Raw genomic sequence first — 57,671 nt, 5'->3', positions numbered from 1 at the left:
CTTCATCTTTGATGTACTGCTCTTGCTTGCCTTTCTTCACTTTGTAAAGTGGTGGCTGAGCAATGTACACGTAGCCACGCTCAATCAGCTCTGGCATTTGACGGTAGAAGAACGTGAGCAAAAGTGTACGGATGTGAGAACCATCGACATCGGCATCGGTCATGATGATGATGTTGTGGTAGCGGAGCTTATCTGGGTTGTATTCGTCACGACCAATCCCACATCCAAGAGCGGTAATCAGCGTTGCCACTTCTTGGGAAGACAGCATTTTGTCGAAACGTGCTTTTTCAACGTTAAGGATTTTACCTTTCAGAGGCAAAATCGCTTGGTTTTTACGGTTACGACCCTGCTTGGCACTCCCGCCCGCAGAATCACCCTCCACAATATAAAGTTCAGAAAGTGCTGGGTCTTTTTCCTGACAATCCGCTAACTTGCCTGGCAGACCCGCCAAATCTAAGGCACCTTTACGACGAGTCATTTCTCGCGCTTTGCGTGCCGCATCACGAGCTCGGGCAGCATCGATAATCTTGGTACAGACAATCTTCGCTTCACCTGGGTTCTCAACAAGGAACTCAGACAATTTCTCACCCATGGCAGATTCAACCGCAGACTTCACCTCAGAAGAAACCAGTTTATCTTTGGTTTGACTTGAGAACTTCGGATCCGGCACTTTCACTGAGACGATAGCCGTTAGACCTTCACGAGCATCGTCACCGGAGGTCGCGGTTTTCGCTTTTTTCGAAAAGCCTTCTTTGTCCATGAAGCTATTGAGTGTGCGCGTTAGTGCAGCACGGAAGCCGGCTAAGTGAGTACCACCATCACGCTGAGGGATGTTATTAGTGAAACAGTAAATGTTTTCTTGGTAACCATCATTCCACTGCATGGCGACTTCGACCGTAATGCCATCTTCACGTTCAAAATCAAAGTGGAATATTTTTTGAATAATCGGTGTTTTATTTGTGTTCAAGTGTTCAACAAACGCTTGGATTCCGCCTTCAAACATGAAGTGATCCATTTTGTCGTCTTCGCGCTCATCAACCAGTTTGATGGAGACACCTGAGTTTAGGAATGAAAGCTCACGTAGGCGTTTTGCCAAAATATCGTAATGGAATTCAATATTCGTGAAGGTTTCTTCACTCGGCCAAAAACGGATTTCAGTCCCCGTCTTATCTGTCTTACCAACCACAGCCAGTGGCGCTTGAGGCTCACCATGATGGTATGTTTGGGTGTGAATTTCACCACTACGATGAATGGTTAGCATTACCTGCTTAGACAGCGCATTTACTACCGAAACACCTACTCCGTGTAGACCGCCCGATACCTTGTATGAGTTGTCATCGAACTTACCACCAGCGTGAAGTACCGTCATGATCACTTCGGCTGCCGATACGTTCTCTTCCGGGTGCATTTCCGTTGGGATACCACGGCCGTCATCACGTACCGATACTGAGTTATCCTCATGAATAGTCACAATGATGTCACTACAGTGACCTGCTAACGCTTCATCAATAGAGTTATCCACCACCTCAAAGACCATGTGGTGTAAACCGGTGCCATCGTCAGTGTCGCCGATGTACATACCCGGACGCTTACGAACCGCATCCAGCCCCTTCAGTACTTTAATACTCGATGAATCGTAATTTTCTGACATGAGTTACTCTCTTTTTATCCTTGCTCTATTGTGCCATGTTCCACATGAAACATTTTGCCATTATCGTCGAGCATATCAACGACTTGGCTCTCAGTAATAGAGCTTACAAATACTTGTGCCCCCGTCGCTTTCAAGCAGTCTGCAAGACGCTGTCGACGTTGGCTATCTAATTCAGAAGCAAAATCATCTATCAGGTAGATACACTGCTTTCCTGTCATTTGAGTTAAGTGCTGCCCTTGCGCGACTCTCAACGCACAGACCATAAGTTTCAATTGACCGCGTGATAAAACGTCTTCAACGGGCGTTCCATTCACTTTGATTTTCAAATCAGCCTTATTGGGTCCGCTGAATGTATAGCCCAATGACTGATCACGTTCGAAGTTGTTTTCGAGGATATCCCGATAAGGTGTCTCTTTGTCCCACCCTCGATAATACTTCAATTGGATATCAAATTCTGGCAAAAAAGTGCGACAGATTTCTTCTGCCACTTTCTTCATGTTTTCAACGTATTCTTGTCGCCATTGACTGATGTTTTCAGCCAGCGTTGCCATTTGCTGATCCCAATAACTGAGCTCTTTATAATGGGTGGCGGTTTTCAGTAACGCATTCCGCTGCTTATTGAGTCGTTTAAATCGTCCCCATGCATCATAAAAATGTGACTCGGTATGGAAAACGCCCCAATCGATAAAGGCTCGACGAAATTTTGGTCCATCAGTCAATAATTCAAATCCTTCAGGATGAATCAACTGCAAAGGTAAAACCTGAGCTAACTGCGCTAACTTTTGCCCAGACTGACCGCCTATTTTAACCTCTGTTGAGCCGTCGCGCTGCTTATTAATGCCAATTGGCAGCTCAAATTGATCCTGGTTCAAAAAACGACCATGTACGAAGAGTTCATCGCAGCCGTTTTGGATAACTCTCCCCGTTAAAGAGCTCTTAAATGAACGCCCATGACCAAGCAAATAAATCGCTTCAATTAGGCTGGTTTTCCCACTGCCATTAGGACCAATAAGAAAATTAAAGCCTGGTGACAATTCAACGTCACAGGCTTCAATGTTACGAAATGTCTGAACAATCAGTCGAGTGAGTGGCATAAGCCCAATCCACTATAAGCGAATGGGCATCACCACATACATGGCGCTGTCGTCATCGGCATTCTCAATCAGTGCGCTGGCGTTCGCGTCGGACATTGAGATTCGCACTTTTTCACAGCGAAGGGTATTCAATACATCCAAAACGTAGCTGACGTTAAACCCGATTTCCAAGTCGTCGCCCTCAAAAGAAACATCAAGCACTTCTTCTGCTTCTTCTTGTTCTGGGTTGTTGGCCGTAATGCGCATTTCATTGCCAATGAAATTCACGCGTACGCCACGGAATTTTTCATTGGATAAAATCGCCGCACGAGAAAACGCATGTTTCAATTCATCACATGGCGCTTCTAATGTTTTATTGCTGCTTTGTGGCATCACTCGGCGGTAATCGGGGAATCGACCATCCACCAATTTAGAGGTAAAGGTAAAGTTATTCACGGCGGCACGCAGGTTGGCATTGCCTATTTGTAACGTTACCTCCGCTTCTGGCGCATCCAACAGCTTTACGAGCTCTTGAACGCCTTTACGAGGCAAGATAATTTGTTGGTTCGGTAGCTCCGTAACAAGCTGAGTTTGCGATACCGCCATACGGTGACCGTCTGTTGCCACAGAGCGAAGCGTTGTTCCTTCAATTTCAAACAGCATACCGTTGAGGTAGTAACGAACATCTTGGTTCGCCATTGAAAACTGTGTTTTATCAATCAAGCTACGCAGCTCTTGCTGGGACAGCGTAATATCCGCTTCGCTTTGCCAATCTTCGATGTTTGGGAAATCACTCGCAGGCAAAGTGGATAGCGAAAAGCGGCTTCGACCAGAACGCACTTGAACGCGATCCGCTTCCATCACCACAGTGATGATCGCATCGTCTGGTAACCCTCGACAGATATCCAAAAATTTACGGGAAGGAACGGTTGTACTGCCCGCTTCAAAGTCCCCTTCCAACGCCACATTTGCAATCAGCTCAACTTCAAGGTCGGTTGCCGTCAGTGAAAGTTCGTTATTTTCTACTTTCAGAAGCAAATTGCCCAAGATGGGTAATGTGGGACGTCCACCCAGAGCGCCAGAAACTTGTTGTAATGGTTTAATCAGGTGGCTGCGTTCGATGGTAAATTTCATTGGTATCTCTTTGCCTTATGACGATAAGGTTCTAATTAGGTTCGAGTAGTCCTCTTTTATATCATGACTCTCTTCACGAAGCTGCTCTATCTTACGGCAAGCGTGCAGCACCGTGGTGTGGTCACGACCACCAAAGGCATCCCCAATTTCAGGCAAACTATGGTTGGTGAGCTCTTTGGACAGCGCCATGGCTAATTGACGAGGACGAGCAACGGAGCGTGAACGGCGCTTAGACAGCAAATCCGCGACTTTAATCTTGTAGTATTCGGCGACGGTTTTTTGGATGTTGTCGATCGTCACCAATTTTTCTTGCAGAGCTAATAAATCACGCAATGCTTCACGAACAAAATCGATGGTGATAGGACGGCCTGTAAAATTCGCATTCGCAATCACGCGGTTTAATGCCCCTTCCAATTCACGAACGTTTGAACGTAGGCGTTTCGCAATAAAAAACGCCACTTCATCGGCAAGGTGAATTTGATGGTCTTCCGCTTTTTTCATCAAGATGGCCACTCGGGTTTCTAGCTCCGGCGGCTCGATGGCTACGGTTAATCCCCAACCAAAGCGAGATTTCAATCGATCTTCGACCCCATTGATTTCTTTAGGGTAACGGTCGGAAGTTAGGATGATTTGCTGGTTGCCTTCTAACAGGGCGTTGAACGTATGAAAGAATTCTTCTTGAGATCGCTCTTTGTTGGCAAAGAATTGAATGTCATCGATCAGCAACGCGTCTACGCTGCGATAATAGCGTTTAAATTCTTCAATCGCATTATTTTGCAGCGCTTTTACCATGTCTTGAACGAAACGTTCAGAATGCATGTACACCACTTTGGCATTGGGTTTGTTATCCACAATGGCGTTACCTACAGCATGAAGTAAGTGGGTTTTACCTAAGCCTGTACCGCCGTACAGAAACAGTGGGTTATACGCTGCACCAGGATTATCCGCAACTTGCCGTGCGGCTGCCAAACCTAATTGGTTCGATTTACCTTCAACGAAGTTATTGAATTTATGCTTAATATTCACGTTAGAGCGGTGATTGATGTCCACCACTTCATTTTCATTTTCCCATGTTTTATGCACAGGTCTGCGTGCTTGAAGCTGAGCAGGCGCCGACGATTCAGCTGCAACATCCGCTTTTGAGCGAGCAGCAGGGGCGGGGGCAGAGACTGGGCGGCTACCAACTTCGAAACGAAGGCTGGGAATATCACTCCCACAAAATTGCAGAAGCAAGCGATTGATGTTATCGAAGTATTTATCACGAACCCAATCAAGCACAAATCGATTAGGGGCGAATAAAGTCAGGGTATTGTCATTGAGCTCCGCTTGAAGCGGTCTTACCCACATGCTGAATTCAGTCGCTGGTAGCTCTTCTTGTAGCTGTTGCAGACACTGCAACCAAAGCGAAGATGACACGTTGCCCTCACTCTTGTAATCGTTATTTGGAAAAGGTTGGTAATTCTAGCGCTCTGCTGGCGAGATCGCTAGTAAATGATCGCAGATCCCATGAATAAGATCTAAGTTATTCACAATTTTTCATCCTCTATTCGAGTGATCCATCCACTTTTCCCCAACATTACCCACATGATCATCATAAAACGGTGGATCAATAGTGGTTTATCCCCAATATTAAATGTTAACAAATCGTTTCTTTAAGATAGTTGGTTATTTATAATAACAACTTGTTATTTTCACTAATGATACAATTAACAGTAATATTCCCCTCCATAAAAATGAGGATATAACGAATGAAATACTGGATTAAATCCGCTCTTGCTGCTCTCGCTCTCACTGCTTCTTTCGCACACACTGTTCATGCTGCGACGGATGTAAAAGTTGGTATGTCGGGACGCTACTTCCCATTCACATTTGTGGAAAAAGATGTGCTTCAAGGCTTTGAAGTCGATCTTTGGGACGAAATTGGCAAACGCAACGATTACAACGTTGAATACGTTACTGCCAACTTCTCAGGGTTGTTTGGTCTTTTAGAAACGGGACGTATTGACACCATCTCTAACCAAATCACGATGACGGATGTGCGTAAAGCGAAATACCTTTTTGCTGACCCATACGTGGTCGACGGTGCACAAATTACGGTTCGCAAAGGCAACAATGAGATTAAAGGCATCGCTGATCTTGCAGGCAAAACGGTTGCCGTTAACTTAGGTTCGAACTTTGAGCAATTGCTACGCGATTACGACAAAGACAACAAAATCAACATCAAGACCTACGACACGGGTATTGAGCACGATGTTGCCCTTGGTCGTGCTGACGCGTTCATCATGGACCGTTTATCGGCACTCGAGCTTATCAAGAAGACCGGTCTTCCTCTTGAGCTTGCAGGTCAGCCGTTCGAAACCATTCAAAACGCATGGCCGTTCGTGGACAACGAAGCGGGTCGTCAGCTTCAAAAAGAAGTGAATGCGGCACTGAAATCGATGCGTGAAGATGGCACACTAAAAAACATTTCTATTAAGTGGTTCGGCGACGACATCACTCAATAATCAAAAATCGCGATACACAAGGATAAAGGTGGAATCATGGTTCCGCCTTTTCTTGTCTCTGCTACACCCGAATTTTAAGTACAGGTAATCATATGGGTTTCGACGTTAACTACATGATGGAACTGATGCCGATACTGCTTAAGTATCTTGGCACCACCATGTCTATGGCCACCTGGGGACTGCTGTTTTCTTTAATACTGTCGGTTATTCTCGCCAATATCCGTGTGTTTAAAGTGCCAGTGCTGGATCAGCTAAGCCAGCTCTACATCAGCTTTTTCCGAGGCACACCGCTGCTCGTTCAACTTTTCTTACTCTATTATGGACTGCCTCAACTCTTTCCATTCATGGTGGGCTTGGATGCGTTTAGCGCGGCGGTTATCGGCTTAACCTTGCACTTTGCCGCTTACATGGCGGAAAGCATTCGCGCAGCTATTATTGGCATCGACAGAAGCCAAATGGAAGCCAGTTTGTCTGTGGGGATGACCACTAGCCAAGCCATGCGGCGCATTATTTTGCCTCAGGCAACCCGCGTAGCCCTTCCGTCCTTGATGAATTATTTCATCGATATGATCAAATCGACGTCACTGGCCTTTACTTTGGGTGTGGCTGAAATCATGGCGAAAGCGCAAATGGAAGCGTCGTCCAGTTTCCGGTTCTTTGAAGCATTCTTAGCGGTTGCGCTGATTTACTGGGGGGTGGTCTTAATTCTAACCCGTGTTCAAATTTGGGCGGAAGCCAAGCTCAATAAGGCGTACGTACGATGATAAAACTCGACAATATTCATAAAAGCTTTGGCGATACCGAGGTATTGAAAGGCATTGATATCGAGATTCAGCAGGGTGAAATCATCGTTATCATTGGCTCAAGCGGAACAGGAAAGTCCACGCTACTGCGTTGTGTGAACTTTCTAGAACAAGCCAACAAAGGCGTGATCACCATTGATGACATCGCTGTTGATGCAGAAAAACACACTAAATCGGATGTATTGGCACTGCGTCGCAAAACCGGCTTTGTTTTTCAAAGTTATGCGTTATTTGCCCACATGACGGCGCGACAAAACATTGCCGAAGGCTTGATCACTGTCCGTGGGTGGAAGAAAGATCAGGCTTTAGAACGCGCTCAAGCGATTCTAGACGACATTGGCTTAAGTGATAAAGGAGACAGCTACCCTGCCGCGCTTTCAGGGGGTCAGCAGCAACGAGTGGGCATTGGCAGAGCCATGGCATTCCAACCAGAACTGCTGTTGTTTGATGAACCGACTTCAGCATTGGATCCGGAATGGGTGGGCGAAGTGCTCAGTTTAATGAAATCGCTCGCCGCCAAAAAACAAACCATGCTTGTCGTTACGCATGAGATGCAATTTGCCCGAGAAGTCGCAGACCGCGTGATCTTCATGGCCAATGGGCACATAGTGGAACAAGGTTCTCCACAAGATATTTTTGGTCATCCACAGGATCCAAAATTACAAAAATTTCTTCGCCAGGTCGGGATCGAATAAGGATCCTTGAGATTTCACTGACAATCCGTATAATTCGTCGACCGGAATTTTCGTTAGACCAATGATTGACTCTTAATGAGTCAGTGATTACAATTCCGCCTCTTTGTTGAGAGGCGTCGGATTTTGCTCAGGCTTTCTAATAAAGAGCCAGAGTAAAGTTAACTCCCACGCCGGGTTTAACATAAACCTAAAAACTACTGATCAGTAAAGGTAATAACAATGTCTAAACGCACTTTTCAACCTTCAGTTCTGAAGCGCAAGCGTTCTCACGGTTTCCGTGCTCGCATGGCAACTAAGAACGGTCGTAAAGTAATTAATGCACGTCGTGCAAAAGGCCGTGCGCGCCTTTCAAAATAATATTTAATTATTTTGAGCAAGTACGCGTTTAATCGGGAGTTACGTTTGTTAACTCCCGAGCATTATAAAAATGTCTTCCAGCAAGCTCATCGAGCCGGCTCACCTCATTTCACCATCATTGCCCGAGAGAATTCTCTTTCACATCCTCGCTTAGGCTTAGCTGTCCCTAAAAAGCAGATTAAAACTGCCGTCGGTCGTAATCGTTTCAAACGTCTGGCTAGAGAAAGCTTCCGCCTGTCACAACATCAGCTACCAAGCAAAGATTTTGTTGTGATCGCGAAGAAAAGCGCTCAAGATTTAAGCAATGAGGAAATGTTCAAGCTCTTCGATAAATTATGGCATCGCCTTTCTCGCCCTTCTCGTGGTTAGCCATTGGTCTGATAAAACTCTACCAGTGGGTAATAAGTCCGTTAATTGGACCACGTTGCCGCTTTACACCAACCTGTTCTCAATATGCGATTGAAGCGTTGAAAGCTCACGGTTTTGTAAAAGGGTGTTGGTTATCAGGCAAACGTCTATTAAAATGCCATCCTTTGAGCGATGGGGGATATGACCCCGTTCCACCACACCAAAAACAAGACAGAGATAAATAACGATGGATTCTCAACGTAATATCCTACTGCTCGCTTTGGCACTGGTTTCTTTCTTGCTGTACCAACAGTGGCAAGTAGAAAAGAATCCCGCGCCACAACAACAGGTTGAGCAGGTACAAAACAGCGGTACTCTTCCTGCCCCAGACTTTGCGGACCCACTAGCCGATCCTGTACCTCAAGCAGCGACGCCTTCAGCGCAAATCGTAACCGTAAAAACAGATGTCTTGACGCTCTCTATCGATACATTCGGTGGTGACGTGGTTGAAGCCAATTTAAACCAATATGCAAAAGAATTCGATTCAGCAGACCCATTTGAATTGCTGAAAAACAGCCAAGGTCAAACGTTTATTGCTCAAAGTGGTCTTGTTGGCCCTCAGGGTATCGACCTAAGCAGCACGAGCCGCCCAGTTTATCAGGTGAGCTCAAACAACTTTGAGTTGGTCGATGGTGAAGATGAACTGAGCATTCCAATGACGTTTGAAGCGAACGGATTACAGTACGTCAAAACGTTTGTTCTTAAGCGCGGTCATTACGACGTTAAAGTGAAATACGACGTGGTGAATAACTCTGGCACCAACGCCACATTCGCGATGTATGCCCACCTTCGCCAAGACCTAATGGACGATGGTGGCAGCATTACCATGCCGACGTATCGTGGTGGCGCTTACTCATCGCAAGACGTTAACTATAAGAAATACAGCTTTGAAGACATGCAAGACCGCAGCTTGGCCATTGAATTAACAACCGGTCAAGGTTGGGCAGCGATGATCCAACACTACTTCGCGGCGGCGTGGATCCCAGAGCAACAACCAGGCACCCGATTATATACACGTGTCATCGGCAACAAAGGGGATATCGGTGTTCGTATTCCAGACATCACGATTGCCAATGGTGACAAAAGTTCGGTTGAATCGACGCTTTGGGTTGGTCCTAAACTGCAAAAAGAAATGGCAGCCGTTGCGCCACACCTAGATTTGGTAGTGGATTACGGATGGCTATGGTTCATCGCGAAGCCTCTTCACTGGTTGCTCTCTGCCATTCAAGGCATTGTAGTTAACTGGGGTGTGGCTATCATGGTTCTGACATTTATTGTTCGTGGTGCGATGTACCCGCTGACCAAAGCGCAATACACTTCCATGGCAAAAATGCGTATGCTACAGCCTAAGCTGCAAGCGATGCGCGAGCGTATTGGCGACGATCGCCAACGCATGAGCCAAGAAATGATGGAACTGTACAAGAAAGAGAAAGTAAACCCGTTAGGTGGCTGTTTACCCATCCTTCTTCAGATGCCCATCTTCATCGCATTGTACTGGGCGTTGATGGAATCGGTTGAACTTCGTCACTCGCCGTTCTTTGGTTGGATCACGGACTTGTCTGCACAAGACCCGTACTACATCCTTCCTGTTCTGATGGGGGCAAGTATGTTCCTTATCCAGAGAATGAGCCCATCCACCATTACGGATCCAATGCAGCAGAAAATCATGAACTTCATGCCATTGATGTTCACGTTCTTCTTCCTTTGGTTCCCTTCCGGTTTGGTTCTATACTGGTTGGTGTCGAACATCGTAACAGTGATTCAGCAAACACTGATTTACCGAGCACTGGAAAAGAAAGGCTTGCATACCAAGACAGCCAAATAAATACGAATACAGCCAAAATAATAGAAAGAAAGGCGGCCAAATGGTCGCCTTTCTTAATGGCGCTGATTACAATTGCGCACAAAGAATTCAACACAGTCATGGGCGAAAAGCCCCTTCAGGTAATAGTTATGACAACTGACACGATAGTCGCTCAGGCTACCGCTCCGGGACGAGGTGGTGTAGGTATAATTCGAGTATCCGGTCCACTTGCCGCGCAGGTCGCGTTTGAAGTGACAGGCAAAGCATTAAAGCCTCGATACGCGGAATATCTGTCGTTCAAAAACCAAGATGGTGCAGAGCTGGATCAAGGCATAGCACTTTACTTCCCTAACCCACATTCGTTCACGGGTGAAGATGTTTTAGAGCTTCAAGGGCACGGTGGTCCGGTTGTCATGGACATGCTGATAAAACGCATTTTGACTGTCTCAGGCGTGCGCCCCGCCCGTCCTGGTGAGTTTTCTGAGCGCGCATTCCTGAATGACAAAATGGATTTAACTCAGGCCGAAGCCATTGCAGACTTAATCGATGCAAGCTCGGAAGAGGCGGCAAAATCCGCTCTGCTATCTCTGCAAGGTGAGTTTTCCAAACGCATTCATACGCTGGTGGACTCTTTAATTCACCTACGCATCTATGTCGAAGCCGCCATTGATTTCCCAGAAGAAGAAATCGATTTTCTTGCTGATGGTAAAGTCGCGACCGATCTGCAGACCATCATTGATAACTTAGCCGCGGTTCGCCAAGAAGCCAATCAAGGCGCCATCATGCGAGAAGGCATGAAGGTGGTGATTGCCGGTCGACCAAACGCAGGGAAGTCCAGCCTACTTAACGCACTTTCAGGCAAAGAGTCTGCCATTGTGACCGATATTGCTGGTACAACACGAGATGTCCTGCGTGAACATATTCATATTGATGGGATGCCACTGCACATCATTGATACCGCGGGTTTACGTGAAGCGTCCGATGAAGTGGAAAAAATTGGGATTGAGCGCGCTTGGGAAGAAATAGCACAAGCCGACCGAGTCTTATTTATGGTGGATGGCACCACAACCGATGCCACTGACCCGCGTGAAATCTGGCCCGATTTTGTGGATCGATTACCTGACAATATCGGCATTACGGTGATCCGTAACAAAGCCGATCAAACCAATGAAGATCTTGGGATCTGCCACGTGAACACACCAACCCTCATCCGCCTATCGGCAAAGACAGGTGAAGGTGTCGACGCACTGCGTCATCATCTAAAAGAAATCATGGGCTTTGCCGGCAACCAAGAAGGGGGATTCATGGCACGACGCCGTCATCTGGATGCGTTGGAACGCGCCGCCGAGCATTTGGACATCGGTCAACAGCAGCTTGAAGGTTACATGGCTGGTGAAATTCTCGCAGAAGAACTCCGGATCACTCAACAACACCTCAATGAAATTACGGGTGAATTCAGTTCCGACGACTTACTGGGTCGCATTTTCTCATCTTTCTGTATCGGCAAGTAAAGTGGGCAAATAACGGAAAATAACAGCAAAAAACGGCAGATAACCCACTGATTTTATTAGATCGTCATTTGCCGTTTGCTTCCATCCGTTGACGTTAACTGCCAAATCTAGTCCCCATGAGAGCCCCTATAACATGTTCGATGCCGTATTGGGGCTCACATAGAAAAACCGTCCATTAGTGAACTCCGTAGAATGGAAAAACAACATAACTCATGGAATAAAAGGGCAACAGTATCCCCCTCCCCTTCTAAGTCGTTTCGCCATTTTTTGCTACAAGCACCGCGACCAACCTGACGCGCGAATAAACCGGTCAGTTTCGTTTCACGTCCCCTCTAATCACTCCGATCCGTGTTGTTTTCTAATAGGATCCTGATATCAAGACGATCCATACACATACTGTGAACAACATAATAAAAACGTTGAAACGAGAGAAGATCCCGGATTAACAGAGCCTAAGTGCCACGCTATTTCATTTAACCACACATTATGTCATCTGTTTATCCACAGCCGAATCCGATAAAATACTTCTGTTTATTCGTTAACTGATTTCAAATAACCATTAAGGGGTAAAGAATGCCTCACAAAAAAAGGATGTGCCCATGATCCACATAATGACCGGCAGTACGCTCGGTGGAGCTGAATATGTTGGTGACCACCTTAGCGATCTCCTCCAAGAAAGAGGTCACGAAACAACCATTCATAACGAGCCCAAACTCGAAGAAATCCCCGCCAATGGGACATGGCTGCTTATTACATCGACTCACGGTGCCGGTGAATATCCAGATAACATTCAACCGTTCATTGACGCTCTTCAAAATACTCCGCCTAAAATGACCGAGGTTAAATACGCGGTTGTCGCGATTGGAGACTCTAGCTACGATACCTTCTGTGCAGCAGGAAAACACGCCTATGCCCTTCTTGAAGATATCGGTGGTACGCCGATAGCAGATTGCCTAACCATCAACATTCTAGACAACCCAGTCCCTGAAGATGCAGCCGAGGAATGGCTGCTTGAACACATCACCAAATTTTAATAACAAGGCGGAATCCCCGCCTTACTTTCTGCTTTCTTCCTCTCTTCTTAGTAAAAATCACGCCCTGTGAATAACATTTAGACCCTTTACTGACATCAAATGATGATTTTTCAGTTCAATCATCTGTGGATAAATAGTAATTTATCCCGTTATTAACCTATAGTTATCCAGATAATAAGATTAGACTATTTCCATCTCTGTGTATAACTATACATTTTGTTCCCAGCTAATACTCGATCAGATCAAAGGAAGATCACAAGAAACGATCGTATAAAAAAGCATGATCTTGTTGATCATTTTTGACTTATCCACAAGATCGGGCTTCCTTAATAGTAGATCTAATAAAAGATCTATATAAAGATCTTATATCAATGAAAGCCTTTGAGACGATCCAAAATCGTTTCTCTCCTTGCCCTAAAGAGGGTAGAATATCGCTCCTTTTCACTAGCTCTCTAAACTCATTGAATGCCTGAGGTCGGTTCATGCTTTATCACGAAACTTTTGACATCATTGTTGTTGGTGGCGGACATGCAGGAACGGAAGCCGCACTTGCATCAGCTCGTACGGGTCAGCGCACCCTGTTGCTCACTCATAACATTGATACCCTAGGACAAATGTCTTGTAATCCAGCGATTGGCGGCATTGGCAAAGGACATTTGGTCAAAGAAGTGGATGCTTTGGGTGGATTAATGGCACAAGCCATTGATCATGCTGGTATTCAATTTCGAACGTTAAATGCATCAAAAGGACCGGCAGTTCGAGCGACTCGAGCACAAGCCGATCGTGCGTTGTATAAAGCATTTGTGCGACACGCACTTGAAAATCAACCCAATCTAACGCTCTTTCAACAATCGGTGGATGACATTATTGTTGAACATGATCGAGTTGCTGGTGTCGTGACTCAAATGGGGCTTAAATTCAAAGCTGACGCTGTTGTGTTGACCGTAGGAACGTTTTTAGGTGGTAAGATCCATATTGGAATGGAAAACTTCTCTGGTGGGCGTGCCGGCGATCCTCCTTCGATAGCGTTAGCGGATCGTTTGAGAGAAATGCCTTTCCGTGTTGATCGTCTAAAGACCGGTACGCCTCCTCGTATTGATGCTCGTACGGTCGACTTTACTGAGCTCGATGTTCAGCACGGTGACGATCCGACACCAGTATTTTCATTCATGGGTAATCGAACCCAACATCCAACACAAATTCCGTGTTTTATCACTCACACCAATGAGAAAACGCATGACGTGATCCGACAAAATCTCGATCGTAGCCCCATGTATGCGGGGGTAATTGAAGGGATCGGTCCTCGATACTGCCCATCGATCGAAGATAAAGTGATGCGTTTTGCAGATAAAAACAGCCACCAGATCTTCATCGAGCCTGAAGGACTGACTACGCACGAGTTGTACCCCAATGGGATTTCGACCAGCCTGCCGTTTGATGTTCAAGTCAAGATCGTTCGCTCAATGAAAGGCTTTGAAAACGCGCACATTGTTCGCCCAGGCTATGCGATTGAGTACGACTTTTTTGATCCTCGAGACCTCAAACCAAATTACGAAACCAAGTTCATTCATGGTTTGTTCTTTGCAGGGCAAATTAACGGCACAACGGGCTACGAAGAAGCGGCAGCTCAAGGGCTAATGGCAGGATTGAACGCCAGCTTACACACCCAAGGGAAAGAGGGCTGGAACCCACGGCGAGATCAAGCCTATGTTGGCGTGTTGATCGACGATCTTTCTACCATGGGGACCAAAGAACCTTACCGCATGTTTACATCTCGAGCGGAATATCGACTGTTACTCCGTGAGGACAACGCCGATCTTCGATTAACCGAAAAAGGTCGTGAATTTGGGTTGGTTTGTGATGCTCGTTGGGCGCGTTTTAATGAAAAAGTAGAGAATATGGAACGCGAGCGTCAACGGTTAAAAGAGACATGGATGAACCCTAAGTCAGAGGGAATCGAAACCCTAAATGCCTTGCTAAAAACGCCTATGTCTCGAGAAGCCAGTGGGGAAGATTTATTGCGTCGTCCTGAGCTGAATTACGAGCAGCTAACTCAACTGGATGCATTTTCGCCAGCGTTAGACGATTCACAAGCGGCGGAACAAGTTGAAATTCAGGTCAAATACGAAGGCTATATCCAACGTCAGAAAGACGAAATTGAAAAATCACTGCGCCATGAGCATACGGAGATCCCCGCTGATTTCGATTACTTAAATGTAAAAGGCCTGTCTAACGAGGTCGTCGCTAAACTGTCGGATGCGAAACCTTTAACCATTGGAATAGCGTCTCGTATTTCGGGGATCACTCCAGCCGCTATTTCTATCTTGCTGGTTTATTTAAAGAAAAATGGTCAGTTAAAAAAAGGAGCAGCCTAGTGGATGTGTTAAGAATCAAACTGGATGCCTTATTAGAGGAAACGTCGTTAGACGTTTCCGATGCGCAAAAAGCACAGTTGATTGGTTATGTCACACTGCTCGATAAATGGAATAAAGCGTACAATTTGACTTCTGTTCGAGATCCACTGGAGATGATCGTGAAACACATCATGGACAGTATCGTGGTCAGCACGCATCTTGAAGGTGATCGTTTTATTGATGTTGGAACAGGACCTGGTTTACCGGGTATTCCCCTGGCCATCATGAACCCTGAGAAATCTTTCACATTGCTCGATAGTCTAGGTAAGCGTATTCGGTTTATAAAACAGGTACTTCACGAACTGAAAATCGAAAATGTCACTCCAGTACAAAGTCGAGTGGAAGAATTTCGACCTGATATTGGCTTCGATGGAGTACTAAGTCGTGCGTTTGCTTCGATTTTAGACATGGTAGAGTGGTGCCAACATTTACCAAAACCCGAATCCGGCGTATTTTTAGCACTGAAAGGGGTGAAACCCGAATCAGAGCTTGCTCAGCTTCCAGACTGGTGTTCTGTGATCGACATCAAAGCTTTGAACGTTCCAGAGCTTGAAGGTGAGCGACATCTTGTAATCTTATCGCGCAAGGGATAATAGCGAGGTCATCCGTGGGAAGAATCATTTCAATTGCCAACCAGAAAGGTGGTGTGGGCAAAACCACAACGTGTGTCAATTTGGCTGCCTCTATGGCTGCGACAAAACGAAAAGTACTGGTAATTGATCTTGATCCACAAGGCAATGCAACTATGGCTAGCGGCGTAGACAAATACGCCGTTGATGCCTCTGCGTATGATTTGTTGGTTGAAGATACGCCTTTTGAGGATGTGGTTGTCAGCAAAACAACAGGTGGATATGATCTTATTGCGGCGAATGGCGATGTTACCGCAGCAGAGATTAAATTGATGGAAGTTTTTGCTCGTGAAATGCGTTTAAAAAATGCGTTGGCGTCGGTCTGTGGCAACTATGATTTCATCTTTATCGATTGCCCACCTTCATTAAACCTTCTTACCATCAATGCGATGGCGGCCTCGGATTCCGTTTTAGTGCCGATGCAATGCGAGTATTTCGCTTTGGAAGGGCTTACTGCATTGATGGATACCATTAGCAAACTGGCGGCTGTCGTTAACGAGAATTTGAAAATCGAAGGTTTACTCCGAACCATGTATGATCCGCGCAATCGTTTGTCAAATGAAGTATCGGATCAACTGAAAAAGCATTTTGGTGACAAAGTATATCGAACCGTTATCCCTAGAAATGTTCGATTGGCAGAAGCCCCAAGCCATGGTAAACCAGCAATGTATTACGACAAGTATTCTGCTGGTGCTAAGGCTTACCTCGCGTTAGCGGGTGAGATACTTCGTCGTGAAGAAATGCCTGCATAATCCAATTTAGAAGGAAAGTGTCATGTCCAAACGCGGCTTAGGAAAAGGCCTCGATGCGTTGCTTGCGACCAGCTCAATGGCGAGAGAAAAGCAACAGACAATCAACCACAGCCAGTCTTTGTCCTCTGAAGGGGAATTGAAAGATCTGTCAGTGGCACTATTGCAGGCAGGCGTATATCAGCCACGTAAGCAGATGGAACCTGAAGCGCTGAGCGAATTGGCCGCATCGATCCAGTCTCAAGGAATTATCCAGCCCATTATTGTTCGACAAGTGGGGGATCAACAATATGAAATTATCGCAGGTGAGCGCCGCTGGCGAGCCGCGAAACAAGCTGGTCTAAAACAAGTACCTTGTTTAGTGAAAAAGGTGCAAGATCGCGCAGCCGTCGCCATGGCGTTGATTGAAAACATTCAACGTGAAGATTTGAATGCGATTGAAGAAGCGCAAGCATTAGAGCGACTGCAAGACGAATTTGAATTAACGCACCAGCAGGTCGCTGAGGTCATTGGTAAGTCTCGCACCACGGTCTCTAACTTATTAAGGCTGAATCAATTAAATGAGGATGTGAAGCGCCTTGTCCAAACGGGAAAGCTTGAAATGGGGCACGCGCGCGCCTTACTGGCCGTTGAACAAAACGACCAATTTGATATCGCTGAAACGGTTATCGCGAAGAAACTCAATGTTCGCCAAACCGAGCAGTTAGTGAAAAAACGCCTTTCACCACAGGTTGACACTGAAAAAGCCAAAAATGACCCTGAAGCGCAAGCTTTATCTGAAAGATTGAGTGAAAAATTGGGTTCTCAAGTGTCAATTGTTCGATCTTCGAATGGAAAAGTAAAACTGACCATCAGTATTGATGAACCTCACAAATTAGAGCAACTCGTTGCAATATTGGAAGGTTAAGTGAGATAATTAATTTACATCAATTATAAAAAAATGTTTTTTTGAGTGAAAGTTGTCGGTTTGTAAACAAAAATGTAAGTTTTTGCTGCGTTTTAATTGCATTAAAAGCGACTCACCGTATAATTTTCGGCAATTTCTCTTCGCTCGCGGTTAGGTGTGATGCGAGTGTTTATTAGAGGTACGAATACATGATAGCGGCGTTAGCTAGGCCAGGACGAGAGCTTGCAAAGCAATTGTTAATGATCCAGGTTGGCGCAGTTATGTTTGTGGCAGCAGGAACGACAATTGCTGTAGATGTTGAATGGGGAATATCAGCGCTGATAGGTGGTAGCATTTTTGTTGTTGCCAATGCCGTTTTCGCAATATGTGCATTCTTGTTTGTTGGAGCGCGAGCCGCTAAATACGTCGCTGCTTCCTTCTACACGGGTGAGGCACTGAAAATTCTCATTACAGTAGTGTTATTTTCCGTTGCCTACATGTATATACAGGTGGAACTTGTTCCCCTGAAACTAACCTATTTGCTGGTTTTAGGGATAAATATCTTTGCTCCAGCGCTATTCATTAACAACAAAAAATAGGACGAGTTATGGCTGCGCCAGGCGAAGCGTTAACACCTTCTGGTTACATTGCTCACCACCTTTCTAATCTTTCAACTTACAAGTTGGGATTAGTGGCGGAAGAGACGAGTTTCTGGAATGTACATATCGATAGCCTGTTCTTTTCATGGTTAACTGGTTTAATTTTCCTCGGAGTCTTTTACGCAGTAGCTAGAAAAGTGACAGCAGGTGTACCAGGGAAGCTACAGTGTTTTGTTGAAATGATCGTAGAATTTGTCGCCGAAAACGTCAAAGATACGTTCCATGGACGCAACCCTCTGATAGCGCCTTTGGCACTGACTATCTTTTGTTGGGTATTCCTAATGAACTTGATGGACTTAGTTCCAATCGATTTCCTTCCTTACCCAGCAGGGCAGCTCGGTATTCCTTACCTTAAGATAGTACCGTCTGCTGATGTTAATATCACCATGGCTATGGCAATAGGCGTATTCGCTCTGATGATTTATTACAGCATCAAAGTGAAAGGTCTAGGTGGGTTTGCAAAAGAATTGGCTTTACACCCATTTAATCACCCAATCATGATCCCATTCAACCTTCTGATTGAAGTGGTATCGCTACTGGCGAAACCGCTGTCTCTTGGTATGCGTCTGTTTGGTAACATGTTTGCTGGTGAGGTTGTATTCATTCTTTGTGCCGCAATGCTACCATGGTATCTACAATGGATGGGTTCACTGCCGTGGGCTATTTTCCATATTCTGGTAATCACGATTCAGGCATTCGTGTTCATGATGTTGACTATTGTGTACATGTCCATGGCACACGAAGACAATGATCATTAAAATTTTTATTCTAAGTAGTTTTAGTTAATCGCTATATATTGGAGATAGTAATGGAAACTGTATTAAGCTTCTCAGCAATCGCAGTAGCAATCATCGTAGGTCTATGTGCAGTAGGTACTGCAATTGGTTTCGCAATTCTGGGTGGTAAGTTCCTTGAAGGTGCAGCACGTCAACCTGAAATGGCGCCAATGCTTCAAGTTAAGATGTTCATCATCGCTGGTCTATTGGATGCGGTTCCAATGATCGGTATCGTAATCGCGCTGCTATTCACTTTCGCAAACCCATTCGTTGGTCAATTAGCTGGTTAATCATTGGTTTTGAGCGACAAGCTTTAGCTTGTCACTGATTAACACTAAGTCTAATAAGAGGGGTAGCTGTTGTGAATATGAACGCAACTCTGCTAGGTCAAGCAATCTCGTTCGCACTGTTTGTGTGGTTCTGCATGAAGTATGTATGGCCGCCAATTATGCAAGCGATCGAAGAACGTCAGAAAAAAATTGCTGACGGTCTACAAGCGGCTGAACGTGCTGCGAAAGACTTGGATCTAGCACAAGCCAATGCTTCTGATCAACTTAAAGAAGCGAAGCGCACAGCAACTGAGATCATCGATCAAGCGAACAAGCGTAAGTCTCAAATTCTGGATGAAGCTCGTGAAGATGCTTTGGCTGAACGCCATAAAATCTTGACTCAAGCAGAAGCAGAAGTCGAAGCTGAACGCAACCGCGCGCGCGATGACCTGCGCAAACAAGTTGCTACTCTGGCTGTAGCTGGTGCTGAGAAAATCCTAGAGCGCTCTATTGATGATGCAGCGCACAAAGATATTCTTGACAACATTACTGCAAAACTTTAATGCAAGGGGCAGCATATGTCTGATTTGACTACAATCGCACGCCCCTATGCTAAAGCAGCTTTTGACTTTGCTGTTGAGAAAGACGCACTGGACCAATGGGGACAGATGCTGACTTTCGCAGCGGAAGTCGCAAAAAATGACGATGTTGCTGACTTGTTAAACGGGTCAATGACTGCTGAAAAGCTTTCAGAGCTTTTTATCGCGATTTGCGGCGAACAGTTTGATGAAAATGGCCAAAACCTAATTAAGGTGCTGGCTGAGAATGGTCGTTTAAAGGCCCTTCCTGAAGTCTGCAGTGGTTACTTTGCTCTAAAACGAGAGCATGAGAAAGAAATCGAAGTTGATGTTATTTCAGCTATCGACCTTTCTGAAGAGCAACAAGCAGAAATCAGCAGCAAACTTGAAAAACGCCTAGAGCGCAAAGTAAAGCTGAATTGCAGCATAGATGAGACCCTACTTGGTGGGGTTATAATTCGAGCCGGAGACCTAGTCATTGATAACTCAGCGCGTGGACGTTTGAACCGCCTGAGCGATGCATTGCAGTCTTGATGGGGATTGGAGCATGCAACTTAATTCCACGGAAATAAGCGAACTGATCAAACAGCGTATTGAATCTTTCAACGTTGTAAGTGAAGCTCGTAATGAAGGTACTATCGTATCGGTAAGCGACGGTATTATTCGCATTCACGGTCTAGCGGACGTGATGCAAGGTGAAATGATTGAATTACCGAATGGTCGTTATGCACTGGCACTTAACCTTGAGCGTGACTCGGTTGGTGCCGTTGTAATGGGCCCGTATGCCGACCTCAAGGAAGGCATGAAAGTAACAGGTACTGGTCGTATTCTTGAAGTACCCGTTGGTCCTGAATTGCTAGGTCGTGTTGTAAACACACTGGGTGAGCCAATTGATGGTAAAGGTCCAATTGAAGCGAAACTGTCTTCTCCTGTAGAAGTGATCGCACCCGGTGTAATCGATCGTAAATCGGTTGATCAACCTGTACAAACTGGTTACAAATCGGTTGACTCCATGATCCCAATCGGTCGTGGTCAGCGTGAACTTGTTATCGGCGACCGCCAGACTGGTAAAACAGCGATGGCGATTGACTCGATCATTAACCAGAAAAACTCAGGTATTTTCTCTATCTACGTAGCCATCGGTCAGAAAGCATCGACCATCGCTAACGTAGTTCGCAAACTGGAAGAGCACGGTGCGCTAGCGAACACTATTGTTGTTGTTGCATCGGCTTCTGAATCAGCGGCGTTACAATACCTAGCACCATACGCTGGTTGTGCGATGGGCGAATACTTCCGCGATCGCGGTGAAGATGCACTGATTGTTTATGATGACCTATCTAAGCAAGCGGTTGCTTACCGTCAAATCTCTCTATTGCTTAAGCGCCCACCGGGTCGTGAAGCGTTCCCTGGTGATGTTTTCTACCTTCACTCACGTTTACTAGAGCGTGCTGCTCGTGTAAGTGAAGAGTACGTAGAGAAGTTCACTAACGGTGAAGTGAAAGGCAAGACTGGTTCTTTGACTGCTCTTCCAATCATCGAAACGCAAGCAGGTGACGTATCTGCATTCGTACCGACGAACGTAATCTCGATTACTGATGGTCAGATCTTCCTACAAACTGAACTGTTCAACGCGGGCGTACGTCCAGCGGTTGACCCAGGTATTTCAGTCTCTCGTGTAGGTGGTTCAGCGCAAACTAAAATCATCAAGAAACTGTCTGGTGGTATTCGTACCGCTCTGGCACAGTACCGTGAACTTGCAGCGTTTGCTCAGTTCTCGTCAGACCTTGATGATGCGACTAAGAAGCAGCTAAACCATGGTCAAAAAGTAACGGAACTGATGAAGCAAAAGCAGTACGCTCCAATGTCAGTATTTGACCAAGCGCTGGTTATCTTTGCGGCAGAGCGCGGTTATCTTGAAGATATCGCTCTTGATAAGCTGGCTGATTTTGAATCGGCTCTACTGTCGTATGCTCGCAGTCAATACGCTGATCTTGTCAAAGAGATCGATGCAACGGGTGCTTACAACAACGACATCGAAGCGCAGCTTAAAAAGCTCGTGGATGATTTCAAAGCAACCCAGACTTGGTAGTTGGTCGGTGGCCGTAAGGTCACCTATTACCATAAACGGAGAGTAATACGATGGCCGGCGCAAAAGAGATACGTAATAAAATCGGTAGTGTTAAAAGCACGCAGAAAATTACGAAAGCGATGGAAATGGTAGCGGCTTCTAAGATGCGACGTTCACAAGACGCGCGTCAAGCTTCTCGTCCATATGCTGAAATAATGCGTAAAGTGATCGGTCATGTGGCGAACGGTAGCCTTGAGTATAAGCACCCTTATCTTGAGGAACGTGAAGCCAAACGTGTTGGTTACATCATCGTTTCTACCGACCGTGGTCTGTGTGGTGGTTTGAACATTAACTTGTTCAAGAAAGCAACATTAGACATGAAAGAATGGTCGGATAAAGGCGCAGACGTTGAACTGGCGATAGTTGGTTCTAAAGCGACAGCGTTCTTTAACAACAGCGGCGCAAAAGTAGCGGCTCAAGTTTCTGGTTTGGGTGACAGCCCAAGCCTTGAAGATTTGATCGGCTCAGTCAGTGTCATGTTGAAGAAGTATGATGAAGGCGAGTTGGATCGTCTGTATGTAGTGTACAACCACTTTGTGAACACTATGGTACAAGAACCAACGATCGATCAATTACTGCCTCTGCCGAAATCGGACAGCGAAGAGATGCAGCGCGAACATGCTTGGGACTACATTTATGAGCCTGAGCCAAAACCACTTCTGGATACCCTATTGATTCGCTACGTTGAATCACAAGTGTACCAAGGCGTGGTCGAGAACCTTGCTTGTGAGCAAGCGGCTCGAATGATCGCAATGAAAGCTGCAACGGATAATGCAACCAACCTGATAGAAGACTTAGAACTTGTGTACAACAAGGCGCGTCAAGCGGCTATCACACAAGAACTGTCGGAAATCGTTGGTGGTGCTGCCGCGGTTTAAGCATAGGTAAAACTAATAAGTTAGAGGATTAACGATGGCTACAGGTAAGATCGTACAGATCATCGGTGCGGTAGTCGACGTAGAGTTCCCACAGAGCGAAGTACCAAGTGTATATGATGCTCTGAACGTTGTTGAAGCGAAAGAGCGTCTTGTTCTTGAAGTTCAACAGCAGCTAGGCGGTGGCGTAATTCGCGCAATCGTTATGGGTAGCTCTGATGGTTTACGTCGTGGACTGACAGTGGAAAACACTGGCGCTCCAATCTCAGTACCAGTAGGTACTAAGACTCTTGGTCGTATCATGAACGTTCTAGGTGACGCGATTGATGAGTGTGGTGAAATCGGTGCAGAAGAGCACTACGCAATTCACCGTCCAGCACCAAGTTACGAAGAGCAATCTAACGAAACTGCTCTACTAGAGACAGGTGTTAAAGTAATCGACTTGGTTTGTCCATTCGCTAAGGGTGGTAAAATCGGTCTGTTTGGTGGTGCAGGTGTAGGTAAGACCGTTAACATGATGGAACTTATCAACAACATCGCACTTCAACACTCTGGTCTATCAGTATTTGCTGGTGTAGGTGAGCGTACTCGTGAAGGTAACGACTTCTACCACGAGATGCAGGAAGCGGGCGTTGTAAACGTTGAGAATCCTGAAGAATCTAAGGTAGCAATGGTTTACGGTCAGATGAATGAGCCTCCAGGTAACCGTTTACGTGTTGCACTGACTGGTCTAACAATGGCAGAGCGTTTCCGTGACGAAGGTCGTGACGTACTGTTGTTCGTTGATAACATCTACCGTTATACCCTAGCCGGTACAGAAGTATCAGCACTTCTAGGTCGTATGCCGTCTGCGGTAGGTTACCAACCAACACTTGCAGAAGAAATGGGTGTTCTACAGGAGCGCATCACGTCAACGAAAGCCGGTTCTATTACCTCTGTTCAGGCGGTATATGTACCAGCGGATGACTTGACTGACCCATCTCCAGCCACAACGTTTGCTCACTTGGATGCAACGGTTGTACTTAACCGTAACATCGCGGCTATGGGTCTATACCCTGCGATTGACCCATTGGATTCGACATCACGTCAACTTGATCCATTGGTTGTTGGTCAAGAGCACTACGACATTGCTCGTGGCGTGCAGTCGACACTTCAGCGCTATAAAGAGCTGAAAGATATCATCGCTATTCTAGGTATGGATGAGCTATCTGAGGAAGATAAGCAAGTCGTATCTCGTGCGCGTAAGATTGAGCGTTTCCTAACTCAGCCTTACCACGTAGCTGAAGTATTTACAGGCGACCCAGGTGTATACGTACCTCTGAAAGAAACCCTACGTGGTTTCAAAGGTCTGCTATCTGGTGAATACGATGACATTCCAGAGCAATCGTTCATGTACTGCGGTACGATCGATGATGCTATCGAGAATGCGAAGAAGCTATAAGGCTATTTAGGAGGCGATATGGCAGCAATGACCTTTCACTTGGATGTGGTTAGTGCGGAGAAAAGACTTTTCTCTGGGCTGGTTGAAACATTTCAAGTGACCGGTAGCGAAGGTGAGCTGGGAATTTATCCTGGGCATGCACCGCTGCTGACCGCTATTACGCCTGGAATGGTGCGTATTGTGAAGCAACACGGTCACGAAGAGGTGATTTACATCTCTGGTGGCATGATGGAAGTTCAGCCTGGTACAGCGACTGTATTGGCTGATACGGCTATCCGTGGTGAAGATCTAGACGCAGCTAAGGCAGAAGAAGCCAAACGCAAGGCTGAAGAAAATATCCATAATCAGCATGGCGACATGGACTTTGCACAAGCGGCCAGTGAGCTGGCTAAAGCCATTGCTCAGCTTCGAGTAATCGAACTGACCAAAAAAGTACGCTAATCATTAGCGCAGCGATTAAGGCGACCTTAGGGTCGCCTTTGTTTTTTCTTGTGTTGTTTCCTCGTCAATTCCGCCTATTTCATGATTGTCTCAAGCCCGTTGTCCTACTTTTGTTAAACCAAGTCATCATTTGATACGAAAACCACGCCGAATCTTTAACTCTTTGCGTAATTCACGCTAAAATCCATCACTTAAACGACAACGTCTTTTAGGAACCACTATTTATGAAATTCAGCGCGGTCATCCTCGCGGCGGGCAAAGGCACTCGCATGTATTCTAATAAGCCGAAAGTGCTTCATACACTTGCAGGCAAACCCATGGCAAAACACGTTATCGATACCTGTAATGGGCTGGGTGCTCAAAACATTCATCTTGTCTATGGGCATGGTGGTGATCAAATGAAAGCGTCGTTGTCGCAAGAGCCCGTCAATTGGGTACTGCAAGCCAAGCAATTAGGAACAGGTCATGCAGTTAATCAAGCGTCATCTGAATTTTCGGACGATGAAAAAATATTAGTGTTATACGGTGATGTTCCGCTGATTTCTTCTCAAACGGTCGAAAACCTGCTAGAAGCGCAACCTCATGGTGGTATTGCCTTGCTAACCGTGGTGCTAGACAACCCGATGGGCTACGGGCGTATTGTTCGTAAAAATGGTCCGGTAGTGGCAATTGTTGAGCAAAAGGACGCGACAGAAGAACAAAAGCTGATCAAAGAAATCAATACTGGCGTTATGGTGGCGACGGGCGGTGATCTGAAACGTTGGTTAGCGAACCTAAAGAACGAAAATGCACAAGGCGAGTATTATCTGACGGATGTCATCGCTGCGGCGCACGATGAAGGCCGTGCCGTTGAAGCTGTTCATCCTGTGAACCCTATTGAAGTTGAAGGCGTGAACGACCGCGCTCAATTGGCAAGGCTTGAACGTGCCTACCAGCGCATGAATGCACATACTTTGCTCGAACAAGGTGTAATGTTGCGCGATCCTGAACGATTCGATCTTCGTGGTACGCTTCAGTGTGGAATGGACGTTGAAATCGATACCAATGTCATCATCGAAGGTAATGTGAGCTTGGGGGACAATGTGGTCATTGGCACAGGGTGTGTGCTGAAAAACTGTGAGATTGATGATAATACGATTGTTCGTCCTTACAGTGTGATTGAAGGTGCCACAATTGGCGAAGAGTGTACGGTTGGACCATTTAGCCGCCTTCGACCTGGTGCGGAGCTTCGTAACAATGCGCATGTAGGCAACTTTGTCGAAGTGAAAAACGCCCGCCTAGGGGAAGGATCCAAAGCGAATCATCTTACGTATTTAGGGGATGCTGAAATTGGTCAACGTACCAATATTGGGGCTGGGACGATTACGTGTAATTATGACGGTGCCAACAAATTCAAAACCATCATTGGTGACGACGTATTTGTGGGGTCAGACAGCCAACTTATCGCACCTGTAACGGTAGCAAATGGTGCGACGATTGGTGCAGGAACGACATTAACGAAAGATGTCGATGAAGGTGAGTTAGTGATCACTCGCGCGAAAGAGCGTAAAATTTCTGACTGGCAGCGACCCGTAAAAAATAAATAACTGGGTTCGTAATTAACGCGATTAATATTAATGAGATTGCTCTTGAGAAGGTTGATGTTGGGATCAGCCTTTTTTATGTTTGCTCTATAACACAGCTCGTTCTAGTTACTGGGAATGGCGATGCGTTTTTCTAGCCACCTAACGCACTGGGAGACAAACAGGATTAGTATTAAATATTCGAGCACCAAAAAGGTGTAAATCTCCAGTGGGAGGTATTCGTTGACGACCAGCTCGTTTGCTCGACGTGTTAGGTCACTTAAGCCAATGACACTGACCAAGGACGACATCTTCAAAATATAGACAAATTGGTTACCCAAAGGAGGCAGTATTTGTCGTAATGCTTGTGGAAGAATGACGAGTCTCATCTTCTGCCAGTAATTAAGCCCCAATGATTCTGCTGCTTCATGCTGTCCTCGCGCAATCGCTTGGATACCGCCTCGAAATACCTCTGCCATAAAGGCGCTCTCAGCGATAGTCAGAGCTATCACTCCTGCTGCAAAATAATCGAGTGATACGTCCATAAGTGTAGGTAACCCATAGTAAACCCACAATAAAAGCACCAATACGGGAATAGAGCGGATGCTTTCGACGTATATTCGATTGATGGCGCGAAGCGATTGACGTTCACTTAAGGCTGGTAAAGCCACGATTAATCCCAATAACATCGCAAGCAGCATGCTGATGAACGATATGTAAATCGTATCCTCAAAGCCAGCAATGAGGAATTTTAGATTGATAATACCTTGTTCGGTTGTGGGGTCTAAAACGTACCAACCCCATTGATAATCGCTGCACCCTGAGAGAAGGAATACAGAGAAAGCAATAAAAAGCGAAGACAAGTGCACGATATTTATAACCAAATGCTAAAAAATGTTTAAAGATATTGCTATGTTATCAGTGTTGCCATGAGAAAACGTTGTTTTTTCGAACATGAAGAAGGAATTAAAATGAAAAAATGGTTAATTGGTTTTAGTGTATTACTGCTGGGATTAGCACAAGTTCAAGCGGCTAGCCGTTTGCATGAAATATTAGATGCGGGTGTACTTCGTGTAGGCACTACCGGTGATTGGAACCCAATGACGATGAAAAACCCAGCGGATAACAGCTACAGAGGATTTGACATTGATATCACCACAGAGCTGGCGAAAGATATGGGTGTGAAAGTGGAGTACGTTGCAACCGATTGGAAAACTTTGGTCAATGGTGTGACGGCAAATAAATATGACATTACAGGCAGTGCGTCCTTGAATATGTCACGCGCTAAAGTGGCAGGATACAGTCAGCCCTACTTCTATCTTGCATTTGTCCCTGTGGTTCAGAAGAAAGATTTGGCAAAATTTTCAGACTGGAGCGATTTTAATCAATCGGATATCCGAGTTGCTGCAACGTTAGGGACCGTTCAAGAAAATATGGTGAAAGACTTCTTCCCAGAAGCAAAGCATGTTGTTATCGAAGCGCCCGCTCGCGATTTCCAAGAATTATTGGCTCGCCGTGCGGATGTGTCTGTTACTTCAAACGTAGAAGCGGCAACTTTGGTTGAGAAGTTTAAGCAACTTGCAATAGTGCCTGTTCCCAAGCCTCGTCGCCCAACACCTATTTCTATGTTGTTGCCGCAAGATGACCAAGAATGGATCAATTACGTTAATCACTGGGTAGAGTTGAAGAAAACACAGGGCTTCTTTAAGCAAACGGCTGAAAAATGGGGGCTGAAAAGCCTTTAATTTTTTTATTTAAAAATAGAAAACGGGGCGAAAGCCCCGTTTTAATTACGATAAAAAGAACTGATATGAAGGGTTATCTGACTCATCTTTACACTGATAACCCAATTCTCGAAGGTGAGCTGAGAAGCGGGTCAGATCCGATTCCTCTAATTCAAACCCACAAAGTACACGACCATAATCCGCGCCTTGATTTCGATAGTTGAATAGGCTGATATTCCAATGGGTGCCCAATGTGCTTAAAAATTTCACCAGCGCCCCTGGGTACTCTGGAAACTCAAAGCTATACAGCCTTTCTTTCAACGGTTTGGAAGGTTTACCACCAATCATGTAACGCACATGAAGTTTTGCCATTTCATCATCCGACAAATCGACAACAGGGTATCCACCATTACGTAAGTCTTGTATGACACTATCCAGCTCTTGCTGGCCATCTTGTAAGCGCAACCCGACAAAGATATTAGCAAGCTGGTCATCGTTATAACGGTAGTTGAACTCGGTAACAGCCCTGCCACCAATCAAGTTACAAAACTCAAAGAAAGCACCTTGCCTTTCGGGGATAGTGACCGCCAGCAAACCTTCGCGTTTTTCACCTAATTCACAGCGTTCAGAGATGTAGCGTAATCCGTGGAAGTTGGTATTTGCGCCTGACAAAATCGTACCTAACTGTTTACCTTTCAAGGCATTTTGTTCGGCATACTTCTTTAAACCCGCCAGAGCCAAAGCACCCGATGGCTCTGCAATGGCTCGAGTATCTTCAAAAATGTCTTTCACGGCGGAACAGATTTCGTCGCTGGACACACTGATGTGACCGTCGATGTATTGTTGGCAAAGTCGGAAAGTCTCTTCACCGATGCGTTTCACTGCGACGCCATCCGCAAACATACTCACTTGATCCAAAACCACGGGTTCGCCCGCATCCAACGCCGCTTTTAGGCACGCGGATTCTTCCGGCTCGACAGCGATGACTTTGATTTCAGGCATCAATTGCTTAACCAAAACGGCAACGCCTGCGGCTAAACCGCCTCCGCCAACTGGCACAAAGATGTAATCTAAGTGACCATTTTGTTGCAGCATTTCCATGCCAATCGTGCCTTGTCCTGCAATCACCATCGGGTGATCAAAGGGAGGCACAAAGGTATAGCCATGCTCCGCTGATAACCGTTCAGCCTCGGTTTTGGCTTCATCAAAATTATTGCCATGAAGCACCACGTTTCCACCAAACCCGCGAACCGCATCAACTTTGATATCTGGCGTGGTTTTGGGCATGACGATGGTGGTTTGAATGCCTAATTTAGAGCCCGACAGTGCCATGCCTTGCGCGTGGTTTCCCGCAGAAGCAGCAATGACACCGGATGCTTTTTGCTCGTCAGTCAGGCTCGCGACCATGTTGTAAGCGCCACGTAGCTTAAAGGAATGAACCGGTTGGCGATCTTCTCGTTTTATTTGAATCTGATTACCAATGCGCGCAGAGAGCCGAGGCATCTCTTGAAAGGGAGACACCATTGCCACTTCATAAACAGGAGCGCGCAAGATTTGGCGCAGGTATTCTGCGCCGGATTGAGTGGTCAGTGTCATCGGTTAGTCCTCTAACATCGATTTGTCGCGGACCGCACCTTTGTCAGCACTGGTCGCCATGCTGCCGTATGCTTTGAGAGCGAAAGACACTTCACGTTGGCGGTTTGCGGGTTTCCAGCCGAGCTCATCTTGCTTCGCCCGGCGTGCTGCGAGTTCCTCTTCAGACACGTCTAACGTGATTGAGCGGCTTGGAATGTCAATGGTAATGATGTCGCCATCTTGAACTAAGCCTATGGTGCCGCCGCTGGCAGCTTCCGGAGACGTGTGACCAATGGATAGGCCCGATGTACCACCAGAAAAACGACCGTCCGTTAGAAGAGCGCAAGATTTACCTAAGCCCATCGACTTTAAGTAGGTAGTAGGGTAAAGCATTTCCTGCATACCGGGTCCGCCTTTTGGTCCTTCGTAGCGAATGACGACCACTTCTCCGGCTTTCACTTTGCCGCCCAAAATACCGTCTACCGCGGTATCTTGGCTTTCAAATACAATTGCAGGTCCTTGGAATGTCAGGTTGTCTTCGTCGACACCCGCTGTTTTTACAATACAGCCATCTTCGGCGATGTTTCCTGAAAGTACCGCTAATCCGCCTTCTTGGCTAAAGGCGTTCTCTTTGGTGCGGATACAGCCGTTTTCACGGTCATCATCCAAGCTATCCCAACGGCAATCTTGGGAGAAGGCTTTGGTGGTGCGAATACCAGCGGGACCCGCACGGAAGAACTTAAGCACGTCTTCATTTTTTGTTTGAATGATGTCGTATTCTGCCAGCTGTTCTTGCATGGACAGACCTAACACAGTGCGAGTGTCACTGTTAATCAAACCAGCGCGATCCAATTCACCCAGTATCGCCATCACTCCACCAGCGCGGTGCACATCTTCCATGTGGTATTTTTGTGTGGACGGCGCCACTTTACATAAGTGTGGAACACGTCGAGACATTTCATCAATGTCTTTCATGTCAAAATCAATTTCACCTTCTTGCGCGGCAGCCAAAAGGTGCAATACAGTGTTACTTGAGCCCCCCATGGCAATATCCAATGCCATGGCATTTTCAAAAGCGGCGCGGCTGGCGATGTTTCTTGGGAGTGCGGTTTCGTCGTCTTTTTCGTAGTAACGGCGCGTTAGCTCAACGATACGTTTGCCCGCATTGATGAACAGCTGTTCACGGTCAGCGTGAGTGGCTAGCATGGAGCCATTTCCTGGCTGGGATAGTCCCAATGCTTCTGTTAGACAGTTCATTGAGTTAGCGGTGAACATACCAGAACATGAACCGCAAGTTGGGCATGCAGAGCGCTCGACTTGTTGACTTTGTTCATCGGATACCGTGGGATCCGCGCCTTGGATCATGGCATCCACCAGATCCAGTTTGATGATCTGATCCGATAGCTTGGTTTTCCCTGCTTCCATAGGACCGCCCGAAACGAAGATCACGGGAATATTCAGACGCATAGACGCCATCAACATTCCTGGGGTGATTTTGTCACAGTTTGAGATGCAGACCATCGCATCGGCGCAGTGCGCGTTTACCATGTATTCGACGGAGTCGGCGATCAGCTCTCGAGATGGCAGTGAATACAACATGCCGCCGTGGCCCATTGCGATGCCGTCATCAACGGCGATGGTGTTGAACTCTTTGGCAATCCCGCCTGCTTTTTCAATTTCACCTGCCACCAGTTGACCCATGTCTTTCAAGTGGACGTGCCCAGGCACAAACTGAGTGAATGAGTTCACGACAGCAATGATTGGTTTACCGAAATCTTCTTCTTTTACACCAGTCGCCCGCCATAAAGCGCGCGCACCAGCCATGTTTCTACCGTGTGTTGTTGTTGCGGATCTGTATATAGGCATTGTTTTCTTCCTTACTTCGCTGGTGCAGTTTGTGTTGATTCGGTACCTTGAGCTTGAGGGTACACGTAATCCAACCAGCCCCACTTGTCCTCTGTGGTGCCATTAAACAAGCCAAAATAGGCGTCTTGCAGTACTTGAGTGATAGGACCGCGTTTACCGTTGCCTACTTCAATTTTATCAATGGTGGCAACTGGAACGATTTCTGCGGCTGTGCCTGTCATGAAGACTTCGTCTGCGAGATACAAAGCTTCACGGGCGATGTTGACCTCGCGCACCTCGTAGCCTCTGTCTCTGGCCAGTGTCATGATGGAGTCGCGAGTGATGCCTGGCAAAATGGCACTTGTTGTGGGTGGCGTCATCAGAACCCCGTCTTTAATGACGAAGATGTTTTCGCCAGCCCCTTCCGAAAGGTACCCGTCTACGCTAAGCGCAATGCCTTCGTCGTAACCATGTCGACGAGCTTCTCCGCCAACGAGGAGAGAAGATAAATAGTTACCCCCAGCTTTAGCCGCCGTTGGTATGGTGTTCGGTGCGGCACGATTCCAGCTCGAAATCATCGCATTAACCCCATTTTCTAACGCTTCCTCACCAAGGTAAGCTCCCCAAGGGAAGGCCGCAATGATCAGTTCCATTTCCGTTCCTTCAGGCGGACACACCCCTAAACCGACGTTTCCAACAAATCCTAATGGACGGATGTAGGCATTATCTAATTTGTTTTGACGTAAGGTTTCACGGGTAGCTTCCATGATTTCTTCGACAGAATAGGGGATAGGGAAGCGATAGATTTTAGCAGAATCTTTTAAGCGTTTAGCGTGCTCTAAGTGACGGAAGACGATAGGACCTTTCGGGGTGTTGTAGCAGCGTACCCCTTCAAATACAGACGTTCCGTAGTGCATTGCGTGGGTCAAAACGTGAACGTTCGCTTCGCCCCATGGAACCATTTCACCGTTAAACCAGATGTAATCGGCTGTTTTTGCTGTCATGTTCGCGTTCCTTCCTTATGCACACACTTTTTGTTGTAAGTTGTTATTGGGGAGTTCGTTATTGTCGATCTCAGTAACGTCGACTGAGCGAATGTCCCACAATTTCTCGATCTGGCTGACCAACATAGAAATAGGACGATCACTGTCGACGATGATCTCTACACTGGCCACTTTACTTTCGTGGTTTTGAGTGGCAGCGACTTGGCGAATAATGAAACCGCGGTGACGCACCACGCGAAGAACACGCTCCAGCAGCACGGGTTTATCATCGGCTTTGATATCTAATAAATAGCGTTGCATCAGGTGTTCTCCAGCATGTCATTGTTCGAGGCACCTGGCGGCACCAATGGCCATACGTTTTGCTCTTCATCAATCAGGACATGAAGCAGGTACGACGTTTTGCTCTCTAGCATTTCTTTCAGTGCAGGCCCAACTTCTTCTTTACGCGTGATTTGTTTTCCTGGAATACCAAACGCTTGAGCCAACATAAGGAAATCTGGGTTGTCATCCAAAATGGTTTCACTGTGTCGACCATCAAAGAACAACGATTGCCACTGGCGAACCATACCCAAACGCTGATTGTCTAGCAGCACCATTTTGACGGGGATCTGACGACGTTTTAATGTCCCCAGCTCTTGCACGTTCATCATGAACGATCCATCTCCTGATATAAGGATAGATTGGTCGTCAGGACGCGCAACGGCCGCCCCCATTGCTGCAGGCAAACCAAACCCCATGGTGCCAAGACCCGCAGAGCTGATGAAGTTTTGAGGTTCGCGAGGCTGGATATGTTGTGCTGCCCACATCTGGTGTTGCCCAACATCGGTCGAAACGATGGATGTGTCTGGCATCATGTCAGACAGTTGCTTCAATAAAAGCGGTGCAAAAATGGGGTCGCCCGGATGATCATAACGCCACTTAAAGCCACTTCTTAGGCTCTCACTGTGGTGAACCCAAGGGGAAATATCTTGTGATAGTTCTAGTTGAGGGAGAATGACGTTGATGTCACCTCGTACCGGGGCATTGGCTACTCTTAGCTTATTGAATTCGGCGGCATCGATGTCAATATGAATAACTTTAGCGTGTGGGGCGAACGTATCGAGTTTACCTGTTACACGGTCATCGAAACGAGCCCCCACAACGATAAGTAAGTCCGATTCTTGAACCACTAAATTGGCCGCTTTTGTGCCGTGCATCCCTAGCATACCTAGATAGTGAGGGTCATGGCGCTCAATGGTGCCCAGACCTTTCAGCGTGCTGACAGAAGGCATCGGGTTAATGCGTAAAAATTCGCGAACCGATTCTGTTGCATGTGCCAGTTGAACACCACCACCGACATACAATACCGGACGCTTTGCTTGCGAAAGCAATGCTTGAGCTTGTGCGATGGCTTCTGCGTCAGCAATTGGAATGGCTGGTGGCTCAAAGTGAGGCAATATTTCTGTTGGTGCTTGAGCGAGCTGAACATCCTTAGCGATGTCGACAATGACAGGGCCAGGTCGGCCACTTTTCGCAACTTCAAAAGCTTCAGCAAGGGTGGGAGCGAGGTCATTGATGTCGGTAACGAGGTAACTGTGCTTAGTGCACGCTAAGGACATACCAATGACATCCATCTCTTGGAAGGCATCGGTACCGATGTGTGAGCTGGCAACTTGACCTGTAATGGCAACCAGTGGGACGGAATCCAAGAATGCATCCGCGAGCCCGGTGACGAGGTTGGTTGCGCCTGGTCCCGATGTTGCCATGCATACTGCGACATCTTGGGTTGAACGCGCCATGCCAATGGCTGCCATAGCGGCACCTTGTTCATGGCGACATAAGATGTGCTCTACACCACCATCATACAACGCATCATAGATTGGCATAATTGCCCCGCCAGGATAGCCAAATATGGTTTTAATTCCTTCTTGCTGCAAAGCCGCAACAACTAATTCAGCACCTGTCATCGTTGTTCTCCTGCGGTTTGCGAGGGACGAAATAACGTCATCCCTTTATTGCCTTTGCACATCGTGTGCTCCCATCTCTTCCTGTATTAACCTAATTGTATTCGGTTAATTATATCTTAAGTTATAAAAAAACCCCCGAGCTTCTCAGCGCGGGGGTTTTTGCTATTCTGTGGTTATTTCCTGCCCACAAGCCCCCGAGCGGTCCCAATAATGACCACGATAATCAGGGTAACGAGTGCGTTAATGCGAGCAGTTAAATTCATGAATTCTAATTATTCAAAAGTTGTGAAATTGTTTGCGTTTCTAGTGGTAACACACTCTTCGGTTACATGACAAGGAAAAAGTAAGACTTTTTTCACATTTATCGCGTACATAAAAAAGTTATAAAGTGAATAACTATATAAAAATTAAATAGTTACAAATCTATCATTGTATGAATAATAGGCAAGGATGCAACATGGCTTTAGCAATAATTCACAGCCGCGCGTGTGTAGGAGTAGAAGCTCCAGAGGTGGCGGTTGAAGTGCATATCAGCAATGGTATGCCAGGTTTTACGTTAGTGGGGCTGCCTGAAACCACCGTAAAAGAGTCGCGTGATAGGGTGCGTAGCGCCATTATTAACTCTGGTTTCGAGTTTCCCGCCAAGCGCATAACGGTAAACTTAGCGCCAGCGGATTTACCAAAAGAAGGCGGTCGCTTCGATTTACCGATTGCGCTTGGCATCTTAGCGGCATCCGAACAAATTGCTATGACTAAACTTGGGCAAATCGAGTTTATTGGTGAACTGGCTTTATCAGGCGAATTGAGAGCCGTTAAAGGCGTATTGCCCGCTGCACTCGCAGCCAATAAGCATCAACGTTGTTTGGTAGTACCTGATGCCAATGGTGACCAAGCCGCATTGGTTGGAGCCAACACGCACAAATCGGCAGCCAACTTGTTGGATGTGTGTGCCGATTTATGTGGTCAAAAGTCCCTGTCTTTATTCCAAACACTTGAAATGACCGTTACCCAAGAGTCGTCTCGTTGTTTGCAAGACATCATTGGGCAGCAGCAAGGTAAGCGTGCACTAGAGATCGCCGCAGCAGGTAATCATAACTTGCTTTTTCTGGGACCACCTGGCACGGGAAAAACGATGTTGGCGTCTCGCTTGCGTGATTTACTGCCAGAGATGGATGAGCAAGAAGCGATGGAGACGGCGTCGGTTGCGTCACTCACCCAGCAAGAAATCAATCAATACAACTGGAAGAATCGCCCCTTTCGTTCTCCCCATCACTCCAGCTCCATGGCAGCATTGGTTGGTGGGGGATCTATTCCTAGACCGGGTGAAATTTCGTTGGCGCATAATGGGCTTTTATTTCTTGATGAAATGCCCGAATTTGAACGAAAGGTACTGGATTCTTTGAGAGAGCCTTTAGAATCGGGGGAGATCATTATTTCGCGTGCGGCAGGTAAAACGCGATTTCCGGCTCGTTTTCAGCTGGTGGGGGCGCTGAACCCAAGCCCGACAGGATATTACGAAGGTAACCAAGCGAGAGTCAATCCGCAAGCCATTTTACGTTACTTAGGGCGTTTGTCTGGTCCACTGCTGGATAGGTTCGACATGTCTTTGGAAATTCCTGCATTGCCCAAAGGCACGTTGTCTGAAGGAGGGGATCGTGGAGAACCCACCCAAGTCGTGAAACAAAGAGTGAATTTTGCGCGTGAGAGAATGCAATCGCGCAATGGTAAAGTAAACGCGTTGCTAGGGACGCGTGAAATAGACAAATTTTGCCCTCTACATAAGCAAGATGCGGAGTTTCTTGAAAACGCGTTGCATCAGCTGGGATTATCCATTCGAGCGTATCATCGGATAATAAAAGTGGCTCGCACCATCGCGGATTTGTCGGGGAGCAAAAGCATTGAGCGCCCCCACATTGCTGAAGCCTTAGGGTACCGTGCTATGGATCGGCTCATGAAACAGCTCACCGCACAAGCGGTATAAAAAATGCCAGCGAGCTGCTGGCATTGTCGAATTTTACGCTCTCGAGTTTTCTAAGCTTTTGTTAAAAGCGGTAGTTCAAACCGGTAGCCACAATCCAGTTGCTACTGTCGTAGAAATCGATGTTTGACGTGACGGAGTCATACCCACCAAACGCAACCAAAGACGTGTTTTCCCACCCCATGACATTGGCGTATTCATAGGCCAAAAACAGCTTGAGTTGGTTATCATCTCGGGTTTTATCAAAGACAGGGTTGGTATCGTCATAGTTACGATTGAGATAAGACGCTGTCGTTACGAATTTGTGCTGCCCTCGGATCATTATCACGGTTAAATCTGCACCGATTCCAGTGTTTTGCATCGAAGAGCCACTGGCATTACGTTGGATGTATTTAAGTGACGGCATTAAAAAGGTTGTGCGGCTCAATGGTATAAATTTCTCGATTTTGGAATAGAACACCTTGCCATTTCGATCGAGTTTATCGGCACCCAACACCAATTCTGATCCCGATGTTTCTTTATCAATATGAATTCGACCATAGGCGAGGTCAAAATTGAGACCAAACAGCGGTGTTTTTTCTAATTGAAGCCGATAAGCCGTACCAAATTCTTTGGTTTCTTTACGGTTACCATTGAGCTGATAAGGGTCTTGCCACACATTAGATTGAAGTACGCTAGGCAACGCGGCGAGACTCCATGTCATACCCGAAGACAATGCATTTTTGTAGCCGAGTTCGAGCGCTAAAGTACCGATGGCAATATCGGCACGAGAGGTACCGAAAAACAGCTGATGCTGTTTGTCTGACCCGAATGTGTATTGCAGGTTACCTAATGGTGCGATCAATACTTTACTTTCGGTTGGGGTTTCGCCCTTTGTACGTTGAGCACTGGCTTCGGTGTTCATGTTTGATGTTTGACTGGTATAGCCAACATTGATGGCTATTTCACCACTGAATCCATTCTTATCGCTGAGCTCTGCCTGAGCACCATAGGACGCAACTAAAGCAGACAGTAAAACACTTAACGATTTTCGTTCCATGATAATTCCTTTATTTGAATACTGATACTTCCGAGCGAGAGTCCAGAGTGTCATATTAAACCGTACTTAATCCACTAATCTATGGTGTCATCCGATAAATTTGACAAATCAGACCATTAAATAAAGGGATTACATTAAGATGACAGCGCAGTACAATATTGCACCGTTTTTAACGTGGGCTTATTTTCAATACTTATAACGCTATGTTTGGTTATTTTCTTCTTATCATCAACGTCACACTCGTCATCCTGAATTCTGCTTTGTGCTCCATTCCAATCGTCCTGCTCGCATTGGTAAAATGCCTCGTTCCAGGGCAAAAATGGAAAACGCGAGTGACCCAAGGTGCCAACTTTTTTATGTGGCTTTGGGCAACGCTGAATGGGGTGATATTGGTTATCTCTAATCGAATAGAGTGGCGCATTGAAGGGGGAGAGGGGTTAAAAAAAGAAGGTTGGTATTTGATGATCAGCAATCACCTTAGCTGGACCGACATTGTTGTATTGTGTTCCGTTTTTAAAGATCGCATACCCATGCCCAAATTTTTTCTAAAGCAGCAATTGCTATACGTTCCTTTTGTTGGCATGGCGTGCTGGGCGCTGGATATGCCTTTTATGCGTCGCTATTCAAGGGAATACTTGATTAAACACCCTGAAAAGCGTGGTCAGGACTTAGAGACGACCCGACGTTCGTGTGAAAAGTTTAGGCATTTGCCCACCACGGTCGTGAACTATGTGGAAGGGACGCGCTATACCACCGAAAAACTGAAAAAATCCCGATCGCCTTATCGACATTTGTTAGCGCCTAAATCGGGTGGCATTGCCTATACGCTTGCGGCGATGGGGGAGCAATTTGACCATATTATTGATGTCACATTGGCGTACCCAGACAATGTCGATACCCCGTTTAAGGACATGTTAATGGGCAAAATGAAGCGAATAGAGGTTCGTATTCGTTTGATACCAATGACAGATGAAGTGAGAGGGGATTACTTCAACGATAAACCTTACAAGAGGCAATTTCAGCAATGGCTTTGGGATATTTGGCAAGATAAAGATGAATTGCTGAAGAGCATCTATCAACGTAAGTGATCGGAGTTAAGGTTACTGAAGATGCGGATTAAATATAAAAAAGGAGCCAGAGGCTCCTTTTTTGAAATCGTTTAATGGGCGTTATTTGAGTTTCAATAGGAAATTGACTAACTCAATGTACTCATCCATTGATTTGATTGATGGCGCTTGCACCAAATATTTGTTGTTAACCACAATCGCAGGAACACCACGTAGCCCACTATCTTTGAACTGCTTGTCGAATCGACGAACCATAGAATCGACGGCAAAACCTTTGTAAGCAGAATCGAATGCTTTGGCATCAATGCCTTCATCTAGGAAAATTTGACGCAATTCTTCTTCGTTTTTTGGTGGCTTTTTCAAGTTATGGATACGGCTAAACATCACCGGAACCATTTTATCTTCTGCTTTCAGTGTCACCATGGCAGCGTAAGCTTTACTCATTGGGACGCCCATCTCACCCCCCATAAAAGACACAGGTACTTTAACCAGCTTTGCGTTGTCTGGAAGTTGCGCTTTTATTTGCTTAACAACAGGTTCGAATGAATTGCAGTGAGGACAGTAGAACGAGAAAAACTCAGTCACTATTGGGGAAGTAGACGGCGGAAGATCCAGTACTTTGTAGTGCTCACCTTCACTGAATTTTGCTGCATGGGCTGAAACGCTGATAAGCACAGTTGCAATCAGTGCAAAAAGTTTTTTCATGTAGTTTATTCTCCGTGTAAAACTGTGTTGGACACAGCACAATTTACCATTGAGGTGTGAGTGTCAGTGGGGCTTCTTCTAAAGCCGCCAATTGTTCCTTGAATGCAAGCACCTGACCTTCCCAATACTTCGCATCGCTAAACCAAGGGAATGCAACGGGAAATGCGGGATCTTGCCATCGCTTAGCTAACCAAGCCATGTAATGTACCATCCGTAGACCACGTAATGGCTCAATTAGTTTCAACTCGTTGTGATTAAAGTGACAGAACTCTTCATAACCTTCAAGAATGATATCCAGTTGCGCTAATTTATCGTGACGATCGCCACTGAGCAGCATCCATAAATCCTGTACGGCAGGACCATTTCGTGCATCATCTAAGTCGACAAACATCGGTCCATCACGCCAAAGAATGTTCCCTGGGTGGCAGTCTCCATGCAAACGTTGTACGGCAATACCGGAAACCCAATGTGATTCAATTCGCTCAATGAGCATGTCTAAATCGCTGAAGAAACTCTTTTCCAAATGCATGGGTATCAAGTTGGATTGTTGCAGTAATGCTCGTGGTTGATAGAGATACTCTTCAAAGCCCAAAGTAGGACGGTGCTGAAATGCCTTACTTTGAGCAACGTTGTGAATACGCCCCATAAAACGCCCCACCCACTCCAACTGTTCGACGTTATCGACTTCGAATTGACGCCCCCCTACGCTATCAAAAAGTGTAAAGAGGTAGCCATTATACTCATGCAATGTGTGACCATTGATCACCAAAGGAGGGGCAAGAGGTATGTCCTGTTCCAGTAATTCCAAAGCAAAATCATGTTCTTCTTGTATTTGTGCCTTGCTCCAGCGAGAGGGTCGGTAAAATTTAACCACATAGCGTCGCTTATCTTCGTCTACGAATTGATAGACTCGATTTTCATAGCTGTTTAGGGCGAGTAACCCAGATTCTGCGCGCACGCCGATACTTTCCAGTGCGTACCACATGAAGTCGGGAGTCAGAGCTTCAAAGTTAAAGGCATTTTCAGACATACATTAAAAAGGCGCATTGCTGCGCCTTATTCCATCTTGAGTGGGGTCTATAGCTTCTTAATAAATCGGCTTTCGACTTCGACAGTAAATTGGTCACTGTCGGTGAGTATAAACTGAATCTTTGAGATGGGAGAGGGAAGTTTTTCAGGATCAACGCCAAGACTCAAAGGTAGGTTCAGTACTTCACCGGGGCTAACGTGCACAGTTTGAGAACCATACCAGGTGACATTGCTAATGCCGTTTACCTCGAGGTTGTATTCTTGACGCTCTTGAGTCTTATTGATGATTTTAAGGGTATATGTGTTTTCCACTAGCCCTTCATTGTTCATCCTAAACAGTTGGTTCCTATCTCGAATGACGGATAACCCCATAGGTTCGACGTTGACTACTTGGAATAGGAAAAGCCCCATCATGAGTAACATGACCACCCCATAGCCCAGCAATTTCGGTCGCATGATGTTGGTGTGCTCACCTGATAGGCGATGTTCAGTGGTGTAACTGATGAGCCCTTTTTCATACCCCATGCGATCCATGGTATTGTCGCACGCGTCAATACAAGCGCCACAGTTGATGCATTCGTATTGCAACCCGTCACGGATATCAATGCCAGCAGGACAAACCTGAACGCACAAATCGCAGTCGATACAATCACCTAACCCGAGTTGTTTTGGGTCGGCTTTGCGTGGGCGTCCACCGCGGGTTTCCCCTCTTTTCGTGTCGTACCCCACAATGTAAGTGTCTTTATCGAACATGGCAGACTGGAAGCGAGAATAAGGGCACATGTGTATGCACATGATTGAGCGCATCCATCCTGCGTTACCGTAGGTACAAGCGGCGAAAAAAACGACCCAAAAGACAGGCCAAAAGCTGGCATTAAGAGTGAAAAAATCGATAACCAAGTCTTTAATGGGCACAAAATACCCTACAAAAGTAAAACCAGTGACAAGGGCGATAAACCACCATGCAATATGCTTGAGAGTTTTACGAAGCAGAAGGTTTGAATTCATTTTTCCACTGTCTTGCTTTCTCCGTTTATTGGCAGCGCCTTCCAGTTTTTCTTCAAACCATATATACATGAATGTCCACACGGTTTGAGGGCAAAGGTAGCCACACCAAACACGCCCCAAAAATGTGGTTAAGAAGAACAAGCCAAAGGCAGCGATCATAAACAGCAAGGCAAGCAGCGTGAGATCTTGTGGGAACAAAGTGGTTCCGAAGAAATTAAATTGTTGATTGCCTAAATCCAGCAATATCGCCTGACGATCTCCATAAGGTATCCAAGGTGTTAAACCAAACACCAGCAATAACAACCACCCACCATATCGCCGGAGTTTTTGATAGGTCCCTTTGCTTTCTCGCACATAGATTTGATTGCTCGGATTAAAACGGTCTCCTTTTCCCTTGTGCGTTTTAGGGTTATAGGTTTTTGGAGTCACATCTTTCACTTCGATTTTGTCCTGACTCATACAGGTATCCTTCTTGGGCGTTTTGAGGTGAAGGTTCTTCTGCCTTCACTCTTCGACATTGCTTTTCTTATTTTAGCTGTCTTGCCACCTCTCACACGAGAAAGTCCGAACGTAAGCAGATTTGTGCAAATAAAGAGTGCAGGACATTCTTTTAATTTGATACACAAAGCGCAAGACGCAGCTTAAATTTCCCAAGGATTATACTGTTTATAAAACAATTATTTCTTTATGGGTATCAAGGTTTAATTACTTTCTTAGTAACAGTTAGGCAGAAAAAAGAGGCATACATAAAAGCGGCTGAAACACCGCTTTAAGGAAAGTGGATCGATTTATTCAACATGCTCTTGAATTAAAGAACACCACGAGCTTTGAGAAGCGCTGTCTTGAAATCGTCTTCTTGATCTTTAGCTAGCCCAGGAATCATGTCGCCTTTTTGGCTGTTGCGCATTTTTAGATGGTAGATCAGCACATCATCGGTTAAATCCTCAAGCTTTCCTTCATATCCAGCTTCTTGAGATAATGTTTGGATGAACGCCACCAAATTGAGGTCGGATTCCTTTTGCCATTCAGGGTGTATGAGTTCGAGTAACTCATTGATGCGATGACACTTCATATCTTTCTCCACAAATTTCATAATGATATTTTCGTACGTTAACAAAATACGTTGAAATAAAAAAGCGCAGTCTGAGACCGCGCTTTTCATTAAGCCGCTTGGGTTACTTTCTTGTCTTGTTGGCTTTCAAGAGCCTCTTTAACAACTAAGTCTACCTGTGGAGCGGGTTTACTGCAGACTGGAGCTGAAGCAAACCCTGGGCGACGTCGAGACGCACTACGATGTGTGTGCGAAAACCTGACAGGTGTTGGGCGCATTCGTTTACCTAACAGCCAGGCACATCCCTTGCCAATCACTTGACCTAATTCACTATGAGACAAATCTCTTCTGGCGAACGCCAATCCTATAGAAAATCAGGAGTATAGATATGAAGTCATATCCGGCTCAAAGATTAGCACCTATTTAAAATATGTGCGAACAAAATGCTGGTTTTTTGCTCATTTTTTAGTGTGTCTTTCGTATGAAAGTTGCACAAGTCCGCTGTACAGGATATGTATAGAAAATAATCGGAACTTTCTTCTGCCAATCATTGCCTTATATAGCAAAGGAAGAGCCCAACCAGAGGAGTTGTTCATGTCTTTCTTAAAGAAAACGTTAGCCAGTTTTGGTATCGGTAGCGCCAAAGTGGATTCTATTCTTCAGCAGGAAGTGCTGATTCCAGGGCAAAAAGTCAGCATTAAAATCCATGTATATGGCGGGTCTTCTGCACAAGAGATCGATAACATCGATTTGAAGCTTTGTTGTCGATACGTTCGTGAAGTGCCCGCAGATAACGACAAAAGTCACGTGCAAGCAGGGATGCAAACGAAGAAGCAAAATGTGAAATACGCACTAGCTTCATGGCAATTGCCCTACGCTTTTACTATTGAGCCCGGTGAAGAGCGAACGTTTGATGTGGAGTTGCCTATTCCGTGGAATACACCGGTGACCATCGGCGATGCGAAAGTTTGGTTGGAAACAGGCTTGGATATTGCCATGGCGATCGACCCGACAGACAAAGATGCCGTCACCGTTCGTCCAGATCCGTTAATGGACGGCATCTTTACTGCGCTGGAAGAACAAGGTTTGCGTATCCGACAGGTGGAATGCGAAGAAGCCAAAGGGTTTGAGCTTCCTTTTGTTCAAGAGTTTGAATTCGTTCCGACAACCGGCCCCTATCATGGGCGTTGGCGAGAGTTGGAAATCGTGGCGTACCGTGACGAAAATGAATTGAAGCTTTGGTTTGAAGTGGACCGTCGCAAAAAAGGCATCGGAGGCATGCTGGCAGGGTTACTGGGTGGCAATGAATTAAAGCGTCATTTGGTTTTGCCATCCAGCACATCTGGTGAAGCCGCTGGGCAGCAAGTGTTGGGATTTTTGGATAGCTCCACCTAGTGTTTTCTGACTGAATAGCGTTTTCTGACTAAATAGTGTTTTGACGAAGCAGTGTTTTCTAGCTAAATACTGCTTTCTAACTAAAAAAGCGTTGAATTAAATTAAGCTTACAACTGTACGCTGAAATATGCCATACTCTCTCTTGTGAGTATTCGCTCTAAACGGAAGGGGGGGTGTATGACACGTTCTACAAAGACTGAGTACAGTGTAAGTGAAGAGATAGCCAATAGCATCACTCATGCATTGGGGATGATTTTTGGCATCATTGGGCTCGTGTTTTTGCTGATCAAAGCGGCAGATAATCATGCCGATACGCTCACCATCACCAGCATGAGTGTATACGGTGGTAGCCTTATTTTGCTGTTTCTGGCTTCGACGGTTTATCACGCGGTGCCTTATCGCAAAGCCAAACGCTGGTTGAAAACACTGGATCATTGCGCGATTTATCTGCTCATTGCGGGCAGTTACACTCCCTTCTTGTTGGTGAGCCTGCGAACGCCATTGGCGGTGGGCTTAATGATCATTATTTGGTCGATAGCGTTAATTGGCATCATTGCCAAAATCGCCTTTGTGTACCGATTTAAAAAACTCTCGCTGTATACGTATTTAGGGATGGGGTGGCTGTCATTGGTTGTGATATACCAATTGGCTATTTCGCTCGATGTGGGTGGCTTGGTTTTACTTGCAATGGGTGGAGTGGTGTATTCCTTAGGGGTGATTTTTTACGTGAGCAAACGCATTCCCTTTAATCATGCCATATGGCACGGATTTGTTTTAGGGGGAGCCGCCTGCCATTTCTTTGCTATTTATTTTTTCGTCGACCCAATTTGATCGTATCGACAGCTATCCAATATCCGTAAACGGTCTTATAGGAAGAATGGGCTTGGTTGGAACAAGCGCTCTACGTCAGGCACGTACTTTTTATCAACCAAGAACATCACCACATGGTCGTCTTGTTCAATCACCGTTCGGTCATGGGCAATCAAGACCTCTTCACCGCGAACAATGGCCCCTATGGTGGTGCCCGGTGGAAGCTTGATATCCCCCACAGCACGACCAACCACTTTAGAAGTGGTTTCATCGCCATGCGCAATGGCCTCAATGGCTTCAGCCGCCCCACGACGTAAAGAGGAGACGTTGACAATATCGGCACGTCGAACGTGTGTCAGAAGCGCGGAAATCGTGGCTTGTTGCGGAGATATTGCCACATCAATGGTGCCGCCTTGCACCAAGTCGACGTAAGCGCCACGTTGAATCAGTACCATGACCTTTTTCGCCCCCATGCGCTTCGCCAGCATGGCAGACATGATATTGGTTTCGTCCTCATTGGTCAGGGCTATGAATACATCCACCTGATCGATGTTCTCTTCTGCGAGAAGTTCCTGATCCGCGGCATCGCCACAGAACACAATCGTGTTCTCCAGTTGTTCAGACAGCCTTTCTGCGCGCTGATAGCCTCGTTCAATCAGTTTGACGCTGTACTCTTTTTCAAGGCGTTGGGCCAAGCTTGCCCCGATATTGCCTCCGCCCACTATCATGATGCGGCGGTAAGGCTTTTCAAGACGTTGGAGCTCACTCATGATTGAACGAATGTGGTTGCTTGCCGCGACGAAAAAGACTTCGTCATCGGCTTCAATGACGGTGGTACCTTGAGGGCGAATAGGCCGACCTTGGCGAAAGATGGCCGCAACGCGAGTGTCGATATGAGGCATGTGATCGCGCAATGCGGATAGCGCATTCCCGACGAGTGGACCACCGTAGTAGGCTTTGACGGCAACCAAACTGACTTTACGTTCCGCAAAACTGACCACTTGGAGTGCCCCTGGGTATTGGATCAAGCGTTCGATATAGCTTGTCACCAATTCTTCTGGCGCAATCAGGTGGTCGACGGGAATGGCCCCCGATTGGAATAGGGCATCTTTTTCTGCCAAGTATTCTGGCGAACGGATGCGTGCAATTCGGTTCGGGGTATTAAACAACGTAAAGGCAACCTGACAGGCCGCCATATTGGTTTCATCAGTGTTGGTCACGGCAACCAACATATCCGCATCTTGAGCGCCAGCTTCACGTAAGGTGCCCGGGTGGCTGGCAAACCCATTGACCACTCGTAAATCATACTTATCCTGCAATTCACGCAGTCGGTCTCCATTCCGGTCTACCACCGTAATGTCGTTATTCTCACCCACTAAGTTTTCTGCAAGGGTGCCACCTACTTGTCCAGCACCGAGTATGATGATTTTCATCGCTTACCTATTCGCTTACTTTTGCGTCTGTTTCGCCTTTTGGCGATGTGAATTGCGTACTGTTGTTTATCTTGCTTACGCCTGCTTTTTCAATACAGCGTAATAGAAGCCGTCCATGTCGTCTTCACCCGGGAGAATTTGTCTGCCCGGGTTGTCGATATCCGATCCATCCAACGTTGCATCCGGTGTGCGGCTCAGGAATTGACTCACTTGATCGCGATTTTCCTGTGGCGTGATCGAACATGTGGCGTAGACAAGCGTGCCACCCGGTTTAAGCTGTTGCCACATGGCGTCGAGAATCTCGCTTTGTAGCTTGGCTAAGGCATCGATGTCATCCGCTCGGCGCAGCCATTTTATGTCGGGATGACGGCGAATGACTCCGGTTGCGGAACATGGTGCATCCAGCAAAATGCGGTCAAACTGCTCACCTTGCCACCATTCTTTAGGATTCCGTGCGTCACCGCAAATGACTTTCGCCTGAAGGTTGAGGCGCTTCAGGTTTTCATGCACGCGCTTAAGACGGTGCTCGTCGCAATCTATCGCCACAACGTTGCTATTTTGGGTGCGTTCCAGAATGTGGGCGGTTTTGCCCCCAGGTGCCGCGCAGCAATCCAAAATCAATTCGCCATCTTTAGGTTTCAGGTAATTCAGCGACAGCTGAGCGGCGGCATCTTGTACCGATACCCAGCCGTGTTCAAAGCCGGGCAATGAGTGCACATCGGTCGGCGCGTCTAATTTTATGGCGTCTAACGCTTCACTGTGCACGCTGCTATCAATGTTGTCCTTTTTGAGTAACTCAAGGTATTCGTCGCGGCTGTGATGCTGGTGGTTGACGCGCAGCCACATGGGGGCTTTTTGGTTATTGGCTTCAACAATCGCTTCCCATTGATCGGGGTAAGCCGTTTGCAGCAAGTTCAGTAGCCAGCTTGGGTGACCATATTTGCCTGCGTTATGGCTCACCGCGACGTGGTCTAATTCTTCTTGATTTCTCTGGTAGTTACGAAGTACCGCATTGATTAAACCACGAAGCCTAGGGCCTTTTAGTGCCTTCGTTCCTTCTACCGTTTCCCCAACCGCTGCGTGCGCAGGAATTCGCATAAAGCTTAATTGGTAAATACCCACCAGAATCAGGTGGTGGAATACACGCTGTTTACCTTTGAGTGGCTTATCCATTAAATGATTAGCGATGGTTTCTAAGCGTGGCAGGTAACGCAGTGCACCGTAGCAAATTTCTTGCAGTAGCGCGTGGTCACGTGGGCGAATATTTTGTTGAGCGGCAGGAAGGGCAGTAGAAAGAGATTGTCCTTTGTCGACAACGAGATACAAAACATTGGCAGCTTCAGCGCGAACATTCATGATGAATACCTTAAAGCAAAGGAGGGCATCTCTGCCCTCAAAAAGTACGTATTGAAGTGAGTCTTCACTTCGTCGATATACCAATTAAATCAATTATTGATATTGGCTATTTATCCTGAAATCAGGTTGTTTCTGATTTAAACGAGCTTCGAGCCCACTTCAAACCAAGAGGCTCGTGAGTTCAATATGTCTTGAACCGGCATCGCTTTTTTACCGGGAACTTGCAGCTTCTCGAGCACAAGTACGCCGTTACCAGTGGCAACGTAAATGCCGGTTTTATCTGCTTGAAGAATGGTGCCTGCCGCTTTATCGGTGGCTTGGCTATCTAATCGGCTCTGCCAAACTTTGATGGTGTTATTTTCAGCTTCAAAGTGGCTGATGGGCCACGGATTGAAGGCACGAACACAGCGTTCTAAGTGAACCGCCGTATCATGCCAATTTATGCGAGCTTCTTCTTTGCTGAGTTTTTTGGCGTAAGTGGCGTGCTCGTCATCTTGCTTAATAGGTTGTGCGTTGCCATTGGAAATATCCACTAGGCAGTCGACCAGCGCTTTCGGACCAAGAACGGCCAGTTTGTCGTACATTGAGGCACTGGTGTCGGTTGCTTCAATGGGGAGAGAAGCGACTTTCAACATATCACCCGTATCCAAACCAATGTCCATCTGCATGATGGTGACACCCGCTTCGGCGTCTCCCGCCCATACCGAACGTTGAATGGGAGCCGCCCCACGCCAGCGCGGTAAAATAGAGCCATGAACGTTGATGCACCCTAAACGGGGTGTGTCCAACACGGCTTGTGGCAGCAGCATGCCATACGCGACCACAACCATGATGTCGGCATTAAGATCCACCAACGTTTGTTTCGCGTCGTCAGATTTGAAGTTTTCAGGTTGGTAAACCGGAATGTTGTGTTCCAGTGCCAAGCTTTTAACTGGGGATGGAGTAAGTTTTTTACCGCGACCTGCTGGGCGATCTGGATTGGTGTAAACTGCAATAACATCGTGATCCGAAGACAATAACGCCGCCAAGTGAAGGGCGGCGAAGTCCGGAGTACCTGCAAAGACAATTCTTAATGACTGACTCAAGGTAAGCTTCCTTTATGGGTGAAGGTGTTGGTGGATTAGGCGTTTTTCGCTTGTTTTTCATTGAAGCGCTTAAGCTTCAACATTCTGTCCTGAATGCGCTTACGCTTCAGTGGCGAAAGGTAATCAACAAACAACTTACCTTCAAGGTGATCCAATTCATGTTGAACGCAAATGGCTAAAAGCTCATCCGCTTCAAATGTGTATTCTTCACCTTCACGATTCAGTGCGGTTACAGAAATTTCTGCCGCACGAGGTACCAAAGCACGAGCCCCTGGAATAGACAAACACCCTTCTTCGATGCCGTCTTCACCGCGTTTGTCGGTGATCTCAGGGTTAATCAGTACCATGGGTTGATCGCGGGTATCAGAAACATCGATAACAACGATGCGCTGATGAATATCGACTTGCGTTGCGGCAAGACCGATGCCTTCTTCGTCGTACATGGTTTCTAACATGTCGTCGACGATTTTTTGAATCTCTGGTGTCACTGTTGCGACGGGCTTAGCCACTGTGCGAAGGCGATCATCAGGGAAAGTTAATACTTGTAATACAGACATATACACTCTAAATATTGAACTGTGCCGAAACAGCTAAAACCTAGCTGGCTCAATTCTAGACATTTTATAACCTAAATGACAGCATCCTAGCCAATATTGGATAGGGAAATTGAGGTTATGAAAGGAATAATGGCCAAGTTAGGTCATACCTCTTTAACTATAATAACATGTGTTGTCGCACATAGTGTCCTTGCAAAAAGTGATGTTTTATCGGTTAAAGAAAACGCACCGAAAACGTATGAAGTGAAAAAAGGCGATACCCTATGGGATATTTCAGCACTTTACCTCGACAGCCCTTGGCTTTGGCCTCGACTTTGGCAAATTAACCCAGACATCAACAACCCTCATCTGATCTATCCTGGCGACAAGCTAACGTTAGTCTGGCGAAATGGGCAACCCATGTTGAGCCGAAAACCGTTGCTTACGCTTTCTCCTAAAGCCCGTATTTTAGATAAAGATGCGGTACCAACTTTGCCTGAAGGGTTGGTTTTGCCTTACATCAATTCAGACAAATTGGTTACCCAAGCCACTCTAGACAGCGCGATGCGAGTCGTTGGCACGCAAGATGGGAGACGTTTCTTAAGTCAGCATGACCAATTGTTCATTGATGGCAGTACCACAGAGACACATTGGGGTATTTATCGATCTGTCTCAAAATATCAACGCAGTGACAGTGGTGAAGAAGTCTTTTCTTTGAAAATGGTGGCAACGGCAACGTTAGTAAAGTCAGAGGAGAAACTGAGTGCGTTAAAAGTGGAATCTCAGAAGCAAGAAATTCTCTCGAATGATTTTGCTTTGCCTTATCAGCATCATGAAGGATTGTCGTTATCCAACACTTTCTACCCAGAGCCCGCCCCGAAAAATGTCTCGGTGTCGATTCTTGGTTCTTTAGAGGGAGGCAAGTTTATCGGTCGTAATCAAGTTGTGATTATTGATCGCGGACTTAACGACAAGGTCGAGCAAGGCACCATGTTTGATCTTTGGGAAGAAGGATTAGGCGTTTCTGGAAGTCGGGGTAATTACATTGTGGACGATGGATGGTTCAGCGAGAAGCTTCCCGATGTTTCTGTTGGGGAGATGATTGTCATTCGACCGTATGCTTCTTTCAGTATTGCGCTGATTACCCGAAGTCAAGCACCGATTCATACCCAAACATTGGGTTTGTCTCCATTATTGAAAGCGCAACAAAATGACGCTGTGGAAGCCAAGGACGAAGAGAGTTAAATGACCGAAAATGAGCTAAGAGCTTGGCTGACATTGAGTTTTACACCTCAATTGGGTGGTCAGTCTCTGACTCGATTACTCACTATTGATGCTCCCATCAATTTGCTCGCATCCAGTGAAGAGCGATGGCAATCCATAGGGCTTAAGCCGAAACAAATCCAATTTCTTAAAGCCAAATCACACCCAGAGGTGGATGAGTGCTTGGAATGGCAATTGGATTCAAACCATCACATTGTGACCTTGCTTGATGGTTCGTACCCCTCTTTACTCAAAGAAGTCTCTTCACCGCCTACCACACTGTTTGTAAAAGGGGATGTGCAATCGTTGAGTGCACCCCAAATAGCGATGGTGGGCAGTCGAAACGCCAGTATCGAAGGGCTTCAGACAGCGAGAGCATTTGCCAAAGATTTATCAGCGAATGGGCTAGTGGTTACCAGTGGTTTGGCGCTGGGTGTGGATGGACACGCACACGATGGTGCATTGGAGGGAGGCGGGCAAACCGTTGCTGTATTGGGATCGGGGCTGGACTGTATTTACCCCACTCGACATCGAAATCTTGCCCAAAGGATAATAGAGCAAGGTGCTTTGGTTTCTGAGTTTCGCCCCAATACCAAACCCAGACCTGAGCATTTCCCACGTCGTAACCGTATTATCAGTGGGTTGTCTGTCGGGGTGTTTGTTGTTGAAGCTGCCGAGCGCAGTGGATCCTTAATAACGGCGCGATATGCCGCAGAGCAAGGTCGCGATGTTTTTGCACTGCCTGGTTCCATTCATAACCCCAACGCAAGAGGGGGCAATACGCTGATTAAGTCTGGTGCCTGCCTAGTCCAATCGTCCGAAGATATTCTCCAAGAAGTGGAAAATTTAGTTTCTTGGTCGTTTTCTCAACAAACATCTATATTTAGTGAAGATGCCTCGCAAGAAGAATTGCCATTTCCCGAACTAATGGCTAACGTAGGGTTAGAAGCAACACCCGTTGATATTCTTGCAGAGCGGACCCATATACCTGTGCATGAAGTCATGATGCAACTACTGGAGCTTGAGCTTTCAGGGTATGTTGTTGCAGTACCTGGTGGCTATATTCGAAAGGGGAGGGGCTAACTATGATGGACATACTGATGTATTTGTTCGAGACCTACATCCACAGTGATGCGGAATTGATGGTCGATCAAGATGAGTTGGAAGATGAGCTTCTCAGAGCTGGATTCCACCAAAAAGAGATTTACAAAGCCCTGAATTGGTTAGAGGACTTGGCCGCGCTGCAACAAAGCGATGCACAATCCGCCATGAGAACCAGTGCAGCTACGTCGGTGCGTATTTACACACGTACTGAAATGACACGTTTAGATATCGAATGTCGCGGATTCTTGCTGTTTTTGGAGCAAGTTGAAGTGTTAACCGCCGAAACTCGTGAAATGATCATTGATCGAGTCATGGGCTTGGAAACCAGTGATTTTCAGCTGGACGATCTAAAGTGGATAGTATTAATGGTACTGTTTAATGTGCCGGGTAATGAAAACGCTTACACCCAAATGGAGGAGCTCTTGTATACTACCGAGAGTGGTATTCTTCATTAATGGTTTTGGGTGAATGAGCGGTAAAATTAATTCTCAATTATTCTCTGCCCATGAGCACGCACTGGATAAAGAACCGTGCCCTCAATGCGGTGGAGAATTGTCCTTACGCCATGGTAAGCATGGTCCTTTTCTTGGATGCAGCCAGTATCCGTCCTGTGATTACATTCGTGCCCTTGGTCAAAACGATGGTCATATCGTTAAGGAGTTGGGTGTCCCTTGTCCGATATGTTCCAGTGAATTGGTGCTGAGGCAGGGTCGTTATGGCATGTTTATCGGGTGCAGTGCGTATCCAGAGTGCCATCATATTGAGTCCCTAGATCCTCCTAAAGAAGAGTTGAAAGCCGAAGAAGAGATTGCTTGCCCTGAATGTAAGAATGGTCATTTGATCGAGAGAAAGTCTCGCTTTGGGAAAATGTTTTACGCCTGCAATGGTTACCCAAAATGCAAATTTGCAGTGAACCATAAGCCATTGCTTGGGGAATGTGATGAGTGTGACTACCCACTGTTGGTAGAGAAGACGCTGGCGTCTGGTGTGAAAATATTGTGCGCGAACCGGAAATGTCAGAAAGAGCAAATTCAATAAATAACGGCACTCACTTGAGTTGAGTGCCGTTATCACGAGTTATGGGATTATTAAAGCGCTTGAGTGCTTTCCTTTAATGCAGGAAACGCTTCGGCATCTAGCATGTTGGCAAGCTTGATCAGAGCGGCTTTTAACGCCTCATCACTCGCGGCGCACACATTGATGTGACCCATTTTACGACCAGCACGCTTTTCCTTTCCGTACCAATGAACATGGCATTCAGGCATAGCTAAAACGCTCTCTGGTACTCGGTCTTCACCTAAAATATTCACCATCGATGTTGGACGTATAAGGGCGGTGCTGCCTAAAGGCAACCCACACACGGCACGTAAGTGGTTCTCAAACTGACACGTTTCCGCACCTTGCTGAGTCCAGTGACCGGAATTATGAACGCGAGGCGCGATTTCATTGACCAATAGTTCGCCATTGACATCGAAGAACTCCAGTGCCAACACCCCCACATAGTTTAAAGACTCCGCTACCGCTGTAAATGCCGTATTGGCTTGCGCTTGAAGTGTTTCATCCGCAATGGCTGTGGATAGCGTTAAAACGCCATCAGTATGAACATTTTCTGCCAATGGGTAGATGGCAATTTCGCCAGCGGCATTTCGAGCGCCAACCAAAGACACTTCACGCTGAAATGGCACAAACTCTTCTGCCACAATGGCTTGGTTTGGTGTTTCTGCAATGCATTCGGACATTTCCTGCCAAATGGCATCGACCTGTGTCTTGTCTTTTAAGCGCCACTGCCCTTTCCCATCGTAACCACCAAGGGTACTTTTCAATACCATTGGAATGCCAACATGTTCGATGGCTTTCTCAAGGTCACTTTTCGTATGGATCACGAAGTACCTGGCATTTTTCACCTTGGCATTATCAAGTAGCGATTTTTCTATGCGACGATCACCACCGGCTTTGATGGCATCGGTAGTTGGGAAAAATTTACCGCTTTTTTCACACTCATCAAGCACATCGTGCGGAATGTGTTCGAATTCGGCAGTGATGACATCCGCTTGCTCAATCGCTGTAGTCAAGCCCTTCCCAATCACTTGCTGGGTGAGTGGGTGAACGATATTTTCTGTGCCTACATCGAAGGCTGAAATATGGATGTTCAATGGCGCACCAGCCAAAGACATCATTCGAGCCAGTTGACCAGCGCCTAAGACAAGAACGTGCATGGGGATCAATCCTCGGCTGGGTTTGGGTTAGCTAAAACCGTCTCAGTTTGCTCTTGGCGAAAAGCTTCCACTTTTGCCATTACTTCTTCATTGTGTGTGCCAATGATTTGAGCGGCCAAAATACCAGCATTTGCTGCGCCGGCCTCACCGATGGCCAGTGTGCCTACGGCAATGCCTTTAGGCATTTGTACAATAGAGAGTAGGGAATCCATCCCTTTTAGAGCGCGAGATTGCACTGGAACACCCAGAACCGGCAAGCTTGTAAAGGCTGCGGCCATACCGGGTAAGTGTGCGGCACCGCCTGCGCCAGCAATGATGACCTTAATGCCGCGGTCTTTGGCGCCATTGGCGTAGTCGGCCAATAATTGTGGAGTTCGGTGGGCAGAAACCACTTTCGTTTCATAGGTCACACCAAAGCGATCCAGCATTTCTGCTGCCAGCTTCATGGTTGGCCAATCTGATTTAGAACCCATAATAATACCGACTTGCATCTCAATACTCCTTCAGCGCTTTCATTGGGTGAGCGGATATTTTGCGCGCATTATACGTAGAATTTTCGGTAAGGAAAACGTTTGCGCAAAATCGTTTTAAGGTTTGATACAGTTTACTAATAAATTACTTTTGGGTTGAGGTGTAAACTCTTTGTACACTACCGCTCAAATGCTAAAGATAAGGGGGTCTAATTGACCAATTTTGAAAACACAGTTCAGGCGCTCCATGATGGGGAAGTCATCGCTTACCCAACGGAAGGGGTATTTGGCGTAGGCTGTGACCCTGATAATGCAGAGGCCATTCAAAAGTTGCTTGAGCTCAAGAAGAGACCAGTAGAAAAAGGGTTAATTCTTATCGCTGCCAATTTTGAACAACTCAAACCCTATGTCGATGAATCTCAATTAACAGAAGAGGCTCGTCAAGCGGTATTTGATACCTGGCCAGGACCGGTTACTTGGGTCATGCCCGCAAAACCGGGGTTATCCAACTTACTTTCAGGTCAATTTGATTCCATTGCAGTAAGAGTGACCGATCATCCATTGGTACAAAACCTTTGCGAGACGTTTGGTAAACCGTTAACCTCGACCAGCGCCAACCTAACGGGTGAGCCTCCATGTATGACTTATCAAGAAGTGCATGCACAGCTCGGTGAACACTTGGTCGCAATTTTAGAAGGTGAAACCGGTGGTCGTGATAAGCCGAGTGAAATACGCGACGCTTTAACGTCTACCATATTAAGACAGGGATAACCTGAGGATATAGGAATACGCAATGCCAGATATCGATAAAGATGCAGTTAAGTACTTTTTGTTAAAACTTCAGGACACTCTATGCCAACAGCTTGAAGAAGTGGATGGTCAGGCTGTATTTGAAGAAGATATTTGGCATCGTGAATCGACGGAACGGCTAGGTGGCGGAGGGCGAACTCGAGTTATGAGTGGTGGCAACGTCTTTGAGCAAGGCGGTGTGAACTTTTCACACGTTTCTGGTCAAGAAATGCCCGTGTCAGCTACGGCTCATCGCCCCGAACTTGCTGGTCGAAAATTTGAAGCCATGGGCGTATCGTTAGTGATGCACCCGAACAATCCTTATGTACCCACTTCCCATGCCAATGTGCGTTTCTTTGTCGCTGAAAAGGAAGGGCACGATCCCATTTGGTGGTTTGGTGGCGGTTTTGATTTAACGCCTTTTTATCCTTTTGAAGAAGATTGTTTGTATTGGCACAACACGGCAAAAAAAATCTGTGCACCGTTTGGCGACAATGTGTATTCAGAACATAAAAAATGGTGTGATGAATATTTCTTCCTCCCGCATCGCAATGAAACGCGAGGTGTAGGTGGCTTGTTTTTTGATGACCTCAACGAATGGGGATTTGATAAAAGCTTTGAATACATCCAAGCCGTTGGAAAAGGCTACATCGAAGCACTTGTGCCGATCATTGATCGCAGAAAAAACACCGAGTATGGTGAAAAAGAGCGTCAATTTCAGTTATACCGTCGTGGTCGCTACGTCGAATTCAACTTGGTCTACGACAGAGGCACTCTATTTGGGCTACAAAGTGGTGGGCGTACCGAGTCTATTTTAATGTCGATGCCTCCTTTAGCTCGATGGGAATACGATTATCAGGTTGAACCAGGGACACCTGAAGATGATTTGTACCAAAATTACCTAAAACCTAGGGAATGGTGACTTCCTGTTATAAAGAACTAATGATAGGGTCAGTACAAATGACCCTATTTTATTTTTGCAGGCAAGGAAATGGCGCAATCTATTGATCAATATGTCGTGTTTGGTAACCCTATTGGACACAGTAAATCCCCTTTTATACACACCCTCTTTGCTCGGCAAACCAATCAATCATTATCCTACACCACGCGTCAAGCTCCAGTGGATGGCTTTGTCGAATCGGCAACGGACTTTTTCGCACAAGGTGGGAAAGGCTGTAATGTTACTGTGCCATTCAAAGAAGACGCCTTTCAATTTGCCGACCGACTGACTGAGCGAGCCCAATTGGCAGGTGCGGTGAATACGTTAAAAAAACTCGATGATGGAGAAATCATTGGCGATAACACCGATGGCGAAGGTTTGGTTCAAGATTTATTGCAGTACCAAGTACCACTTGAAGGTGCTCGAATATTGGTTATTGGGGCAGGCGGCGCTGCACGAGGGGTGATCAAGCCCCTACTGGATCAAGCCCCTAAGAGTATAGTGATAACCAATCGAACGTACGCTAAAGCCAAAAAGCTTGAAGAGATGTTTCAAGACTTTGGCGATATTGACGCTGTTCCTATGGAAGACATCAATACGTCGTTTGATGTGGTGATCAATTCTACGTCGGCTAGCTTGAGTGGAGAGCGACCTACGATTAGCTCTTCGATATTCAGTCCAACAACCGTCAGCTATGACATGATGTACGGGAAAGGGCTGACAGCATTTAATCAATGGGCGAAAGAAAACCAAGTCGCAAAGGCGTATGATGGTTTAGGCATGTTGGTCGGACAAGCCGCAGAAAGCTTCCTGATATGGAGAGGGTTAAGGCCTGGTGCAAAGCAAGTTCTGCGAGAACTCAGAAAGAACTTAGAAGGGTAGCCAGCTATGAATCAATCCATACTCTTTCCTGATATTCAAACTTGGGACAAGGAACATGATGCAGTTCGTTTCCCCGCACAGCAGTCAGGTATGTTGATCGAATGCCTCGTCCAAATTTCTGTCATTGAACAATTGAGTGGAAAGAAAATAGAAGAAGGTCAGCAAGCCCTTTCTCTCTTTTCACAATACCGTTTTGATATAGAAGAGCTTGCTGAATCTTTAATAGAAGATGAAGACTATGACGATTCCGGTCAGGTGGTTATTCGAAGCTGACTGGCTTGACTACCGTACTGTACTCATTTTTTGTTTTGACATAGTTATCCGCAGACTTTCGTAAAAAAGCGAGCTCTTTTTCACTGAGCGGGCGAGCCTGCTGGACAGGGCTGCCTATATACAGATAACCACTTTCCAATACTTTATTCGGAGGCACTAAACTGCCCGCACCGATCATGACATCATCTTTGATGCATGCGCCGTCTAAAACGATGGCACCCATACCCACTAACACACGATCGCCTACCGTACACCCATGAAGTATAACCTTATGACCAATCGTCACCTCATTACCAATAATAAGAGGGTAGCCCTCAGGGTTTTCCGCATTTTTATGAGTAACGTGTAAAACGGACCCGTCTTGAATATTGGTTCGTTCACCAATATAAATGCGGTTCACATCCCCCCTAGCTGCAACCTGTGGCCAAACGCTAGAATCGTTGCCTATTTTAATGTCGCCCACTAAGACCGAGCTGCTATCTATATAGACACCGTCACCAATTTCAGGGCAAATACCTTTATAACTTCGAACTGAGCTCATGATTTCTCCTTAATTTAGGGCGATTAAAGGGTAAAAAGTGAAAGAAGAATAGTGAAAATACCATCTTTTGAATAAAAAACACGCAAACAACTTAAAAATTGGAAAAAACACTCAAAAGAGCTTGCCAATGTAATGCCGATCTCTATAATGCCCCCTCGCTGACACGGGAACGCTTCGAAAGAAACGAAACGAGTCAGAGGCTAGATTAGGTCGCTGAAAAGCGAAG

58 protein-coding genes (1 of these 58 running past the window's edge) are annotated in these 57,671 nt (G+C 46.3%); 36 read left to right on the top strand and 22 right to left on the bottom strand.

Annotated elements, in window-relative coordinates; translation table 11 throughout:
• The 4 genes in view from gyrB to dnaA are tightly spaced (at most 15 nt apart) and all read right to left on the bottom strand, a layout consistent with a single transcriptional unit that may run on beyond the window.
• Positions 1-1,651: the 5' portion of a DNA topoisomerase (ATP-hydrolyzing) subunit B gene (gene gyrB / locus HC752_RS19935; RefSeq protein ID WP_190336957.1), read on the bottom strand. Its footprint begins 767 nt before the window's first position; the window shows 1,651 of its 2,418 coding nt (coding positions 1-1,651); the start codon lies at positions 1,649-1,651; its stop codon lies beyond the left edge, outside the window.
• A gap of 14 nt (positions 1,652-1,665) precedes the next feature.
• The gene (gene recF, locus HC752_RS19930; RefSeq protein ID WP_190336956.1) at positions 1,666-2,745 is read right to left on the bottom strand and encodes a DNA replication/repair protein RecF; all 1,080 of its coding nucleotides are present in this window, start codon (positions 2,743-2,745) and stop codon (positions 1,666-1,668) included.
• A 12-nt stretch (positions 2,746-2,757) separates the two neighbouring features.
• Positions 2,758-3,858 (bottom strand): DNA polymerase III subunit beta, encoded by a 1,101-nt coding sequence (gene dnaN, locus HC752_RS19925; RefSeq protein ID WP_190336955.1) that lies wholly within the window; start codon positions 3,856-3,858, stop codon positions 2,758-2,760.
• 15 nt (positions 3,859-3,873) lie between these two features.
• On the bottom strand, positions 3,874-5,274 hold the full coding sequence (dnaA, locus tag HC752_RS19920; protein WP_190336954.1) for a chromosomal replication initiator protein DnaA: 1,401 nt from the start codon (positions 5,272-5,274) through the stop codon (positions 3,874-3,876).
• A 332-nt stretch (positions 5,275-5,606) separates the two neighbouring features.
• Here dnaA and HC752_RS19915 point away from each other — a divergent pair, with 332 nt between their 5' ends.
• The 23 genes from HC752_RS19915 to glmU all read left to right on the top strand — a co-directional run bounded on the left by HC752_RS19915 (position 5,607) and on the right by glmU (position 26,405).
• On the top strand, positions 5,607-6,362 hold the full coding sequence (locus HC752_RS19915; protein ID WP_190336953.1) for an amino acid ABC transporter substrate-binding protein: 756 nt from the start codon (positions 5,607-5,609) through the stop codon (positions 6,360-6,362).
• A 92-nt stretch (positions 6,363-6,454) separates the two neighbouring features.
• On the top strand, positions 6,455-7,126 hold the full coding sequence (locus tag HC752_RS19910; RefSeq protein WP_190336952.1) for an amino acid ABC transporter permease: 672 nt from the start codon (positions 6,455-6,457) through the stop codon (positions 7,124-7,126).
• Positions 7,123-7,860, top strand: a complete 738-nt coding sequence (locus HC752_RS19905; protein ID WP_190336951.1) for an amino acid ABC transporter ATP-binding protein — start codon at positions 7,123-7,125, stop codon at positions 7,858-7,860. The genes HC752_RS19910 and HC752_RS19905 overlap by 4 nt, the downstream gene beginning before the upstream one ends.
• Positions 7,861-8,079: 219 nt before the next feature.
• Complete coding sequence (gene rpmH, locus HC752_RS19900) at positions 8,080-8,217, top strand: 50S ribosomal protein L34 (protein ID WP_101114886.1); 138 nt, start codon at positions 8,080-8,082, stop codon at positions 8,215-8,217.
• Between the two features lie 12 nt (positions 8,218-8,229).
• Positions 8,230-8,586, top strand: coding sequence for a ribonuclease P protein component (gene rnpA, locus HC752_RS19895; RefSeq protein ID WP_190336950.1), 357 nt, complete (start codon positions 8,230-8,232; stop codon positions 8,584-8,586).
• Entirely contained in the window at positions 8,553-8,810 is a 258-nt protein-coding gene (gene yidD / locus HC752_RS19890) for a membrane protein insertion efficiency factor YidD (RefSeq protein ID WP_190336949.1), read from the top strand. Before rnpA ends, yidD begins: the two co-directional genes overlap by 34 nt.
• Positions 8,811-8,812: 2 nt before the next feature.
• On the top strand, positions 8,813-10,450 hold the full coding sequence (gene yidC / locus HC752_RS19885; RefSeq protein ID WP_190336948.1) for a membrane protein insertase YidC: 1,638 nt from the start codon (positions 8,813-8,815) through the stop codon (positions 10,448-10,450).
• Between the two features lie 128 nt (positions 10,451-10,578).
• The gene (gene mnmE, locus HC752_RS19880) at positions 10,579-11,940 is read left to right on the top strand and encodes a tRNA uridine-5-carboxymethylaminomethyl(34) synthesis GTPase MnmE (RefSeq protein ID WP_190336947.1); all 1,362 of its coding nucleotides are present in this window, start codon (positions 10,579-10,581) and stop codon (positions 11,938-11,940) included.
• Positions 11,941-12,539: 599 nt separating this feature from the next.
• A complete protein-coding gene (mioC, locus tag HC752_RS19875; RefSeq protein ID WP_190336946.1) occupies positions 12,540-12,974 on the top strand; it encodes an FMN-binding protein MioC in 435 nt (144 codons plus the stop codon).
• Positions 12,975-13,456: 482 nt separating this feature from the next.
• Positions 13,457-15,349, top strand: a complete 1,893-nt coding sequence (mnmG, locus tag HC752_RS19870) for a tRNA uridine-5-carboxymethylaminomethyl(34) synthesis enzyme MnmG (RefSeq protein WP_190336945.1) — start codon at positions 13,457-13,459, stop codon at positions 15,347-15,349.
• On the top strand, positions 15,349-15,981 hold the full coding sequence (gene rsmG / locus HC752_RS19865; protein WP_190336944.1) for a 16S rRNA (guanine(527)-N(7))-methyltransferase RsmG: 633 nt from the start codon (positions 15,349-15,351) through the stop codon (positions 15,979-15,981). Before mnmG ends, rsmG begins: the two co-directional genes overlap by 1 nt.
• A 14-nt stretch (positions 15,982-15,995) precedes the next feature.
• Positions 15,996-16,769, top strand: a complete 774-nt coding sequence (locus tag HC752_RS19860; RefSeq protein ID WP_190336943.1) for an AAA family ATPase — start codon at positions 15,996-15,998, stop codon at positions 16,767-16,769.
• Between the two features lie 22 nt (positions 16,770-16,791).
• Positions 16,792-17,673: a ParB/RepB/Spo0J family partition protein gene (locus tag HC752_RS19855; RefSeq protein WP_190336942.1), complete on the top strand. Its 882-nt coding sequence runs from the start codon at positions 16,792-16,794 to the stop codon at positions 17,671-17,673.
• A gap of 188 nt (positions 17,674-17,861) precedes the next feature.
• A complete protein-coding gene (locus tag HC752_RS19850) occupies positions 17,862-18,251 on the top strand; it encodes a F0F1 ATP synthase subunit I (RefSeq protein WP_104398607.1) in 390 nt (129 codons plus the stop codon).
• An 8-nt stretch (positions 18,252-18,259) separates the two neighbouring features.
• Positions 18,260-19,069: a F0F1 ATP synthase subunit A gene (gene atpB, locus HC752_RS19845; RefSeq protein WP_190336941.1), complete on the top strand. Its 810-nt coding sequence runs from the start codon at positions 18,260-18,262 to the stop codon at positions 19,067-19,069.
• A 50-nt stretch (positions 19,070-19,119) separates the two neighbouring features.
• On the top strand, positions 19,120-19,377 hold the full coding sequence (gene atpE, locus HC752_RS19840) for a F0F1 ATP synthase subunit C (RefSeq protein ID WP_004411110.1): 258 nt from the start codon (positions 19,120-19,122) through the stop codon (positions 19,375-19,377).
• Between the two features lie 71 nt (positions 19,378-19,448).
• Positions 19,449-19,919 carry a F0F1 ATP synthase subunit B gene (gene atpF, locus HC752_RS19835; RefSeq protein ID WP_101114852.1) on the top strand — a complete coding sequence of 157 codons (471 nt, stop codon included), beginning with the start codon at positions 19,449-19,451 and terminating at the stop codon, positions 19,917-19,919.
• Between the two features lie 15 nt (positions 19,920-19,934).
• A complete protein-coding gene (gene atpH, locus HC752_RS19830) occupies positions 19,935-20,468 on the top strand; it encodes a F0F1 ATP synthase subunit delta (protein ID WP_190336940.1) in 534 nt (177 codons plus the stop codon).
• Positions 20,469-20,481: 13 nt separating this feature from the next.
• Positions 20,482-22,023: a F0F1 ATP synthase subunit alpha gene (gene atpA, locus HC752_RS19825; protein WP_190336939.1), complete on the top strand. Its 1,542-nt coding sequence runs from the start codon at positions 20,482-20,484 to the stop codon at positions 22,021-22,023.
• A 50-nt stretch (positions 22,024-22,073) separates the two neighbouring features.
• Positions 22,074-22,940, top strand: a complete 867-nt coding sequence (gene atpG / locus HC752_RS19820; protein ID WP_190336938.1) for a F0F1 ATP synthase subunit gamma — start codon at positions 22,074-22,076, stop codon at positions 22,938-22,940.
• Positions 22,941-22,974: 34 nt separating this feature from the next.
• Positions 22,975-24,378, top strand: coding sequence for a F0F1 ATP synthase subunit beta (gene atpD / locus HC752_RS19815; protein ID WP_190336937.1), 1,404 nt, complete (start codon positions 22,975-22,977; stop codon positions 24,376-24,378).
• A gap of 18 nt (positions 24,379-24,396) precedes the next feature.
• A complete protein-coding gene (locus HC752_RS19810) occupies positions 24,397-24,819 on the top strand; it encodes a F0F1 ATP synthase subunit epsilon (RefSeq protein ID WP_190336936.1) in 423 nt (140 codons plus the stop codon).
• A 224-nt stretch (positions 24,820-25,043) separates the two neighbouring features.
• Complete coding sequence (gene glmU, locus HC752_RS19805) at positions 25,044-26,405, top strand: bifunctional UDP-N-acetylglucosamine diphosphorylase/glucosamine-1-phosphate N-acetyltransferase GlmU (RefSeq protein ID WP_190336935.1); 1,362 nt, start codon at positions 25,044-25,046, stop codon at positions 26,403-26,405.
• Between the two features lie 101 nt (positions 26,406-26,506).
• Here glmU and HC752_RS19800 read toward each other — a convergent pair whose 3' ends face one another.
• Entirely contained in the window at positions 26,507-27,244 is a 738-nt protein-coding gene (locus tag HC752_RS19800; RefSeq protein WP_194717424.1) for an amino acid ABC transporter permease, read from the bottom strand.
• A 108-nt stretch (positions 27,245-27,352) separates the two neighbouring features.
• Between HC752_RS19800 and HC752_RS19795 the strand changes: the two genes are divergently transcribed.
• Positions 27,353-28,126, top strand: coding sequence for a transporter substrate-binding domain-containing protein (locus HC752_RS19795; RefSeq protein WP_190336933.1), 774 nt, complete (start codon positions 27,353-27,355; stop codon positions 28,124-28,126).
• A 45-nt stretch (positions 28,127-28,171) separates the two neighbouring features.
• On the opposite strand, the gene ilvA is transcribed toward HC752_RS19795, so the two are convergent.
• The 5 genes from ilvA to ilvG are packed head-to-tail and all read right to left on the bottom strand — an operon-like array spanning position 28,172 to position 34,475.
• Positions 28,172-29,701, bottom strand: a complete 1,530-nt coding sequence (ilvA, locus tag HC752_RS19790) for a threonine ammonia-lyase, biosynthetic (RefSeq protein WP_190336932.1) — start codon at positions 29,699-29,701, stop codon at positions 28,172-28,174.
• Between the two features lie 3 nt (positions 29,702-29,704).
• Positions 29,705-31,546 (bottom strand): dihydroxy-acid dehydratase, encoded by a 1,842-nt coding sequence (gene ilvD / locus HC752_RS19785; RefSeq protein WP_190336931.1) that lies wholly within the window; start codon positions 31,544-31,546, stop codon positions 29,705-29,707.
• Positions 31,547-31,557: 11 nt separating this feature from the next.
• A complete protein-coding gene (ilvE, locus tag HC752_RS19780) occupies positions 31,558-32,529 on the bottom strand; it encodes a branched-chain-amino-acid transaminase (RefSeq protein WP_190336930.1) in 972 nt (323 codons plus the stop codon).
• Between the two features lie 15 nt (positions 32,530-32,544).
• Positions 32,545-32,829, bottom strand: coding sequence for an acetolactate synthase 2 small subunit (gene ilvM, locus HC752_RS19775; protein WP_190336929.1), 285 nt, complete (start codon positions 32,827-32,829; stop codon positions 32,545-32,547).
• On the bottom strand, positions 32,829-34,475 hold the full coding sequence (gene ilvG / locus HC752_RS19770; RefSeq protein ID WP_190336928.1) for an acetolactate synthase 2 catalytic subunit: 1,647 nt from the start codon (positions 34,473-34,475) through the stop codon (positions 32,829-32,831). Before ilvG ends, ilvM begins: the two co-directional genes overlap by 1 nt.
• A 457-nt stretch (positions 34,476-34,932) precedes the next feature.
• Between ilvG and HC752_RS19765 the strand changes: the two genes are divergently transcribed.
• On the top strand, positions 34,933-36,456 hold the full coding sequence (locus HC752_RS19765) for a YifB family Mg chelatase-like AAA ATPase (protein WP_190336927.1): 1,524 nt from the start codon (positions 34,933-34,935) through the stop codon (positions 36,454-36,456).
• A 61-nt stretch (positions 36,457-36,517) separates the two neighbouring features.
• Here HC752_RS19765 and HC752_RS19760 read toward each other — a convergent pair whose 3' ends face one another.
• A complete protein-coding gene (locus HC752_RS19760) occupies positions 36,518-37,492 on the bottom strand; it encodes a DUF2860 family protein (RefSeq protein WP_190336926.1) in 975 nt (324 codons plus the stop codon).
• A 203-nt stretch (positions 37,493-37,695) separates the two neighbouring features.
• On the opposite strand from HC752_RS19760, the gene HC752_RS19755 reads away from it, so the two are divergent.
• On the top strand, positions 37,696-38,580 hold the full coding sequence (locus HC752_RS19755) for an acyltransferase (protein ID WP_190336925.1): 885 nt from the start codon (positions 37,696-37,698) through the stop codon (positions 38,578-38,580).
• 81 nt (positions 38,581-38,661) lie between these two features.
• On the opposite strand, the gene HC752_RS19750 is transcribed toward HC752_RS19755, so the two are convergent.
• The 4 genes from HC752_RS19750 to HC752_RS19735 form a co-directional block, all read right to left on the bottom strand.
• Positions 38,662-39,264 (bottom strand): thiol:disulfide interchange protein DsbA/DsbL, encoded by a 603-nt coding sequence (locus HC752_RS19750; RefSeq protein WP_190336924.1) that lies wholly within the window; start codon positions 39,262-39,264, stop codon positions 38,662-38,664.
• Positions 39,265-39,307: 43 nt separating this feature from the next.
• On the bottom strand, positions 39,308-40,294 hold the full coding sequence (locus HC752_RS19745; RefSeq protein ID WP_190336923.1) for a serine/threonine protein kinase: 987 nt from the start codon (positions 40,292-40,294) through the stop codon (positions 39,308-39,310).
• A 47-nt stretch (positions 40,295-40,341) separates the two neighbouring features.
• Complete coding sequence (gene ccoG, locus HC752_RS19740) at positions 40,342-41,760, bottom strand: cytochrome c oxidase accessory protein CcoG (protein WP_190336922.1); 1,419 nt, start codon at positions 41,758-41,760, stop codon at positions 40,342-40,344.
• A gap of 349 nt (positions 41,761-42,109) precedes the next feature.
• A complete protein-coding gene (locus HC752_RS19735; protein ID WP_190336921.1) occupies positions 42,110-42,373 on the bottom strand; it encodes a YihD family protein in 264 nt (87 codons plus the stop codon).
• 573 nt (positions 42,374-42,946) lie between these two features.
• Here HC752_RS19735 and HC752_RS19730 point away from each other — a divergent pair.
• Together HC752_RS19730 and trhA are read left to right on the top strand one after the other, a co-directional pair.
• Positions 42,947-43,747, top strand: coding sequence for a sporulation protein (locus tag HC752_RS19730; protein ID WP_190336920.1), 801 nt, complete (start codon positions 42,947-42,949; stop codon positions 43,745-43,747).
• 177 nt (positions 43,748-43,924) lie between these two features.
• A complete protein-coding gene (gene trhA, locus HC752_RS19725; protein WP_190336919.1) occupies positions 43,925-44,578 on the top strand; it encodes a PAQR family membrane homeostasis protein TrhA in 654 nt (217 codons plus the stop codon).
• A gap of 35 nt (positions 44,579-44,613) precedes the next feature.
• Here the strand turns inward: trhA and trkA are convergent, their stop codons facing one another.
• The 4 genes from trkA to def form a co-directional block, all read right to left on the bottom strand.
• The gene (gene trkA, locus HC752_RS19720; protein WP_190336918.1) at positions 44,614-45,990 is read right to left on the bottom strand and encodes a Trk system potassium transporter TrkA; all 1,377 of its coding nucleotides are present in this window, start codon (positions 45,988-45,990) and stop codon (positions 44,614-44,616) included.
• 75 nt (positions 45,991-46,065) lie between these two features.
• Complete coding sequence (rsmB, locus tag HC752_RS19715) at positions 46,066-47,346, bottom strand: 16S rRNA (cytosine(967)-C(5))-methyltransferase RsmB (RefSeq protein ID WP_190336917.1); 1,281 nt, start codon at positions 47,344-47,346, stop codon at positions 46,066-46,068.
• 137 nt (positions 47,347-47,483) lie between these two features.
• Positions 47,484-48,431, bottom strand: a complete 948-nt coding sequence (fmt, locus tag HC752_RS19710) for a methionyl-tRNA formyltransferase (protein WP_190336916.1) — start codon at positions 48,429-48,431, stop codon at positions 47,484-47,486.
• Positions 48,432-48,466: 35 nt separating this feature from the next.
• Positions 48,467-48,988 carry a peptide deformylase gene (def, locus tag HC752_RS19705; protein WP_190336915.1) on the bottom strand — a complete coding sequence of 174 codons (522 nt, stop codon included), beginning with the start codon at positions 48,986-48,988 and terminating at the stop codon, positions 48,467-48,469.
• 117 nt (positions 48,989-49,105) lie between these two features.
• On the opposite strand from def, the gene HC752_RS19700 reads away from it, so the two are divergent.
• From HC752_RS19700 to HC752_RS19685, 4 genes are read left to right on the top strand one after another with little or no spacing between them, the layout of a single operon-like run.
• On the top strand, positions 49,106-50,212 hold the full coding sequence (locus tag HC752_RS19700) for a LysM peptidoglycan-binding domain-containing protein (RefSeq protein WP_190336914.1): 1,107 nt from the start codon (positions 49,106-49,108) through the stop codon (positions 50,210-50,212).
• Positions 50,213-51,313, top strand: coding sequence for a DNA-processing protein DprA (gene dprA / locus HC752_RS19695; RefSeq protein ID WP_190336913.1), 1,101 nt, complete (start codon positions 50,213-50,215; stop codon positions 51,311-51,313).
• A gap of 2 nt (positions 51,314-51,315) precedes the next feature.
• Complete coding sequence (locus HC752_RS19690; RefSeq protein WP_101115243.1) at positions 51,316-51,789, top strand: DUF494 family protein; 474 nt, start codon at positions 51,316-51,318, stop codon at positions 51,787-51,789.
• 13 nt (positions 51,790-51,802) lie between these two features.
• Positions 51,803-52,372: a DNA topoisomerase family protein gene (locus HC752_RS19685; RefSeq protein WP_190336912.1), complete on the top strand. Its 570-nt coding sequence runs from the start codon at positions 51,803-51,805 to the stop codon at positions 52,370-52,372.
• A 50-nt stretch (positions 52,373-52,422) separates the two neighbouring features.
• On the opposite strand, the gene HC752_RS19680 is transcribed toward HC752_RS19685, so the two are convergent.
• Both HC752_RS19680 and purE read right to left on the bottom strand, forming a co-directional pair.
• The gene (locus HC752_RS19680; RefSeq protein ID WP_190336911.1) at positions 52,423-53,550 is read right to left on the bottom strand and encodes a 5-(carboxyamino)imidazole ribonucleotide synthase; all 1,128 of its coding nucleotides are present in this window, start codon (positions 53,548-53,550) and stop codon (positions 52,423-52,425) included.
• 5 nt (positions 53,551-53,555) lie between these two features.
• Positions 53,556-54,041, bottom strand: coding sequence for a 5-(carboxyamino)imidazole ribonucleotide mutase (gene purE / locus HC752_RS19675; protein WP_190336910.1), 486 nt, complete (start codon positions 54,039-54,041; stop codon positions 53,556-53,558).
• Between the two features lie 192 nt (positions 54,042-54,233).
• Here purE and HC752_RS19670 point away from each other — a divergent pair, with 192 nt between their 5' ends.
• The 4 genes from HC752_RS19670 to HC752_RS19655 all read left to right on the top strand — a co-directional run bounded on the left by HC752_RS19670 (position 54,234) and on the right by HC752_RS19655 (position 56,904).
• Positions 54,234-54,791 carry an L-threonylcarbamoyladenylate synthase gene (locus HC752_RS19670; protein ID WP_190336909.1) on the top strand — a complete coding sequence of 186 codons (558 nt, stop codon included), beginning with the start codon at positions 54,234-54,236 and terminating at the stop codon, positions 54,789-54,791.
• Between the two features lie 22 nt (positions 54,792-54,813).
• Entirely contained in the window at positions 54,814-55,731 is a 918-nt protein-coding gene (hemF, locus tag HC752_RS19665) for an oxygen-dependent coproporphyrinogen oxidase (RefSeq protein WP_190336908.1), read from the top strand.
• A 69-nt stretch (positions 55,732-55,800) separates the two neighbouring features.
• Positions 55,801-56,631, top strand: coding sequence for a shikimate dehydrogenase (gene aroE / locus HC752_RS19660; RefSeq protein ID WP_190336907.1), 831 nt, complete (start codon positions 55,801-55,803; stop codon positions 56,629-56,631).
• A 6-nt stretch (positions 56,632-56,637) separates the two neighbouring features.
• A complete protein-coding gene (locus HC752_RS19655; protein ID WP_190336906.1) occupies positions 56,638-56,904 on the top strand; it encodes a DUF1488 domain-containing protein in 267 nt (88 codons plus the stop codon).
• Here HC752_RS19655 and HC752_RS19650 read toward each other — a convergent pair.
• Complete coding sequence (locus tag HC752_RS19650; protein ID WP_190336905.1) at positions 56,891-57,445, bottom strand: gamma carbonic anhydrase family protein; 555 nt, start codon at positions 57,443-57,445, stop codon at positions 56,891-56,893. The two genes, HC752_RS19655 and HC752_RS19650, sit on opposite strands and share 14 nt — an antisense overlap.
• Positions 57,446-57,671: the final 226 nt, after the last annotated feature.

Origin of the sequence: Vibrio sp. S9_S30, from assembly GCF_014694455.1 — a bacterium.
Lineage (GTDB): Bacteria > Pseudomonadota > Gammaproteobacteria > Enterobacterales > Vibrionaceae > Vibrio.
This window is presented reverse-complemented; position numbering and strand designations above follow the sequence as displayed.

Coding starts and splice junctions, on each gene's coding strand:
- trkA (WP_190336918.1), bottom strand. CDS start 45,990: ATGAAAATCATCATACTCGGTGCTGGACAAGTAGGTGGCACCCTTGCA.
- dnaN (WP_190336955.1), bottom strand. CDS start 3,858: ATGAAATTTACCATCGAACGCAGCCACCTGATTAAACCATTACAACAA.
- HC752_RS19700 (WP_190336914.1), top strand. CDS start 49,106: ATGAAAGGAATAATGGCCAAGTTAGGTCATACCTCTTTAACTATAATA.
- HC752_RS19855 (WP_190336942.1), top strand. CDS start 16,792: ATGTCCAAACGCGGCTTAGGAAAAGGCCTCGATGCGTTGCTTGCGACC.
- HC752_RS19690 (WP_101115243.1), top strand. CDS start 51,316: ATGATGGACATACTGATGTATTTGTTCGAGACCTACATCCACAGTGAT.
- HC752_RS19730 (WP_190336920.1), top strand. CDS start 42,947: ATGTCTTTCTTAAAGAAAACGTTAGCCAGTTTTGGTATCGGTAGCGCC.
- HC752_RS19680 (WP_190336911.1), bottom strand. CDS start 53,550: ATGCACGTTCTTGTCTTAGGCGCTGGTCAACTGGCTCGAATGATGTCT.
- HC752_RS19760 (WP_190336926.1), bottom strand. CDS start 37,492: ATGGAACGAAAATCGTTAAGTGTTTTACTGTCTGCTTTAGTTGCGTCC.
- ilvM (WP_190336929.1), bottom strand. CDS start 32,829: ATGCAACGCTATTTATTAGATATCAAAGCCGATGATAAACCCGTGCTG.
- atpE (WP_004411110.1), top strand. CDS start 19,120: ATGGAAACTGTATTAAGCTTCTCAGCAATCGCAGTAGCAATCATCGTA.
- HC752_RS19765 (WP_190336927.1), top strand. CDS start 34,933: ATGGCTTTAGCAATAATTCACAGCCGCGCGTGTGTAGGAGTAGAAGCT.
- purE (WP_190336910.1), bottom strand. CDS start 54,041: ATGCAAGTCGGTATTATTATGGGTTCTAAATCAGATTGGCCAACCATG.
- rpmH (WP_101114886.1), top strand. CDS start 8,080: ATGTCTAAACGCACTTTTCAACCTTCAGTTCTGAAGCGCAAGCGTTCT.
- yidC (WP_190336948.1), top strand. CDS start 8,813: ATGGATTCTCAACGTAATATCCTACTGCTCGCTTTGGCACTGGTTTCT.
- HC752_RS19795 (WP_190336933.1), top strand. CDS start 27,353: ATGAAAAAATGGTTAATTGGTTTTAGTGTATTACTGCTGGGATTAGCA.
- HC752_RS19685 (WP_190336912.1), top strand. CDS start 51,803: ATGAGCGGTAAAATTAATTCTCAATTATTCTCTGCCCATGAGCACGCA.
- mnmE (WP_190336947.1), top strand. CDS start 10,579: ATGACAACTGACACGATAGTCGCTCAGGCTACCGCTCCGGGACGAGGT.
- atpA (WP_190336939.1), top strand. CDS start 20,482: ATGCAACTTAATTCCACGGAAATAAGCGAACTGATCAAACAGCGTATT.
- HC752_RS19650 (WP_190336905.1), bottom strand. CDS start 57,445: ATGAGCTCAGTTCGAAGTTATAAAGGTATTTGCCCTGAAATTGGTGAC.
- HC752_RS19915 (WP_190336953.1), top strand. CDS start 5,607: ATGAAATACTGGATTAAATCCGCTCTTGCTGCTCTCGCTCTCACTGCT.
- ccoG (WP_190336922.1), bottom strand. CDS start 41,760: ATGAGTCAGGACAAAATCGAAGTGAAAGATGTGACTCCAAAAACCTAT.
- dprA (WP_190336913.1), top strand. CDS start 50,213: ATGACCGAAAATGAGCTAAGAGCTTGGCTGACATTGAGTTTTACACCT.
- atpG (WP_190336938.1), top strand. CDS start 22,074: ATGGCCGGCGCAAAAGAGATACGTAATAAAATCGGTAGTGTTAAAAGC.
- rsmB (WP_190336917.1), bottom strand. CDS start 47,346: ATGAATGTTCGCGCTGAAGCTGCCAATGTTTTGTATCTCGTTGTCGAC.
- HC752_RS19905 (WP_190336951.1), top strand. CDS start 7,123: ATGATAAAACTCGACAATATTCATAAAAGCTTTGGCGATACCGAGGTA.
- HC752_RS19750 (WP_190336924.1), bottom strand. CDS start 39,264: ATGAAAAAACTTTTTGCACTGATTGCAACTGTGCTTATCAGCGTTTCA.
- HC752_RS19850 (WP_104398607.1), top strand. CDS start 17,862: ATGATAGCGGCGTTAGCTAGGCCAGGACGAGAGCTTGCAAAGCAATTG.
- mioC (WP_190336946.1), top strand. CDS start 12,540: ATGATCCACATAATGACCGGCAGTACGCTCGGTGGAGCTGAATATGTT.
- HC752_RS19910 (WP_190336952.1), top strand. CDS start 6,455: ATGGGTTTCGACGTTAACTACATGATGGAACTGATGCCGATACTGCTT.
- HC752_RS19655 (WP_190336906.1), top strand. CDS start 56,638: ATGAATCAATCCATACTCTTTCCTGATATTCAAACTTGGGACAAGGAA.
- recF (WP_190336956.1), bottom strand. CDS start 2,745: ATGCCACTCACTCGACTGATTGTTCAGACATTTCGTAACATTGAAGCC.
- atpB (WP_190336941.1), top strand. CDS start 18,260: ATGGCTGCGCCAGGCGAAGCGTTAACACCTTCTGGTTACATTGCTCAC.
- HC752_RS19745 (WP_190336923.1), bottom strand. CDS start 40,294: ATGTCTGAAAATGCCTTTAACTTTGAAGCTCTGACTCCCGACTTCATG.
- HC752_RS19810 (WP_190336936.1), top strand. CDS start 24,397: ATGGCAGCAATGACCTTTCACTTGGATGTGGTTAGTGCGGAGAAAAGA.
- aroE (WP_190336907.1), top strand. CDS start 55,801: ATGGCGCAATCTATTGATCAATATGTCGTGTTTGGTAACCCTATTGGA.
- ilvG (WP_190336928.1), bottom strand. CDS start 34,475: ATGACAGGTGCTGAATTAGTTGTTGCGGCTTTGCAGCAAGAAGGAATT.
- def (WP_190336915.1), bottom strand. CDS start 48,988: ATGTCTGTATTACAAGTATTAACTTTCCCTGATGATCGCCTTCGCACA.
- HC752_RS19735 (WP_190336921.1), bottom strand. CDS start 42,373: ATGAAGTGTCATCGCATCAATGAGTTACTCGAACTCATACACCCTGAA.
- atpH (WP_190336940.1), top strand. CDS start 19,935: ATGTCTGATTTGACTACAATCGCACGCCCCTATGCTAAAGCAGCTTTT.
- hemF (WP_190336908.1), top strand. CDS start 54,814: ATGCCAGATATCGATAAAGATGCAGTTAAGTACTTTTTGTTAAAACTT.
- mnmG (WP_190336945.1), top strand. CDS start 13,457: ATGCTTTATCACGAAACTTTTGACATCATTGTTGTTGGTGGCGGACAT.
- ilvE (WP_190336930.1), bottom strand. CDS start 32,529: ATGACAGCAAAAACAGCCGATTACATCTGGTTTAACGGTGAAATGGTT.
- HC752_RS19755 (WP_190336925.1), top strand. CDS start 37,696: ATGTTTGGTTATTTTCTTCTTATCATCAACGTCACACTCGTCATCCTG.
- atpD (WP_190336937.1), top strand. CDS start 22,975: ATGGCTACAGGTAAGATCGTACAGATCATCGGTGCGGTAGTCGACGTA.
- ilvA (WP_190336932.1), bottom strand. CDS start 29,701: ATGACACTGACCACTCAATCCGGCGCAGAATACCTGCGCCAAATCTTG.
- glmU (WP_190336935.1), top strand. CDS start 25,044: ATGAAATTCAGCGCGGTCATCCTCGCGGCGGGCAAAGGCACTCGCATG.
- ilvD (WP_190336931.1), bottom strand. CDS start 31,546: ATGCCTATATACAGATCCGCAACAACAACACACGGTAGAAACATGGCT.
- trhA (WP_190336919.1), top strand. CDS start 43,925: ATGACACGTTCTACAAAGACTGAGTACAGTGTAAGTGAAGAGATAGCC.
- yidD (WP_190336949.1), top strand. CDS start 8,553: ATGGCATCGCCTTTCTCGCCCTTCTCGTGGTTAGCCATTGGTCTGATA.